54 protein-coding genes (1 of these 54 only partly in view) are annotated in these 56,592 nt (G+C 63.5%); 16 read left to right on the top strand and 38 right to left on the bottom strand.

Annotated elements, in window-relative coordinates; translation table 11 throughout:
* The 3 genes from argJ to Q4G22_RS03195 all read left to right on the top strand — a co-directional run.
* Positions 1-1,134: the 3' portion of a bifunctional glutamate N-acetyltransferase/amino-acid acetyltransferase ArgJ gene (argJ, locus tag Q4G22_RS03205; RefSeq protein WP_303384454.1), read on the top strand. It extends 246 nt beyond the left edge of the window; only the last 1,134 of its 1,380 coding nucleotides appear in the window; the start codon falls outside the window, past its left edge; the stop codon is at positions 1,132-1,134.
* A complete protein-coding gene (gene mutT, locus Q4G22_RS03200; RefSeq protein WP_303384453.1) occupies positions 1,131-1,529 on the top strand; it encodes an 8-oxo-dGTP diphosphatase MutT in 399 nt (132 codons plus the stop codon). The genes argJ and mutT overlap by 4 nt, the downstream gene beginning before the upstream one ends.
* Before the next feature lie 124 nt (positions 1,530-1,653).
* Positions 1,654-1,779 carry a hypothetical protein gene (locus Q4G22_RS03195; protein ID WP_303384452.1) on the top strand — a complete coding sequence of 42 codons (126 nt, stop codon included), beginning with the start codon at positions 1,654-1,656 and terminating at the stop codon, positions 1,777-1,779.
* Between the two features lie 121 nt (positions 1,780-1,900).
* Here the strand turns inward: Q4G22_RS03195 and infB are convergent, their stop codons facing one another.
* The 6 genes from infB to pip form a co-directional block, all read right to left on the bottom strand.
* Positions 1,901-4,507 (bottom strand): translation initiation factor IF-2, encoded by a 2,607-nt coding sequence (gene infB / locus Q4G22_RS03190; RefSeq protein ID WP_303384451.1) that lies wholly within the window; start codon positions 4,505-4,507, stop codon positions 1,901-1,903.
* 6 nt (positions 4,508-4,513) lie between these two features.
* On the bottom strand, positions 4,514-5,131 hold the full coding sequence (locus Q4G22_RS03185; protein WP_303384450.1) for an RNA-binding protein: 618 nt from the start codon (positions 5,129-5,131) through the stop codon (positions 4,514-4,516).
* A gap of 15 nt (positions 5,132-5,146) precedes the next feature.
* On the bottom strand, positions 5,147-6,757 hold the full coding sequence (gene nusA / locus Q4G22_RS03180; protein ID WP_303384449.1) for a transcription termination factor NusA: 1,611 nt from the start codon (positions 6,755-6,757) through the stop codon (positions 5,147-5,149).
* 6 nt (positions 6,758-6,763) lie between these two features.
* A complete protein-coding gene (rimP, locus tag Q4G22_RS03175; RefSeq protein ID WP_303384448.1) occupies positions 6,764-7,369 on the bottom strand; it encodes a ribosome maturation factor RimP in 606 nt (201 codons plus the stop codon).
* Positions 7,370-7,500: 131 nt separating this feature from the next.
* Positions 7,501-7,953, bottom strand: coding sequence for a TspO/MBR family protein (locus Q4G22_RS03170; protein WP_303384447.1), 453 nt, complete (start codon positions 7,951-7,953; stop codon positions 7,501-7,503).
* Positions 7,954-7,977: 24 nt separating this feature from the next.
* Positions 7,978-8,943 (bottom strand): prolyl aminopeptidase, encoded by a 966-nt coding sequence (pip, locus tag Q4G22_RS03165; protein WP_303384446.1) that lies wholly within the window; start codon positions 8,941-8,943, stop codon positions 7,978-7,980.
* Positions 8,944-8,990: 47 nt separating this feature from the next.
* Between pip and ubiG the strand changes: the two genes are divergently transcribed.
* Both ubiG and Q4G22_RS03155 read left to right on the top strand, forming a co-directional pair.
* Positions 8,991-9,737 (top strand): bifunctional 2-polyprenyl-6-hydroxyphenol methylase/3-demethylubiquinol 3-O-methyltransferase UbiG, encoded by a 747-nt coding sequence (gene ubiG / locus Q4G22_RS03160; RefSeq protein ID WP_303384445.1) that lies wholly within the window; start codon positions 8,991-8,993, stop codon positions 9,735-9,737.
* A gap of 15 nt (positions 9,738-9,752) precedes the next feature.
* Positions 9,753-10,463 (top strand): TenA family protein, encoded by a 711-nt coding sequence (locus Q4G22_RS03155; protein WP_303384444.1) that lies wholly within the window; start codon positions 9,753-9,755, stop codon positions 10,461-10,463.
* Here Q4G22_RS03155 and Q4G22_RS03150 read toward each other — a convergent pair.
* The 4 genes from Q4G22_RS03150 to Q4G22_RS03135 all read right to left on the bottom strand — a co-directional run bounded on the left by Q4G22_RS03150 (position 10,454) and on the right by Q4G22_RS03135 (position 13,074).
* Positions 10,454-10,927, bottom strand: coding sequence for a MarR family winged helix-turn-helix transcriptional regulator (locus tag Q4G22_RS03150; protein ID WP_303384443.1), 474 nt, complete (start codon positions 10,925-10,927; stop codon positions 10,454-10,456). The genes Q4G22_RS03155 and Q4G22_RS03150 overlap by 10 nt on opposite strands.
* Before the next feature lie 21 nt (positions 10,928-10,948).
* Positions 10,949-11,812 carry a carbon-nitrogen hydrolase family protein gene (locus tag Q4G22_RS03145; protein ID WP_303384442.1) on the bottom strand — a complete coding sequence of 288 codons (864 nt, stop codon included), beginning with the start codon at positions 11,810-11,812 and terminating at the stop codon, positions 10,949-10,951.
* Between the two features lie 88 nt (positions 11,813-11,900).
* Positions 11,901-12,164 (bottom strand): glutaredoxin 3, encoded by a 264-nt coding sequence (gene grxC / locus Q4G22_RS03140; RefSeq protein ID WP_303384564.1) that lies wholly within the window; start codon positions 12,162-12,164, stop codon positions 11,901-11,903.
* Positions 12,165-12,318: 154 nt separating this feature from the next.
* Positions 12,319-13,074: a ComF family protein gene (locus tag Q4G22_RS03135; protein ID WP_303384441.1), complete on the bottom strand. Its 756-nt coding sequence runs from the start codon at positions 13,072-13,074 to the stop codon at positions 12,319-12,321.
* Between Q4G22_RS03135 and Q4G22_RS03130 the strand changes: the two genes are divergently transcribed.
* The 6 genes from Q4G22_RS03130 (at position 13,073) to Q4G22_RS03105 (ending at position 17,559) form a co-directional block, all read left to right on the top strand.
* Positions 13,073-13,912 (top strand): methyltransferase domain-containing protein, encoded by an 840-nt coding sequence (locus Q4G22_RS03130; protein ID WP_303384440.1) that lies wholly within the window; start codon positions 13,073-13,075, stop codon positions 13,910-13,912. The two genes, Q4G22_RS03135 and Q4G22_RS03130, sit on opposite strands and share 2 nt — an antisense overlap.
* Positions 13,909-14,931, top strand: coding sequence for a ferrochelatase (gene hemH / locus Q4G22_RS03125; RefSeq protein WP_303384439.1), 1,023 nt, complete (start codon positions 13,909-13,911; stop codon positions 14,929-14,931). Before Q4G22_RS03130 ends, hemH begins: the two co-directional genes overlap by 4 nt.
* A 66-nt stretch (positions 14,932-14,997) precedes the next feature.
* Positions 14,998-15,249, top strand: coding sequence for a hypothetical protein (locus Q4G22_RS03120; RefSeq protein ID WP_303384438.1), 252 nt, complete (start codon positions 14,998-15,000; stop codon positions 15,247-15,249).
* 12 nt (positions 15,250-15,261) lie between these two features.
* Positions 15,262-15,972, top strand: coding sequence for an Asd/ArgC dimerization domain-containing protein (locus tag Q4G22_RS03115; protein ID WP_303384437.1), 711 nt, complete (start codon positions 15,262-15,264; stop codon positions 15,970-15,972).
* Positions 15,973-16,075: 103 nt separating this feature from the next.
* Positions 16,076-16,651: a TetR/AcrR family transcriptional regulator gene (locus Q4G22_RS03110; protein WP_303384436.1), complete on the top strand. Its 576-nt coding sequence runs from the start codon at positions 16,076-16,078 to the stop codon at positions 16,649-16,651.
* Positions 16,648-17,559 carry a DMT family transporter gene (locus Q4G22_RS03105; protein WP_303384435.1) on the top strand — a complete coding sequence of 304 codons (912 nt, stop codon included), beginning with the start codon at positions 16,648-16,650 and terminating at the stop codon, positions 17,557-17,559. Before Q4G22_RS03110 ends, Q4G22_RS03105 begins: the two co-directional genes overlap by 4 nt.
* Positions 17,560-18,216: 657 nt before the next feature.
* Here Q4G22_RS03105 and Q4G22_RS03100 read toward each other — a convergent pair.
* Positions 18,217-18,867: a L,D-transpeptidase gene (locus Q4G22_RS03100; RefSeq protein WP_303384434.1), complete on the bottom strand. Its 651-nt coding sequence runs from the start codon at positions 18,865-18,867 to the stop codon at positions 18,217-18,219.
* 233 nt (positions 18,868-19,100) lie between these two features.
* On the opposite strand from Q4G22_RS03100, the gene Q4G22_RS03095 reads away from it, so the two are divergent.
* A complete protein-coding gene (locus Q4G22_RS03095; protein WP_303384433.1) occupies positions 19,101-19,655 on the top strand; it encodes a CAP domain-containing protein in 555 nt (184 codons plus the stop codon).
* A gap of 142 nt (positions 19,656-19,797) precedes the next feature.
* Here Q4G22_RS03095 and Q4G22_RS03090 read toward each other — a convergent pair whose 3' ends face one another.
* From Q4G22_RS03090 to Q4G22_RS03065, 6 genes are all read right to left on the bottom strand, one after another.
* Positions 19,798-20,337 carry a murein L,D-transpeptidase family protein gene (locus tag Q4G22_RS03090; protein WP_303384432.1) on the bottom strand — a complete coding sequence of 180 codons (540 nt, stop codon included), beginning with the start codon at positions 20,335-20,337 and terminating at the stop codon, positions 19,798-19,800.
* A 64-nt stretch (positions 20,338-20,401) separates the two neighbouring features.
* Positions 20,402-21,628 carry a class I SAM-dependent RNA methyltransferase gene (locus tag Q4G22_RS03085; protein WP_303384431.1) on the bottom strand — a complete coding sequence of 409 codons (1,227 nt, stop codon included), beginning with the start codon at positions 21,626-21,628 and terminating at the stop codon, positions 20,402-20,404.
* A complete protein-coding gene (locus tag Q4G22_RS03080) occupies positions 21,625-23,469 on the bottom strand; it encodes an ABC transporter ATP-binding protein (RefSeq protein ID WP_303384430.1) in 1,845 nt (614 codons plus the stop codon). The genes Q4G22_RS03085 and Q4G22_RS03080 overlap by 4 nt, the downstream gene beginning before the upstream one ends.
* Positions 23,466-24,605: a CCA tRNA nucleotidyltransferase gene (locus Q4G22_RS03075; protein ID WP_303384429.1), complete on the bottom strand. Its 1,140-nt coding sequence runs from the start codon at positions 24,603-24,605 to the stop codon at positions 23,466-23,468. Before Q4G22_RS03075 ends, Q4G22_RS03080 begins: the two co-directional genes overlap by 4 nt.
* On the bottom strand, positions 24,602-25,195 hold the full coding sequence (locus Q4G22_RS03070; protein WP_303384428.1) for a CoA pyrophosphatase: 594 nt from the start codon (positions 25,193-25,195) through the stop codon (positions 24,602-24,604). The genes Q4G22_RS03075 and Q4G22_RS03070 overlap by 4 nt, the downstream gene beginning before the upstream one ends.
* A complete protein-coding gene (locus Q4G22_RS03065) occupies positions 25,192-26,193 on the bottom strand; it encodes an Hsp33 family molecular chaperone HslO (protein ID WP_303384427.1) in 1,002 nt (333 codons plus the stop codon). Before Q4G22_RS03065 ends, Q4G22_RS03070 begins: the two co-directional genes overlap by 4 nt.
* 569 nt (positions 26,194-26,762) lie before the next feature.
* Between Q4G22_RS03065 and Q4G22_RS03060 the strand changes: the two genes are divergently transcribed.
* A complete protein-coding gene (locus Q4G22_RS03060; protein WP_303384426.1) occupies positions 26,763-28,145 on the top strand; it encodes an ammonium transporter in 1,383 nt (460 codons plus the stop codon).
* Between the two features lie 45 nt (positions 28,146-28,190).
* On the opposite strand, the gene Q4G22_RS03055 is transcribed toward Q4G22_RS03060, so the two are convergent.
* From Q4G22_RS03055 to Q4G22_RS03025, 7 genes are all read right to left on the bottom strand, one after another.
* Positions 28,191-28,835, bottom strand: coding sequence for an XRE family transcriptional regulator (locus Q4G22_RS03055; RefSeq protein WP_303384425.1), 645 nt, complete (start codon positions 28,833-28,835; stop codon positions 28,191-28,193).
* 137 nt (positions 28,836-28,972) lie between these two features.
* Positions 28,973-29,860, bottom strand: coding sequence for a formyltetrahydrofolate deformylase (purU, locus tag Q4G22_RS03050; RefSeq protein ID WP_303384424.1), 888 nt, complete (start codon positions 29,858-29,860; stop codon positions 28,973-28,975).
* A gap of 26 nt (positions 29,861-29,886) precedes the next feature.
* Positions 29,887-30,774, bottom strand: a complete 888-nt coding sequence (gene folD, locus Q4G22_RS03045) for a bifunctional methylenetetrahydrofolate dehydrogenase/methenyltetrahydrofolate cyclohydrolase FolD (RefSeq protein ID WP_303384423.1) — start codon at positions 30,772-30,774, stop codon at positions 29,887-29,889.
* On the bottom strand, positions 30,771-31,322 hold the full coding sequence (locus Q4G22_RS03040; RefSeq protein WP_303384422.1) for a sarcosine oxidase subunit gamma: 552 nt from the start codon (positions 31,320-31,322) through the stop codon (positions 30,771-30,773). Before Q4G22_RS03040 ends, folD begins: the two co-directional genes overlap by 4 nt.
* Positions 31,315-34,227 (bottom strand): sarcosine oxidase subunit alpha family protein, encoded by a 2,913-nt coding sequence (locus Q4G22_RS03035; protein ID WP_303384421.1) that lies wholly within the window; start codon positions 34,225-34,227, stop codon positions 31,315-31,317. Before Q4G22_RS03035 ends, Q4G22_RS03040 begins: the two co-directional genes overlap by 8 nt.
* The gene (locus tag Q4G22_RS03030; RefSeq protein ID WP_303384420.1) at positions 34,224-34,496 is read right to left on the bottom strand and encodes a sarcosine oxidase subunit delta; all 273 of its coding nucleotides are present in this window, start codon (positions 34,494-34,496) and stop codon (positions 34,224-34,226) included. The genes Q4G22_RS03035 and Q4G22_RS03030 overlap by 4 nt, the downstream gene beginning before the upstream one ends.
* 8 nt (positions 34,497-34,504) lie before the next feature.
* Positions 34,505-35,755, bottom strand: coding sequence for a sarcosine oxidase subunit beta family protein (locus Q4G22_RS03025; RefSeq protein WP_303384563.1), 1,251 nt, complete (start codon positions 35,753-35,755; stop codon positions 34,505-34,507).
* A 142-nt stretch (positions 35,756-35,897) separates the two neighbouring features.
* On the opposite strand from Q4G22_RS03025, the gene Q4G22_RS03020 reads away from it, so the two are divergent.
* On the top strand, positions 35,898-36,899 hold the full coding sequence (locus Q4G22_RS03020) for a GlxA family transcriptional regulator (protein WP_303384419.1): 1,002 nt from the start codon (positions 35,898-35,900) through the stop codon (positions 36,897-36,899).
* Here the strand turns inward: Q4G22_RS03020 and Q4G22_RS03015 are convergent.
* The 11 genes from Q4G22_RS03015 to acnA all read right to left on the bottom strand — a co-directional run bounded on the left by Q4G22_RS03015 (position 36,889) and on the right by acnA (position 52,284).
* On the bottom strand, positions 36,889-37,956 hold the full coding sequence (locus Q4G22_RS03015) for a DUF3445 domain-containing protein (RefSeq protein ID WP_303384418.1): 1,068 nt from the start codon (positions 37,954-37,956) through the stop codon (positions 36,889-36,891). The genes Q4G22_RS03020 and Q4G22_RS03015 overlap by 11 nt on opposite strands.
* 9 nt (positions 37,957-37,965) lie before the next feature.
* Entirely contained in the window at positions 37,966-38,889 is a 924-nt protein-coding gene (locus Q4G22_RS03010; RefSeq protein WP_303384417.1) for a PDR/VanB family oxidoreductase, read from the bottom strand.
* The gene (locus tag Q4G22_RS03005; RefSeq protein ID WP_303384416.1) at positions 38,886-39,473 is read right to left on the bottom strand and encodes a dimethylamine monooxygenase subunit DmmA family protein; all 588 of its coding nucleotides are present in this window, start codon (positions 39,471-39,473) and stop codon (positions 38,886-38,888) included. Before Q4G22_RS03005 ends, Q4G22_RS03010 begins: the two co-directional genes overlap by 4 nt.
* A gap of 60 nt (positions 39,474-39,533) precedes the next feature.
* Positions 39,534-40,673 carry an aminomethyltransferase family protein gene (locus tag Q4G22_RS03000; protein WP_303384415.1) on the bottom strand — a complete coding sequence of 380 codons (1,140 nt, stop codon included), beginning with the start codon at positions 40,671-40,673 and terminating at the stop codon, positions 39,534-39,536.
* Between the two features lie 24 nt (positions 40,674-40,697).
* Positions 40,698-43,043, bottom strand: a complete 2,346-nt coding sequence (locus Q4G22_RS02995) for a DUF1989 domain-containing protein (protein WP_303384414.1) — start codon at positions 43,041-43,043, stop codon at positions 40,698-40,700.
* 48 nt (positions 43,044-43,091) lie between these two features.
* Positions 43,092-44,435 carry an NAD(P)-binding domain-containing protein gene (locus tag Q4G22_RS02990; RefSeq protein WP_303384413.1) on the bottom strand — a complete coding sequence of 448 codons (1,344 nt, stop codon included), beginning with the start codon at positions 44,433-44,435 and terminating at the stop codon, positions 43,092-43,094.
* A gap of 301 nt (positions 44,436-44,736) precedes the next feature.
* Positions 44,737-46,041 (bottom strand): type III glutamate--ammonia ligase, encoded by a 1,305-nt coding sequence (gene glnT, locus Q4G22_RS02985; RefSeq protein ID WP_303384412.1) that lies wholly within the window; start codon positions 46,039-46,041, stop codon positions 44,737-44,739.
* Between the two features lie 68 nt (positions 46,042-46,109).
* Positions 46,110-47,435, bottom strand: coding sequence for an FMN-binding glutamate synthase family protein (locus tag Q4G22_RS02980; RefSeq protein ID WP_303384411.1), 1,326 nt, complete (start codon positions 47,433-47,435; stop codon positions 46,110-46,112).
* Between the two features lie 10 nt (positions 47,436-47,445).
* Positions 47,446-48,129: a GXGXG domain-containing protein gene (locus tag Q4G22_RS02975; RefSeq protein ID WP_303384410.1), complete on the bottom strand. Its 684-nt coding sequence runs from the start codon at positions 48,127-48,129 to the stop codon at positions 47,446-47,448.
* A 1-nt stretch (position 48,130) separates the two neighbouring features.
* Entirely contained in the window at positions 48,131-49,018 is an 888-nt protein-coding gene (locus tag Q4G22_RS02970; RefSeq protein ID WP_303384409.1) for a glutamine amidotransferase family protein, read from the bottom strand.
* Positions 49,019-49,512: 494 nt separating this feature from the next.
* Positions 49,513-52,284 (bottom strand): aconitate hydratase AcnA, encoded by a 2,772-nt coding sequence (gene acnA / locus Q4G22_RS02965; RefSeq protein ID WP_303384408.1) that lies wholly within the window; start codon positions 52,282-52,284, stop codon positions 49,513-49,515.
* 217 nt (positions 52,285-52,501) lie between these two features.
* Here acnA and Q4G22_RS02960 point away from each other — a divergent pair, with 217 nt between their 5' ends.
* Together Q4G22_RS02960 and Q4G22_RS02955 are read left to right on the top strand one after the other, a co-directional pair.
* Positions 52,502-53,512: a thioredoxin family protein gene (locus Q4G22_RS02960; protein WP_303384407.1), complete on the top strand. Its 1,011-nt coding sequence runs from the start codon at positions 52,502-52,504 to the stop codon at positions 53,510-53,512.
* A gap of 49 nt (positions 53,513-53,561) precedes the next feature.
* Positions 53,562-54,140 (top strand): TIGR02281 family clan AA aspartic protease, encoded by a 579-nt coding sequence (locus Q4G22_RS02955; protein WP_303384406.1) that lies wholly within the window; start codon positions 53,562-53,564, stop codon positions 54,138-54,140.
* Here Q4G22_RS02955 and Q4G22_RS02950 read toward each other — a convergent pair.
* From Q4G22_RS02950 to Q4G22_RS02940, 3 genes are read right to left on the bottom strand one after another with little or no spacing between them, the layout of a single operon-like run.
* Positions 54,137-54,745, bottom strand: a complete 609-nt coding sequence (locus Q4G22_RS02950) for an inner membrane-spanning protein YciB (protein ID WP_303384405.1) — start codon at positions 54,743-54,745, stop codon at positions 54,137-54,139. The genes Q4G22_RS02955 and Q4G22_RS02950 overlap by 4 nt on opposite strands.
* Positions 54,746-54,763: 18 nt before the next feature.
* Complete coding sequence (locus tag Q4G22_RS02945) at positions 54,764-55,663, bottom strand: DMT family transporter (RefSeq protein WP_303384404.1); 900 nt, start codon at positions 55,661-55,663, stop codon at positions 54,764-54,766.
* Positions 55,664-55,674: 11 nt separating this feature from the next.
* Positions 55,675-56,298, bottom strand: a complete 624-nt coding sequence (locus tag Q4G22_RS02940) for a MarC family protein (RefSeq protein WP_303384403.1) — start codon at positions 56,296-56,298, stop codon at positions 55,675-55,677.
* Positions 56,299-56,592: the final 294 nt, after the last annotated feature.

The following is a 56,592-nucleotide window of genomic DNA, read 5'->3' as shown; positions in this document are numbered from 1 at the left end:
GATGTGACGCTGATCCGTATCGCGCCGGGGGCCTCGGTCGCGGGGGTGTTCACGCGGTCATCCACGCGGGCCGCCTGCGTGCTGGACAATCAGGCCAAGCTGCGCGGCAAGCAGGACAGCACGGCGGGCGCGGCGATCATCGTCAATTCCGGCAATGCCAACGCTTTTACCGGCGCGCGCGGGCAGGAATCGGTCGAGGCGGTGACGGGTGCCGTGGCCAAAGCCTTGGGCATTCCGGCGCAGCGGGTGTTTTCGTCATCCACCGGCGTCATCGGCGAACCGCTGCCGCACGACCGCATTGTGGCGGTGATCGGCGATCTGGCCAAGGGGCTGCACAGCGATGGTGCGGCAGAGGCCGCCCACGCGATCATGACGACTGACACCTTCCCCAAGGGCGCCGCGGCGGTGATCGAGGGCGAGGGCGGGCCGATCCGCATCGCGGGCATTGCCAAAGGCTCGGGCATGATCGCGCCGGATATGGCAACGATGCTGGTCTATATCTTTACCGATGCCGCGATTGCCCCCGATCTGTTGCAGAAAATTCTGTCGAAACAGGTGGATGACACCTTCAACGCGATCACGGTGGACAGTGACACCTCGACCTCGGATGCGCTGATTTTGGCGGCGACGGGGCAATCCAAGGCCGCGCCGATCACCGATATGCGCAGCAAGGCGGCGCGCGAATTCGCCGCCGCGCTGAACGGGGTGATGCTGGATCTGGCGAAACAGGTCGTCCGCGATGGCGAAGGTGCTACGAAATTCGTGCAGGTGGATGTGACCGGCGCGGCTTCGGACGATGACGCCAAACGCGTCGCCATGGCCATCGCCAACTCGCCGTTGGTGAAAACCGCCATCGCCGGGCAGGACGCCAACTGGGGCCGGATCGTGATGGCCGTCGGCAAATCGGGGGCCAAGGCCGACCGCGACAAGCTGACGATCCGCTTTGGCGATATGGTGCTGGCCGAAAACGGCTGGCGCGCGCCGACCTATGACGAGGCGGCGGCCTCGGCCTACATGACCGGGCAGGAACTGGTGATCGCCGTCGATCTGGGGCTGGGTAAGGGCGCGCGGACCGTGTGGACCTGCGATCTGACCCACGGCTACGTTGACATCAACGCCGATTATCGGTCGTGAAAACCGTTCTCGTCGCCGCCGTTCTGCTGATTGACCCCGACGGGCGCGTGCTGCTGGCACGCCGCCCCGAGGGTAAATCCATGGCCGGTCTGTGGGAGTTTCCGGGCGGCAAGGTCGAACCCGGTGAAACCCCCGAAGCCGCTCTGATTCGCGAGTTGCACGAAGAATTGGGGATCGAGACCTGGCATTCCTGCCTTGCCCCCCTGACCTTCGCCAGCCATTCCTATGAGGATTTTCACCTGTTGATGCCGCTGTTCGCCTGCCGCCGTTGGCAAGGAATCGCTCATCCGCGCGAAGGGCAGGAATTGGTTTGGGTTCGTGCTGAAAAATTAAGCGATTATCCTATGCCACCGGCGGATATTCCGCTTATTCCCACAATTAGACTGTGGCTTTAGGGCAACATGTTTTCCGATTGCCCTGCCTTCCGTCATAATCTTGTCAAGAAGGTTAAAATTTTAACCAAAAGTTAGTTTTCATCGTGTTACGGTTGAATTCTCTTGAGGAGGAGAGGACTGGACCATGATCCGCACGATTGTCATCGGAAGCTGCGTGTTCGTTCAAGGCATGTATGAACGGCAGGTCTCCAACGGAAACATTGTCGTGCGTGTTGGTGCCAGAACATTCGAAGGGCGCCCCGTCAACTGATCCACCATCAACGGGGACGTTCTAAGATTTGTCGATCGCACACACACACGACAGTTCGCACTGAAACTGAAACGGGGCGCCAGAAGGCGCCCCGTTTTCTGTTCCGCAGAAGCGCAGGCCGTTACAGCTTGCGCTCGACTTCCTCGCGCTCAAAGATTTCGATGACGTCGCCTTTGCGAATATCGTCATAGTTTTCAAAGGCCATGCCGCATTCCTGACCGGACTGGACCTCTTTGACCTCATCCTTAAAGCGTTTCAGCGTCTTCAGCGTGCCTTCGTGGATCACCACGTTGTCGCGCAGCAGGCGCACGCCGGCCGAGCGGCGGGCCACGCCTTCGGTGACAAGACAGCCCGCCACGGTGCCGACGCCCGACACGCGGAAGGTTTCCTTGATCTCGGCATAGCCGATAAAGTTTTCACGCACTTCGGCGGACAGCAGGCCCGAGGCGGCGGCTTTGATGTCATCCACCAGATCATAGATGATCGAGTAATAGCGGATCTCGACCCCTTTCTGGTTGGCGGCATTGCGCGCCGGGGCGTTCGCCCGCACGTTGAACCCGATCACCGGCGCGCGGCTGGCCTCGGCCAGACCGATGTCGGATTCGGTGATCGCGCCGACGCCGTAATGCAGCACGCGGACGCGCACTTCGTCGTTGCCGACCTTTTCCAGCGCCTGAACGATGGCTTCGGCAGAACCCTGCACATCGGCTTTGACCACCACGGGCAGTTCGGCGACGTTTTCATCCGCCTTGGCCTTGGCCAGCATCTGATCCAGCGTGATCGCGGCACCGGCGGCGGCGCGTTTGTCCTTGGCGGCCTGCATTCGGTAATCGGCGATTTCGCGGGCATGCGCCTCGGTATCGACGACGTTCAGCACGTCACCTGCCTCGGGCGTGCCGTTCAGGCCCAGCACCTCGACCGGAACCGAAGGCGCGGCTTCGTCCACGCGTTCGCCCTTGTCGTTAATCAGCGCGCGGACCTTGCCCCACTGTTCGCCGACAACAAAGATGTCGCCGCGTTTCAAGGTGCCGTTCTGCACCAGAACCGTCGCCACCGGACCGCGGCCCACGTCAAGCTGCGCCTCGATCACCGCACCTTGGGCCGCGCGTTTCGGGTTAGCCTTCAGTTCCAGAATTTCCGCTTGCAAAGCAATGGCTTCCAGAAGGTTGTCCAGGCCCTGGCCGGTCTTGGCCGACACTTCGACATCCTGCACCTCGCCCGACATCGCCTCGACCACGACTTCGTGCTGCAACAGGTCGGTGCGGACCTTTTGCGGGTCGGCCTGCGGTTTGTCGACCTTGTTGATGGCGACGATCATCGGCACACCGGCGGCCTTGGCGTGGTTGATCGCCTCGACCGTCTGCGGCATCACCGCGTCATCGGCGGCCACCACCAGCACGACAATATCCGTCACCTGCGCACCACGTGCCCGCATCGAGGTAAAGGCCGCGTGGCCCGGTGTGTCGAGGAAGGTCAGCACCGCCCCCGATTCCGTTTTCACCTGATAGGCACCGATGTGCTGGGTAATCCCGCCAGCCTCGCCCGAGACGACGTTCGCCTTGCGGATCGCATCCAGCAGTGAGGTCTTGCCGTGGTCAACATGGCCCATGATCGTGATGATCGGCGGGCGCGATTGCAGGTCTTCGGCCTTGTCCTCGACCGTGTCGATGACCTGTTCAACGTCGGCATCCGACACGCGCACGGCGTTATGGCCGAATTCGTCGATCACCAGTTCGGCGGTGTCGGCGTCGATGGTCTGGTTTGCCGTGACCATCATGCCCATTTTCATCAGCGCCTTGACCACATCGGCGGCGCGTTCCGCCATCCGGTTGGCCAGTTCGCTGACGACAATGGTTTCCGGCAGTTGCACGTCGCGCGCCTGCTTTTCGGCGCGCATCGCGCCGCCCATGGCCTTTTGCCGGGCTTTTTCCTGCTTGCGCTTCATCGCGGCAAGGCTGCGCTGACGCCCGCCCTCACCACCATCCAGCGCCTGATTCAGCGACAGTTTCCCCGTGCGGCGGTTTTCGTCGCGGTTCGCACCCTTGCCGCGCGCATCGCGGTCGTTGTTGCGGTCGCGATCCGGGCCGGGGCTGGAGCGGCGCGGGCCGGTGGCGCTGACGCCTTTGGTTTCGGCGCGCGAAGCAGCGGCCTCGGCGGCGGCGCGGTCCTGCGGGGTCGGCGCGGCGGCGCGCGGCGCGCGTGCGGCGGGCGCGGCCGGGCGTGCGGCACCTTCGTCGCGGCGGGCCGCAGCACGGGCGGCTTTTTCCGCCTCGGCGGCCTCGGCGGCTTCGCGGGTGCGACGGGCGTCTTCTTCTTCCTTGGCGCGCAGGGCTTCCTCGCGCTCGCGCTCTTCGCGTTCCTTGGCCTCCAGCTCGGCCCGGCGGCGTTCACGCTCTTCCTCGCGTGCCTTTTCCTCGGCGGCGCGTTGCGCGGTTTCTTCTTCCTCGCGCGCCTTGGCGGCGGCAAGGGCGCGCAGGCGGCGCTCCATTTCGGCCTCGGACAGACCGGCGGGGCGGCGCGAGGATGCGGCCACAGCGGCGGCGGCGGATTCGGGTGTTACGCGCGGTTTGTCACCCGTGGCGCCCGCACCCGCCTTGGGCACCACAACGCGCTTGCGCTTGGTCTCGACGACGACGCTTTTCGTGCGGCCGTGGGAAAAGCTTTGCTTGACCTGGCCGGGACGCCCGCCGCCCAGACCCAGAGGTTTCTTGCCGTCTTTATCGCTCATTCGTCATCATTCCTTCTCGGCGGACGAACCGCCGTCATGCCCGCGCAGACCCGTCAGTCTGCCCGCATCCCGTATCACTTTGTCGGTCAACCCACCCGGCGCAAGCGCGCCGTGTATGACATGATCGCGCCCAAAGGACAAACCCAATTCTGAGGCCGTCAGGCAGCCGAACCAGCGTCCGCCCGTGGGCGTCCACAGCTTGCCCTTGCCCCTGTCCGACCCGTCGCTGGCTTGCAGCAAAACCTTTGCCCGGCCCTCGGCCAGCCAGCCCTTTACCTTTTCAAACCCGGCCACCGCATTGCCCGCCTTGCGTGCCAGCGAGACCAGATCCACCACCCGCCGTGCCAGCCCGGCTTCGACCTGATCGGCCAGATCGTCGGGCGCCCCCAGCGGCGTGCGCGCGGCGCGGGAAAACAGCCCCTTTGCCGCCGCCTTTTCAATCGCCGCACGGTCGGCGGCAACCCACATGCCACGGCCCGGCAGTTTTTCGGCCAGATCCGCCACCACCGTGCCGTCGGGTGCCGCGACAAAGCGGACCAGCCCATGCTTGGGCTGGCTTTCGCCCGTTGCGATACAGCGCCGTTCCGGCTGATCGCGGTCCTTGTCGCGCCCCCCACGGGTCATCGGCGGGTCCGGGACTTACGCCCCGGCCTCCTCTTCTTCGGTGCCTTCGGCGGTAGCAGTTTCCAGTTCCGCCGGATCGACCCAGCCCAGCATGACGCGCGCGGTCATCACCAGATCCTGCGCGGTTTCCAGTGTCACACCAAAGGATTCCAGCAGTCCGTCATCCTTGACGCGCGCGCCGTCCACCGTGGTCCAGCCGCCCGCCAGTTCCCAATCGGCGCAGGTGGCGAAATCTTCCAGCGTTTTTACGCCATCCTTGGCCAGCGCCTCGACCATCTGGGGATTCAGCCCCTCGAATTCAATCAGGCTGTCCTCGGCGCCCAAGGCGCGCGCGTTTTCCAAAGCGGCGCGGTTCGCCGCCTCCAGCACGTCGCGGGCGCGGGCCTGCAATTCGCCTGCCGTGTCCTCATCGACGCCTTCGATCGACAGCAGTTCGTCGATCTCGACATAGGCGACCTCTTCCAGATTGGTAAAGCCTTCGGCCACCAGAAGCTGAGCGAAGAATTCGTCCAGATCCAGCTTGTCCATGAACAACTGGGTGCGGGCGTTGAATTCGGCCTGACGGCGTTTCGATTCTTCTTCCTCGGTCAGAATGTCGATGTCCAACCCGGTCAACTGGCTGGCCAGACGCACGTTCTGGCCGCGGCGACCAATGGCCAGCGACAGCTGTTCGTCGGGGACCACGACTTCGATGCGGGTCGCGTCCTCGTCGAACACGACCTTGCTGACCTCGGCCGGTTGCAGCGCGTTCACAAGGAAGGTGGCCTGATCTTCCGACCACGGGATGATGTCGATCTTTTCGCCCTGCAATTCGCCGACAACGGCCTGAACGCGGCTGCCGCGCATCCCCACGCAAGCGCCCACCGGATCGATGGAGTTGTCATAGGAAATCACGGCGATCTTGGCGCGAGAGCCGGGGTCGCGGGCGACGGCTTTGATCTCGATCACGCCGTCATAGATTTCCGGCACTTCCATCTTGAACAGTTCCGCCATGAACTGCGGATCGGTGCGGCTGAGGAAAATCTGCGGGCCACGGGTTTCGCGGCGCACGTCCTTGACATAGGCGCGGATGCGGTCGTTCGGGCGATAGCTTTCGCGGCCGATTTTCTCGTTCCGGCGCAGGATCGCCTCGCCCCGGCCCACGTCAACGATGATGTTGCCGTATTCTTCGCGCTTGACGACGCCGTTGATGATGGTGCCGGCGCGGTCCTTGAATTCTTCATACTGGCGGTCACGTTCCGCCTCGCGGACGCGTTGCAGGATGACCTGCTTGGCTGATTGCGCGGCGATGCGGCCCAGTTCGACCGGTGGCACCTCGTCCGAGATGATGTCGCCGACCTGCGGATCGGCCAGATAGGGGCGGGCCTGTTCGACGGTCAGTTCGGCCTGATAATTTTCCACCGCGTCATCTTCGACCACGGTGCGCACGCGGGTAAAGGTGGCGTTTCCGGTCTTGCGGTCGATCTTGACCCGGATGTCCATTTCCGCGCCGTAACGCGACTTGGCGGCACGGGCCAGACTGTCCTCCATCGCTTCGATGACCAGTTCCGGTTCGATCATCTTTTCGCGGGCAACCGCTTCGGCGGTCTGCAACAGTTCAAGCTGGTTGGCAGAGGTGATCGCCATGCCTGTTCACTCCTTGGTGTCGGTGCTGTCGGCACCTTCGTTGTCGTCGGTTTCGATCTCGTCAAAGGCGGATTCGTCGAGATTGCCGATCTCGACCCCGGCTTCTTTCTTCTGGCGCAACATTTCGCGGATCAGGTCGTCGGTCAGCACCAGTTTCGCATCCGACAGCCAGTCGAAATGCAGCCCGATGGTGCCTTCTTCGATGTTCAGCAACACCTCGTCCCCCTCGATCCCGGCCAGAACGCCCTTAAAGCGTTTGCGCCCGTCGATGGGCTGGTTGGTGTCCAGCCTGACTTCATACCCCTCGAAAGTCTCGAAATCCTTCATCCGGGTCAGCGGCCGGTCGATGCCGGGGCTGGACACCTCAAGATGATAGGCATCCTCAAGCGGGTCTTCCACGTCCAGCGTGGCGCTGACCGCGACGGAAATATCGGCGCAGTCATCGACATTGATGCCGCCTTCGGGGCGGTCGGCCATGATCTGCAAGGTCGCGGTCTTGCCGCCTTGCAGGCGGATGCGCACCAGTTCGAACCCCATATCCTCGATCACCGGGCTGATGATTTCGGCCAGCCTGCGGTCGATGGCGGTCTTGGCGATCAGATCGTTGGACATGTGATCCTTTCGGAAATGAAAAACGGGCCTTCAAGCGGCCCGCATCCTGCATCCGGTGGGGCAGGGTGTGGACCCCCGCGCCGCTGTTAATCGCCATATAGCGACAACCGCCCCGCAATGCAAGGGGGCGCTCAGACACCTGCGCCGGGGTTGTTCTGCCAGATGCTGAAATTCAGCGCTGCCGCGACCGACAGCCACAGCAGATAGGGCACCAGCATCGCCCCCGCCACCCGGTCCAGCCGCAGCGCCAGCACGGTCAGCGCCGCCACCACCAGCCACAGCAGCGTGATCACCGCCATGCCCATGCCTATCCGGTGCGCGCCGAAAAAGACCGGAGTCCACAGCGTGTTCAGCGCGATCTGCGCCGCCCACAGCGCCATCACCACCCCCGCGCCCGGCAGATGCGCCAGCCGCGCGCCGGCACCGGCCATCAGCACATAAAGCGTGATCCAGACCACTGGAAAGGCCCAGCCGGGCGGGGTGAACCACGGCTTTTGCAGGCCGTCATACCATGCGCCGGGCGGGAACAGCGCGCCGGTTGCAGCGGCGGCACCGCAGGCGATCAACAGGATCAGAAATGTCATCTGCGTGTCCGTATCCGAAAAAACTCAGCCGCGCAGCCCATCCATCGCGCGCACAAGGGCGGCGGCAATGCGCGGTTCGGACAGGGCGTGGCCGCTGGCGGGGATCATCCGCAGATCGCAGCGCGGCCAGCCCTGCGCCAGTTCCCACGCCGTCTGTGGTGGGCAGACCATATCATAGCGGCCTTGCACGATGATGCAGGGCAGATGCGCGATTCGCGGACGGTCGCGCAGCAACTGGCCTTCGTCCAGAAAACAGTCGTTGACGAAATAGTGGTTCTCCAGCCGGGCAAAGGCGCGGGCGTAATCGCCGGGCACCTGTGCGTTGCTGCTGGATTCCAGCCCGGCAAGGGCGTTTTCCCACATCAGCCATGGCACGGCATAGCGGGTTTCCGTTGCCGGATCGCCACTGAACAGGCGGCGGTGATAGGCGGCGATCAGGTCGCCCTGTTCGTCCGGCGGAATCGGGGCGCAGAACCGCGCCCACAGATCGGGGAAAAATCGCCCCGCGCCGCCGCCATAGAACCAGTCCAGTTCGCGCCGCTGTCCCAGAAACACGCCGCGCAGCACCAGCGCCGTCACCGCATCGGGTTGCGCCTGTGCCACGGCCAGCGCCAGCGTGGCGCCCCAGCTGCCGCCGAACAGGATCGCGCGCTGGATGCCCAGTTCGGCCCGGATTGCCACAACGTCGCCGATCAGATGCGCGGTGGTGTTCGCATGGACCGAGGCATGGGGCTGCGAGCGTCCGCAGCCGCGCTGATCGAACAGCACGACGCGGTAATGCGCCGGGTCGAAAAACCGTCGCATGAACGGGCTGCACCCGCCGCCCGGCCCGCCATGCAGCACGATCACCGGCTGTCCATCGGGGCGGCCGCATTGTTCGACATAGATGAAATGGCCATCACCCCGGTCGATCATCCGGCGATCGAACGGTTCGGCTGCGGGATAAAGCCGCGCCGGTGCTGCGGCGATTTGTTCTGCCAATCTGTCCATAGGCCAAGTATAAGGCCAAGGCATGATCCCGCCAAGCAGGAGCCGACATGACCGCCACCCGCCCGACCAGCATCGACAGCAGCGAGGTTTCCAAGTTCGAGGCGATGGCCGCCGAATGGTGGGATGAAAAGGGCAAGTTCCGCCCGCTGCATCTGATGAACCCGGTGCGGCTGGATTACGTCGTGCGGCAAATTGCCACCGAATTCGCCCGTGATCGCAGCGGCGCACAGCCCTTTGCCGGGCTGCGCGTGCTGGACATCGGCTGCGGCGGCGGGCTGATGGCCGAACCGCTGGCCCGTCTGGGCGCCGATGTCACCGGCGCCGACGCGGCCGAGGGCAACATCGCCGTGGCGCAGGCCCATGCCCGGCAACAGGGGCTGGCAATCGACTATCGCGCCACGACAGCAGAATCGCTGGCGGCTGAAGGGGCGCAATTCGATGTGGTGATGGCGCTGGAGATCGTGGAACATGTCGATGGCCCGGCCGATTTCGTCGCCACCTGCCTGTCGTTGCTGAAACCGGGCGGGCTGCTGGTCATGTCCACGCTGAACCGCACCCCGCAAAGCTTTGCCGCCGCTATCATCGGTGCGGAATGGGTGATGCGCTGGCTGCCGCGCGGCACGCATGAATGGCACCGCTTTATCACCCCCGACGAACTGGCGGCGATGATCGACCGGGCGGGCGCTCAGGTGGTGGACCGGCATGGCGTCGTGTTCAACCCGCTGCGCTGGTCCTTTCACCTGTCGCCGCGCGATCTGTCGGTGAACTATCTGATCGCGGCGCGCGCACCCTGACACAAGGAAAACGGCATGGCTGATTACGGCACGATTTTCTCCCTGTGGCGCGCGGATGCCGGGGCATTGTGGCCCGATTATACCCGGCACCGCTTTGTCCGCGAACTGGGCGACGGAACGCTGCCGCGCGCGGCATTCCTGCATTATCTGGCGCAGGACTATCTGTTTCTGATCCACTTTTCGCGGGCATGGGCCTTGGCCGTGACCAAGGCTGACAGCATCGACGAAATGCGCCATTGCGCGGCCACGGTTCATGCGCTGCTGCATCTGGAACTGCCGCTGCATATCGGCATCTGCGCCGAAGCCGGAATGTCCGAGGCCGATCTGGCGGCGGTGGATGAGCGGATCGAGAATCTGGCCTATACCCGCTATGTGCTGGATGCGGGGCATTCGGGCGATTTTCTGGATCTGCTGGTCGCGCTTGCGCCCTGCGTTCTGGGCTATGGCGACATCGGGGCGCGGCTGCTGGCCGGGGCGCATGATGATCGCTACGCCGACTGGATCAAAACCTATGGCGGGGCCGATTATCAGGATCTATGCCGGTCAGTGGGCGCGCTGATCGACGCCGCCGCCGAACGCCGCCTGGGGGCTGAGCCGCAATCCAGTCCGCGCTGGCCATCGCTGTGCGGACGGTTCCGCACCGCCACCCGGCTTGAGGCCGGATTCTGGGACATGGGCCTGCGCCCCGACGCGGGACAAACGGGTGGGGCAGGGGATCAGCCCTGAACCTCCAGCCGCTTGCGCAACTCGCGCAGGACGGGCAGGGCGGCGCGGACCCGTTCGGCGCCGATGTCGCGGACCAGATCGGTTATCAGCGGCGTAAAGGCCGCCACCGCCGCGTCGCGCGCGGCCCGGCCTGCGGGGCTGATCGACACGAATTTGCGCCGGGCGTCATCCCAATCGGGGCGGATATGCACATGCCCGGCCCATTCCAGCCGCGCCAGCGTGTTCGTCATCGCGCCGCGGGTGACACGGAACGATTCCGCCAGTTCGGCGGGGGTGCGTTCTTCGTTGATATGGGCCAGCAGGTTCAGCACGGAAAAATGCGACAGTTGCATCCCGCGCGGCAGCACCCGTGAAATCAGCGTGCGCGACAGTTGATCCGCGCTCAGCAGTTCCGAAAACAGGCTGGCGGCCAGCCGGTCGGGCTGGAGGTCGGCGCTGGCCAGAGAGGACGAGGCACGGTTCATGGCTGGTTTCCCGGCTTTTACTCAGACGGCGCGAAAATGGCGGTCATGACGGATCGAGGGCACGCGGGCGCGGGCCTGTGCGATGGCCTGCGGGTCAAGATCGGCGATGGTGACGCCGGGCGCGGTGCCGCCATCGGCCAGCATCTTGCCCCAGGGGTCCACCACCAGACTGTGGCCATAGCTGTGCCGTGGCCGCCGGTCAGGCGTATGCGGGGCCGGGTGGCTGCCGCATTGCGCGGGGGCCAGCACGAAACAGCCGGTTTCAATGGCGCGGGCGCGCAGCAGGGTTTCCCAATGCGCCGCCCCGGTGGTGGGGTTAAAAGCGGCGGGCACGGTCAGGATTTCGGCCCCGGCCTGCGCCAGCTGCCGGAACAGATGCGGAAAGCGCAGGTCATAGCAGATGGTCATGCCGATGTTCAGCGGGCCATCGGCCAGAACGGCGCGCTCGCCGGGGCGGAAGGTCGCGCTTTCGCGGAATTGTTCGGTTTCGGAAATATCTACGTCGAACATGTGGATCTTGTCATAGCGCGCGGCGATGGTGCCATCCGGCGCAATCAGAAAGCTGCGATTGACCAGGCGGTCATCGCCGGGCGGCGGCGGATCGGGGCGCAGCGCCAGCGATCCGATCAGCAGCCAGATGCGATGCCGCGCCGCTGCCTGACGCAGCGCGGCCAGCGTGATGTCATCCGATTCGGTCTGCGCCAGTTCCGATTGCCGGGCGCGGTCGGGGGTGATGAAATTCGTCACCTCGGGGGTCAGGATCAGCCCGGCCCCCTGCGCCGCCGCCTGTTCGATCATGGCCAGCGTCTGGCCCAGATGCGCCTGCGGATCGTCGCTGGCGGTCATCTGGATCAGGCCGATGCGAACAGGGGCCAAGAGAGTCATGTGGTCTCATCTGTCTGGAACGAAAGCGATTTGCCCAGACTGAACTGTGCAGCGCGCTGGGGCAAGCCACACATCTGCTGACGCTGCGTCAGGTCGGCGGGTTCAGCAGCGGGTCCAGTTTTCCGTCACGGTCCAGCGCGTGCAGATCATCGCTGCCGCCGATGTGTTTGCCGTCGATGAAGATTTGCGGCACGGTGCGTCGCCCGCCTGCGCGCTGCGTCATTTCCGCCCGCAATTCCGGCTGCGCACCCACGTCGATATTTTCAAAGCTGACGCCCTTTTTCGTCAGCAACGCCTTGGCGGCGTTGCAATAGGGGCAGGTGGCGGTGGCGTAGATTTCGATCCGGGGCATGGGGGCGTTCATTGAAGAGGCTTCCTTGAATTTTTCCGGCTCTATCTAGGGCGTGATTGCCGGTTTTCCCATACCCCGGTGCCGGTTCCGCACCGCGCGCGCATCCCAAGCCGCGTATTTGGGCAAACAGCACGCCGGGCCGCCGGTCTGCGGATCAATCCTGTTTCACCGCCCGCGCCAGCGTGACCACCGACACCGGGCCGGAACCAGCGTCGATCAGGGCATTCGCCGCCTCGGTCAGAGTGGCGCCCGAGGTCATCACGTCATCGACCAGCAGCACGGCACGGCCCTGCACGGTGCGGGCACGGCGATGCGGCACGGTCAGGCTGCCGGCGATATTGGCGAAACGGTCGGACACACCTTTGTGATCCTGCCCCTCGGTATGGCGGGGGCGGGTCAGCAGGTCGGGGATGTGATCCAGCCCGCGCAGCCGCGCCAGCCCGGCCGACAGCAATTCGGCCTGATTGTATTTGCGTTTCAACAGCCGCCGCCAGTGGATCGGCACCGGGGCGACGATCATGCCCGGCCGGATCAGCGGTGCCGCCGCGCGCGACAGCCAGCCCGCCAGCGCCGGGGCCAGATCGGCCCGGTCGCCGTGTTTCAGGGCCAGCACGATGCCTCGCCCGGTTCCGGTATAGACCATCGCCGCCCGGCCCGCGCGCCACGGGCGCGGCGTGCGCAGGCATTCGTCGCAGATGGCCAGATCGGCGATGCCGGTGCCGTCATCGGGCAGGGGGGCGCCGCAGCGGGTGCAGCAGGTGCCGGTGATGAACCGCGTTTCGCGCCAGCAGTCGGGGCACAGGCCGCCGTCTTCGCTGACGCCATCGCCGCAGCCAAGGCATTGCGGCGGATACAGCAGCCGCAATGCGCCTTTCATCACGCTGCGAAGCCCATTATGTTGCAGCCCCATGCGGACCCCTTCCCCGAATGACCGACCGACACTGGCCGACCGTGATGCGCTGATGACGCGACGCGTCCGTGCCCTGCGCCGCGGCCCCGACGATTTCCTGCACCGAATCGCCGTCGACGAGGTGCAAGATAGGCTGGCCGAGGTTAACAGGCGGTTTACGTCCGAGGCTGTCGTGACCGGCCTGCCCGATTTATGGCGCGGCTATCGCCCGCAGGCCCGCGTGGTTGCGGATGATCCGGTGCTGGATCTGCAACCCGGCGCGCATGATCTGGTGATTCACGCCATGGCGCTGCATTGGGCCGATGATCCGGTCGGGCAGATCATCCAATGCGCCCGCGCCCTACGCCCTGACGGGTTGTTCATGGCTGTGCTGCCGGGCGGCGAAACCCTGGCCGAACTGCGCGCCGCGCTGGCCGAGGCCGAGGCGGCGGAAACCGGCGGGCTGTCGCCGCGCGTGCTGCCGATGGCGGAAATCCGTGATCTGGGCGGGCTGTTGGGCCGGGCAGGGCTGGCGCTGCCGGTGGCCGATCAGCTGCACCTGCCCGCCAGCTATCGCAGCATCGCCGATCTTGCGCGCGATCTGCGCGGCATGGGCGAATCCAACGCCATGGTCGCCCGCCTGCGCCGCCCGACGCGGCGCGGCGTCTTTGCGCGCGCCGATGCGACCCTGCATGAGCGTTTCCCCGACCCTGACGATCCCGCGCGGTTCCGCACCGCCTATGATCTGATCTTCCTGACCGGCTGGTCCCCCGACGACAGCCAGCAGAAACCGCTTCGCCCCGGTTCGGCCCAGATGCGGCTGGCCGATGCCCTGAACCTTGACAGGACCAAGCCATGAGCCATTTGCCAGCCAGCCACCCCGCCATTCCCCCCGCCAAGGTGGGCATCCTGATCGCCAATCTTGGCACGCCCGATGGCTATGATTACTGGTCGATGCGCCGCTATCTGAACGAATTTCTGTCGGACAAGCGGGTCATCGACTATCCGGCGTGGAAATGGCAACCGCTGCTGCAAGGCATCATCCTGACGAAACGGCCCTTTACCTCGGGCGCGAACTACAAGTCGATCTGGAACCACGAGGCGAATGAAAGCCCGCTGATGACCATTACGAAACAACAGGTTGCGGCGCTGCGCGAGGCCGCGCAGGCGGAATGGGGCGACCGGGTGATGGTCGATTTCTGTATGCGTTACGGCAACCCGTCCACGCAGGATGTGCTGGAGCGGATGACCCGCGCGGGCTGCACGCGGATCGTGTTCCTGCCGCTTTATCCGCAATATGCCGGGGCGACCTCGGCCACGGCGAACGACCAGCTGTTCCGCGCACTGATGGCGCAGAAATGGCAACCCGCCGTGCGCACGGTGGAGCCCTATTTCGACCGCCCCGACTATATCGACGCGCTGGCGCAATCGGTGGAACGCGCGCTGGGCGGCAAGGTGCCGGGCAAGCTGGTCGCCAGCTATCACGGGATGCCGCGCCGTTACCTGATGGAAGGCGACCCCTACCACTGCCAGTGTCAAAAGACCTCGCGCCTGTTGAAAGAACGGCTGGGCTGGCCTGACGGGGTGATCGACACCACCTTTCAATCGGTGTTCGGCACCGAGGAATGGCTGCGGCCCTATACGGTCGAACATGTCGCCGAACTGGCCAGGCAGGGGCATACCGACATCGCCGTCATCTCGCCCGCTTTTGCCGCCGACTGTATTGAAACACTTGAGGAAATTCAGGGCGAGATCCGCGAGGCATTCGAACATGCGGGCGGTCAGCAGTTCACCTATATCCCCTGCCTGAACGACGATCCGGCGCATATTCAGGTGCTGCTGAACGTGGTGTGCGACAATATCGGTGGCTGGGTCTGACGGCGGGTTCTTGATCGGCGGGGTGATCGGTGTCACACGCTGGCCTGATTGCAGCAGGAGAACGGCATGAGCCTTCGCGTCGGGATCGTCGGCATCAGCGGTTTTGGCGGCGGCGAGGCGATGCGCCTGATCGCGAACCACCCGTCCTTTGAACTGGTCTATGCCGCGGGCGAGGGCAGCGCGGGCAGCAGGCTGGCGGAGCGTTTTCCCGGTGTGCCTGCCAGACTGGCCGATCTGGTGATCGAGAAATGGAACCCCCAGGCGCTGCCGAAACTGGATGTGCTGTTTGCCTCTTTGCCCACCGGCACGTCAGCGTAGGCGCTGGCGCAGGTGCCGCAGGACGTGAAGATCGTCGATATTGGCGGTGATCACCGCTATGCGCAGGGTTGGGCCTATGGCCTTGCCGATGTCTGGCCGGATCAGATCAGGGGGCAAAGCCGCGTCGCCAATCCCGGCTGCTTTCCCGCCGCGACGCTGACCGCGTTGGCGCCGCTGCTGGCGGGCGGGCTGATCCAGCCGGGTCATATCGTGATCGACGCCAAGACCGGGATTTCCGGCGCGGGCCGAGGTGGCGACAGTAAATTCGGTTACGCCGAAAGCAATGAAAACCTGCAACCCTATGGCCTGCTGAACCATGTCCATATGCCCGAGATGGCCACGACCATCGAACGGCTTGGCGGCGGCAGGTCTGATGGGCTGGTCTTTACGCCGCACCTGGTGCCGATGACGCGCGGCATCCTTGTGACGATCTATTGCCGGGGCAGCGCGACCACCGCGCACTGTCTGGATGCGGCGCGCCGCTTTTATGCCGGGCGGAGTTTTGTCCGCGTGACCGACAGGCCGCCGCAGACGAAATGGGCCAGCGGCTCGAACCTTGCTTTTGTCAGCTATGCCGCTGATCCCGCGCGCAATTTGGTGATTGCATTGGGCGTGGTTGATAATCTTGGCAAGGGTGCGGCGGGGCAGGCGGTGCAGAATGCGAACCTGATTTGTGACCTGCCCGAAACCACCGGGCTGGATGGCCTGCCGGTCTGGCCGTGAAACATTGATCTGAATTTCGGCAACCGGGCGACGCTGGGCCTTGCCCGCAGCGCGTGTGTTTTCGGGACTTGAAATAGATAGACCGATCTATCTATAAGGCGACATGACACAGAACACCCCCACCCCCGATTCGCCCCGCGACCGGCTGCTGAGCGCCGCCGCTGCGCTGTTTTATAACGATGGCATCAACGCCACCGGCACCGATGCGATCATCCGGCGCGCGGATGTGGCGCGGCAAAGCCTGTATAACAATTTCGGGTCCAAGGCCGGGCTGGTGGCGGAATATCTGACCGCGCGCCATGCGGAATGGCTGGCGCTTCATGCGGCGCGGGCGGCGGCGGCACAGACCCCGGCGGATCGGGTGCTGGCGGTGTTCGACGCCTATCAGGACCACGCCGAAGACGCCTATGAGCGCGGCTTTCGCGGCTGTGGCCTGCTGAACGCCGCCGCTGAACTGCCCGCCGACCACGCGGGCCGCGCGGCCGTGCGCCGCCACAAGGAACAGGTCGAGGGGCTGTTGCGGGATGCGCTGGCCGGCCTGACCGCCACCCCCGAACCCATTGCCCGCCACCTGTCCTTTCTGCTGGAGGGCGCGATCACCCGCGCGGGGTTGGAACGCAGCAGCGCCTGCGTGATCGAGGCACGACAGATGGCCGCCGCTATGTTGAGGGCGTTATGAACGACTATATGATCGGAGTGCTGGCGGTGCTGTTCGCCTCGCTTGTCTGGGGGACGACCGGCACGGCGGCGACCTTTGCCCCCGAGGTGGGCGCGGCGGCCATCGGCGCGGCGGCGATGGGGATCGGCGGGCTGATGCAGGCAGGGCTGGCCGGGCGCGGGATCGCGCGCGCGTTGCCGGAGCTGCGGGCGAACTGGCTGCTGCTGCTGATCGGCGGGGTGTCGGTGGCGATCTATCCGCTGGCGTTTTATGGCTCGATGCGGCTGGCGGGGGTGACGATCGGCACGGTCATTACCATCGGTTCCGCCCCGCTGCTGGCGGCGCTGCTGGAACGGGTGCTGGACGGCACCCGCCTGACCGCGCGCTGGATGGCGGGGGCCGCGCTGGGGCTAATCGGGATGGCGCTGCTGTGTATCGCTGAGAGCACCGGCCACGCCAGCGGCGGGCAGGGGCAGGTGCTGCCCGGTGTCGCGCTCGGGCTGATCGGCGGGCTGACCTATGCGGTCTATTCCTGGGCCGCGCGCGGGCTGATGCTGCGTGGCATTCGCGGGCGCGTGGCCATGGGGGCGGTGTTCGGGCTTGGCGGGCTGATGCTGATGCCGGTGCTGATCGCGACCGGCGCGCCGTTTCTGGCGTCATGGGGCAATGCCGCTGTGGGGGCCTATATGGCGGTGGTGCCGATGTTCCTTGGCTATGTCGCCTTCGGCATCGGCCTTGCCCGCATCCCCGCCAGCACCGCCACCACCATTTCCCTGTCCGAGCCGGTGATCGCCGCCATGCTGGCCATCGCCATCGTGGGCGAACGGCTGGTGCCGATGGGCTGGGCCGGGGTCGGGCTGATCGTGGCCTGTCTGGCGGTGATCACGCTGCCCGCGCGGCTGTGGTCGCGCCGGGTGGCGGTGGCGTAACGCCATGGCGCTGACCGATGGTTTGCGGTCGGGCTTTCAGCAAACGCGCCTTTGCCCCCACCGGGCCAAGCTGCGGCCCGCCGGGCAGGCCCGGTTCATCAAGCCTGAACCACTGTGCAAGGCACTTGGGCGGTTATCTTTGGTGGATGCGATGTGCTGATCGTCCACGAAAGCACCGGCGGGAACACGACATCAAAGATCGCCAAAACCTCATACCCGATGCTGCGCTTATTATGGGTGACGATGCTCTCCATGATAACCGGCGGCCAAGGGGCTGACGGTGGTGCCCAGCCCTTTACGCAGTCTGTGGATGAAGGCGGCTTCTGCCGTCGTGCCGAATTCGACGGAACCACCACGCGGGCGCAGACCTTTGATGCGTCCGGCATCATCCAGAACCTTGGCCGCCCAAAGGGGGACCGCGCCCGTGCAGGCCGAGGGCCTTCAGGTGGATACGGAATGCAGGGTGCCAGATGGTCATCCACAGGCGTGCCCCGGTCGCCGCCGCAACGTGCGCAGCCTGTGTACAGGTTGTGTACAGGCTGTGCACGCCCTGTGCACGGGTTGTGCAACAAAAAACCCAGCAAATGCTGGGTTTTTTCCTTTTGCCCCGTTGCACGGCAAACCGCGCAACGCTCGCCCCCGTTGCGCGGCCTGCGATCAAATCAACAATACCTGCGTGCCGACCTTGGTGTTGTCATACAGCCATTTGATATGTTCGTTATAAAGACCGACGCAACCGTTCGAGGATTTGCGCCCGATCTTGCGCGTGTCATGGGTGCCGTGGATGCGGTAATATTGCCAGCTCAACCACAGCGCGTGTGTGCCCAAGGGGTTGTCGGGACCGGGGCCGACGAAATCGGGCCAGTCGGGATTGCGTTTCTTCATGTCCGGGGTCGGTGCCCAACTGGGGCCTTCGACCTTGCGGATAATCTCGGTCCGGCCGCGGCGGGTCAGGTCTTCGCTGACCGGGATCGAGGTCGGATACATGCGATAGGTCTGCCCGTCCTCGGACCAGTAGGACAGCGCGCGCGAGGTCAGATCGATCAGCACCGCGCCATTGGTCAGGTCGGTGAAATAGGGCCGCCAGTCCAGCACCCGAAAGGACGAGGTGTTGCGGCGGTTGTCCTGTGCGGCGTCATATTGCACCGCGCCGAAATCAGGGGTGGCACCCGGTGTGGCGCCGGTGATAGGCTGGCCGGTATAGGGGTCGATGGCTTGGGCAAAGGCCTGCGGCGCGATCAGACCCGCAGCACCGGCAACGGCGGCTGATGTCAGGAATGCGCGGCGGTTCAGCGCGGGGGTTTTCATCGGTGTTGTCCTTTGTTCTGCGCCTGCCCGGTCTTGTGCCGGGTCCGGCTGCTCGATTCTGCCGGAGGTATATTGCCGGAAGATAGGCGCCGAGTCTTTGCCGCATCAAATCAAACGGATGTCATTGATCCGGGGTGTGACATTCCTGCGGCATCACGTATTCTTGGGTTTGATTGCGCCCGGCGTCCCGGATAATGGGCGGAAAAACAAAATCGAGTGGACGAGGGAATGTCATGCGCAATGTTCAGGCCATTGCCGTTCTGGCCATGCTGGCACTGTCGGGGTGTAACACCCAGTTACAGGTGCCGCCTTGGGCCGGAGGAGGTGCCGCCGCACCGGAATCCGGGGTTATCGCGCCCGATACCGGGGCTGCGCCGGTCGCCTATACCATCACCCAGGCCGAGGGGCAGCAGATTCCGGGCCGTGTTCTGGCGCAGGTCAACAGCCTGCGTGCGGGCAGCGGATTGGCGCCGCTGATGCTGTCGCCGCAATTGTCTTCGGCGGCTGCGGTGCACTCGCGTGATATGGCCGGGCAGAATCGGGCCTGGCACTGGGGATCGGACGGATCGTCCCCGTCAGAGCGGGCGCAGCGGCAGGGCTTTTACGGGCATGTGCTGGGCGAGAATATTTCGGAATCCTATGAAAACGATATGCAGACGCTGAACGCGTGGATGCAGGTGCGCGACACGCGCGACATCATCATGGACCCGACGGCGACCCAGCTTGGCTTTGCCTGGTATCAGGAAGACACGCGCAAGATCTGGTGGACGCTGTTGACCGGACGCTGATCGTCGCGGGATAGGACGCCCCCTTGCGCTATTCCGGCACCCGTCCCCGGCGTCCTGGGGCAAACAGCAAGCGGATATGACAAGGCCCCGGAGATGATTCCGGGGCCTGTTTCATTACGACGCTTGCGGCGCGCAGTGGCGATCAGGGGTTGATGATGATCGGCACGCCGGTGGTCAGCATGGCGTAGATTTCTTCGATTTCGCTGTCCTCGACGGCGATGCAGCCGGCGGTCCAGTCTTTCTTGCTGGCGCTTTTGGCGGCTGCGCCTTCGGCCCCGCGACCGTGGATAAAGATGTCGCTGCCCGCGCGAAAGCCCATGGACTGCGCAAAGGCGGTGTCCTGCGGGTTGGGATAGCTGACCCCGACCGACAGGTGATAGCTGCTGCGCGGGTTAAAGCGGTCGATGAAATACACGCCTTCGGGGGTTTTGCCGTCGCCTTCAAAGCGTTTGGCCCCCACCGGCTGGTTGCCCAGTTCGATGTCGTAGGATTTCAGCACCGTCTGGCCGCTGATCAGGTGCATTCGTCGCGCGCCTTTGTTGACGACGATCTGCGTGACCGGCGGTCCGTCATAGCTGCGGAACTTGGATGGGGTAGAGGACAAACTGTCGCCGCCACCGCCACAGGCCGCCAAAGCGGTCAGCAGGGCAAGCGCAAGGAAATTGCGAATAGCTCGGATCATCACTGCCTCGGGAATCGCGCTGATGCGCTGTTATATCTGAGCAATCCCTAACACATGGTTAGCGTCAATTCCAGTTTCGGCGAAAATGCGCTGCGATTTCGACATGCGGCGACCAGCGGAACTGGTCGATGACGTTTAAGCGGGTGATCGCGAATCCGGCATCGGCCAAAATCCGCGCGTCACGGGCGAAATTCACCGGATCGCAGGCGACAAAGGCGACTGTTTTCATGGTCGAGGCGGCGATCTGGCGGATCTGGGCTTCGGCCCCGGCGCGGGGTGGGTCGATCACGATTGCGTCAAAGCGCGCCAGTTCATCGGGCAGCAAGGGGCGTTTCGCCAGATCACGGGTTTCGGTCGTGATTCGGCGCAGCCCCTGCGCGCAGCGCCATCCGGCGTCCAGCGCGGCCAGCGGGGCGGACAAGCCCTCGACCGCGTGAATCTGGGCTTGTTCGGCCAATGGCAGGGCAAAGGTGCCGATGCCTGCATACAGATCGGCGATACGTATGGCTCCGGTGATCGCCGCGCGCACCTCGGCCAGCAGGGCGGCTTCGCCCTCTGCCGTCGCCTGCAAAAAGGCGGCGGGCGGCGGCACCACCAGCGCGCGGCCCATCGGCAGGGCGGGCGCGCGGCGGGTCAGCGGCACATCGCCCCATGTCAGCCGCGCCAGATCACCCTGCGCCGCCAGCCCGGCCAATTCTTGCGTCAGCGCCGCATCGGCAGGCTTGCCGCCCGTCACAGTCACATCCAGCCCGGCTGGTGTGTGAATGACGGTCATCGACACCTCGCCCGAGCGCGAGGCCCCTGCCGCCACGATCTGCCGCAGCAACGGCAGTGCGGCCATGATGGCGGGGTGCAGCACATGGCAGTCGGTGACATCGACGATCACATCCGAGGCCCGCGCATGGAACCCGACCAGCGCGCCCTTTTTCGTCCGCCGCGCCGACAGCACCGCCCGCCGCCGCGAGCGGGGCGGCGAGGTATGGACGGCATCCACCGCCCGGCTAATCCCCTGCGCGGCCAGCGCGGTTTCCACGACCTGCTGTTTCCAGTCGGCCACAAACCCGTCGCTGGCGTGCATCAGACTGCACCCGCCGCAGGCGCGGTAATGCGGGCAGAGCGCGCGCACCCGGTCGGGCGAGGGGGTGATGATGCGTGGGGCGGGGATGCGGCCATCCTCGGCCTGCCCCTCGATCACCTCGCCGGGCAGGGTCAGCGGGGCAAGGGCGCGGTCATCGCCCGACACCGCCACGCCATCGCCGCGGCGCCCCAGCCTTTCGATGGTCCAACTCATTCCGCCGCCTCGTCCACCGCCAGAAACCCGCCCGACTGCCGGTTCCAGTAACGCGCGTAAAGCCCGGCCTTTGCCAGCAGTTCGTCATGCGTGCCGCTTTCCACGATCCGGCCCTGATCCAGCACGATGATGCGGTCCAGTTCGGCAATGGTGGACAGGCGATGCGCGATGGCCAGCACGGTCTTGCCCTGCATCGCGCGGGACAGCGCCTCTTGAATCTGCGATTCTACCTCGCTGTCCAGGGCGCTGGTCGCCTCGTCCAGCACAAGGATCGGCGCGTCCTTCAGAAAGGCGCGGGCAAGGGCGATCCGCTGGCGCTGCCCGCCCGACAGTTTCACCCCCCGTTCACCCAGATGCGCGTCATAGCCGGTGCGGCCCGCGTGATCGCGCAGCGTCAGGATAAATTCATGCGCCTCGGCGGCGCGGGCGGCGGACTCGATCTGATCCTGCGTCGCGGCGGGGCGACCATAGAGGATATTGTCGCGGGCGGATCTGTTGAACATCGCCGTTTCCTGCGTGACCATGCCGATCTGACGGCGCAGGCTCTCCTGCGTGACGCCGCGAATGTCCTGCCCGTCGACCAGGATCGCGCCCTTTTCCACGTCGTAAAGCCGCAGCAGCAAGGCGACCAGCGTCGATTTCCCCGCGCCGGACGCCCCGACGATGCCCAGCTTTTCCCCCGGCGCGATGTGCAGGCTCACCCCGTCCAGCCCGCCGACGCCCTTGCCATAGGCGAAATCGACGTCATTGAAATCGACCTGCCCCCGGACGCGATCCAGCACCACCGCGCCCGGCGCATCGGTCAGCGCATGGGGCGGGGTCAGGGTGCGCATCCCGTCCTCGACCTCGCCAATATTGCCCCACATCGCCATCAGCGACATGCTGACCCAGCCGGTCATCTGTGCCAGCCGCATCGCAATCGCGCCGGATGCGGCGACATCGCCGGGCGTCGCCAGCCCCTCCTGCCACAGCATGATCGCCCCGCCGACAAGGATCACCGGCAGGATGCCCGCGACAAACATCAGCGACAGGCGGAACCAGCTGGACACCACGCCGAAATCCAGCGCGCGTTCGCGGAAACCGGCCATGGCGCCTAATGCTGCGCGATCCTCATGCGCGTTATGGGCGAACAGCTTGACGGTCTTGATGTTGGTGATCGTATCGACGACCTGCCCCGTCACCATCGCCCGCGCGCTGGCCCGTTCGCCGGATTTGGCCCGGATACGCGGCAGGAAAAAGCGGATCAGCCCCAGATAGGCGCCCAGCCACAGGATCAGCGCCACGCCCGCCCAGCCATCGACGCCCAGCATAAAGGCGGCCGAGCCGATGACGCTGGCCAGCGCAAAGGCAACCACGTTGACCATATCGGTCGCCACATCGGTGACGGCGCGGGCGGTCTGCATCTGTTTTTGCGCCAGCCGCCCGGCGAAGTCGTTGTCAAAGAAGGTGACGGAATGGCCCATCGTCCAGCGATGCAGCCGCGACATGACCAGAGGCAGGATGTTGGGGCCGATGATCATGGATGATGTCGCAGTGGACAGGCCAAAGATCGCCGGGCGGATCAGCAAAAAGAACACGGCGAACAGGGCGATCAATGCGCCGCTGTCGGCCCAGAACGTCGCGGGGGATGTCAGGGCGACGGCATCGACGACCCGGCCCAGCAGCCACGCCGACAGCACATCCGCGATCCCGCCAAGCGCCGAGGCAAAGGCGGCAAGGCCAAGCCCGCGCCACGCCCCCGAAAGGCACCAGCGGAAAAAGGCGATCAGGCTGTGCGGCGGGGGGCCTTCGGCGGGGCGGAAGGCATCGACCATGCGGCCAAAGCGGGCATGAAGGGTCATCGGTCGGTCCTTGCGGCGGCGATCAGGGCGAGGCGGTCAAGGGTGAACCCGCTGGCGATCCATCTGGTTTCGGCGGTGGCAAGGGCGCGGCCAAGGGCGGGGCCGGTCAGATCGGGCAGCAGATCGGCGGCAGTGATGGGCAGCGGGGCGGCGCTGGCGATGATGGCACGCCAGTCATCGGGCAGGGGCGTGCCGCGTGCCGCCGCAATCAGCGCCGCGTCTGTCGCCCAAGCGGGGCCAAGGTGATAGGCGGTCTTTCCCAACGGCCAATGCCGGGCTTTGGTCAGGTTTTCCTGCGCCTTTGCCTCGGCCCGCGACAAGCGCAGATGGGCGGTGCCCGTTGTCAGCAGGGCAAGGCGGCGCGGCCAGTCGGGCGCGGTGCCGGTGGCCTTTTCCAGCGCGATCAAGGCAGGCAGCGCCTGCGGGGTGGCACCGGGCAGCACATGCGGCAGCACGCCGGTTTGCGCCATCAGCGCCATCGCGGGGCCGGGATCGGGGGCGGCCAGCAGCTTGCGCAATTCGGCGGTGATGCGTTCGGCAGAAATTTTTTCTAGACCAGCCGATAATTCGGTGCAGGCAGCAATGGCATCGCTGTGCACATCCCGCCCATACCACGCCAAAAAGCGGAACAGCCGCAGGATACGCAGGTAATCTTCGGTAATGCGGGCGCGGGCCTTGCCGACAAAGCGCAGGTGCCGCGCCGCCAGATCGGGCAGCCCGTCCACCGGGTCGATCACCCGGCCATCACGCGCGGCGTAAAGCGCGTTCATGGTGAAATCGCGGCGGGCAGCGTCATCTTCCAGTCGGTCGGAAAAGGCGACCACGGCCCGGCGACCATCGGTTTCCACGTCACGGCGAAAGGTCGTGACCTCGAACCCGGTGCCGCCCGACACGATGGTGACAGTGCCGTGGTCGATGCCGGTCGGCACCACGCGCAGCCCTGCCGCCGTGGCCAGTTCGATCACGCGCGTGGGCCGTGCATCCGTGGCGATGTCCACATCCGCCACCACCGCGCCGATCAGCGCGTTACGCACACAGCCGCCGACCAGCAGCGCGCGGTGTCCGCCATCCTCGATCACGTCCAGCACGGCGATCAGCGCGGGGTCATGCAGAAAGGCGGCATCAATCCGGGTCACGCCACGATCCGCCGGGCCAGCGCATACAGGATGCGCGCCGTCGCGCCCCACAGGTAATAGGGGCCAAAGGGTGCGGCGTGATAGGCCCGCCATTGCCCGCGCCAATGCCGCCCCTCGACGCGATAGCGCGCCGGGTCGGTGACATGGGCGAAGGGCAGCCAGAACGCTTCGGCCACCTCGCCGGGTTCGGGCCGAGGGGTGAAATCGCCGTCGATCAACGCCAGCACCGGCGTCACGGCAAAGCCGGTCACGGTGCGGTGCGGCGGCAGGGTGCCAAGGATGCGCAGTTGCGCGGCCTTCAGGCCGATTTCCTCGTCCGCCTCGCGCAGCGCCGCCGCCACCGCGTCGCTGTCACCGGGGTCAACCTTGCCGCCGGGCAGCGCGATCTGGCCGGGGTGGTGGCGCATGGTCGCGGCGCGTTGTGTCAGGATCAGCCGGCCGTTACGGGCATCAAACGCCGCCAGCACCCCCGCCGGACGCAAGCTGCCCTGCGGGGGCGGTGCGTCCGGGTTCAGGTCAAAATCCGAGGTCGGCCCTGCCGTCACCGACAGGGCCTTGTCCAGCAGATCGGGCGACCATGGCCGGATCACGGTTGCGCCGTGATCGGGTTGCCTTGGGCGTCGATGGTCGCCTCGAACCCGAGACTGCGCGGGTCAAAGCTGTAATGCGCGCCGCAGAACTGGCAATCGGCGGTGACGGTGCCTTCGGGCGTGGTCATATGGGCGATGTCCTTCTGGCTGTAGATCGACAGCGTGCCGCGCACCCGGTCTTCGTTGCAGGAACAGCCGAATTCGATCCGCTGCGGGTCAAAGACGCGCGGGCTTTCTTCGTGGAACAGACGCAGCAGCAGGTTGGTGGGCGCGACCGACGGGCCGATCAGCTCCATCGTTTCCACTGTGTCCAGCAGCATGTTGGCGCGGTTCCAATCCTCGGATTCGGCTCCTTGCAGGATGTCGGCGGCCTGGATCACCTCGCCGGTGCCGTCGTCCGCGGGCATCGGCTGGCCGGGCAGGGTTTGCAGCATGATGCCACCTGCGCGGAAGGTGCGGGCTGCACCGGGCTGGCGCGATTCGCCAAAGGCAAGCTGGAACCGGGTCGGCAATTGTTCGGATTGCGCGAAATAGGTCGATGCGCAGGCCGACAGCGATCCGCCCGCCAGCGGGGTGATGCCCTGATAGGGCGTGGTGCCTGTTCCCTGGTCGATGAGGATGGCGAAATACCCCTCGCCGATCTGGTCAAGGAAGGGGCGGGTGTCCAGCCGGGTTTCGTCAAAACTGGCCCATGCGCGGATGCGCGTCGGCTCGCCCTCGGCTTGCGGGGCATAGTAATCGGCGGCGATGGTGCGGATCGCGCCTTTGCCGCGCACCTGAAGCGACAGTTTCCAGCGCAGCTTGATCGTGGGGCCGATCAGCGCGGCCAGCAGCGCCACCTCGGCCACGGCGGCGGCGACGGGGGCGGGGTAGGCATGGCGGCTGAGGATATGATCCAGCACCCCGTCCAGCCGCAGCACGCGGCCACGGATGTCAGGGCGGTCAAGCTGAAAGGGCAGGACGGTATCGTCCCAGGCGATCTGGTTGATCGTATTCATTTTTGGTCCTTATGACATGCGTCTGGCCCGAGGGGGCGGGCACTGTTGGCGCTAATATAGGGCGGGGTCGCGGCGATCCCAAGGGTGGTGCTGATAGCGCGGCTGGTGTGGGGCCAACTCTGTCCTGTCCCCCAAGGTTCTGCGGCACAGGGCATGTTGATAACCAGTCTGTTTCAAGGGGGGTGATTTGTGTGAACCACCGTGGAGCGCGATGGCGAGATACCCCGAAAAGGCTTTGCATCCGCAGGAACTGCGGTGGAGGGGGGCGTCAGCAAAATGCGGTTGCGATGTCGGAAAGCCGTGCGGCACAAGGGGACAGTTGCCCGCATTGCTGCCCGAAGACGGGGCAGGGGGCCAAGGGCCTGTGACAGCCACAGCGATCTGCCGGATTCGCGCTTTGATGAGTGCGGGATCTGCGCAAATCCTGTCAGGAAAATGTGCAGCATGGTCAGCAATCCGGCAAACGCCATAATATTCCTGATGGTTTATTTATTTCACCAAAGGGAATCTTTATCGGTTCTGCGAATCCCCCATCATGGCACCATAACCAAGCTGCAACGGGGAGTTCCATGAAACTCAAGATAATCTGCCTGTGGGCCGCGCTGTCGCCCCATATGGCGCTTGCACAAGAAGCCCGGACAGATTTCAGCGCCGCCGATACCGCATTTGTCGTCATTTGTGCGCTGGTTGTCATGCTGATGACACTGCCGGGGCTGGCGCTGTTTTACGCGGGAATGGCACGATCCAAGAACGTTTTGTCCGTGATGACCCAGATCATCGCCAGTGTCGCGCTGACGTGTGTGCTGTGGGTGACCTTGGGCTATTCATTAGCTTTTACCGATGGCGGACCGCTGAATGCGTTCATCGGCGGGCTGGACCGGGCGTTCCTGTCGGGGATCACGCAGGACAGTCTTGTGGGCACGATCCCGGAATATGTCTTTGTGCTGTTCATGCTGATGTTTGCCGCGATTACGCCGGTTCTGATCGTCGGCGGGTTCGTGGAGCGGATGAAGTTCTCTGCCGTTCTGGTATTTCTGGCGATCTGGCTGATGATAAACTATGTGCCGATGGCCCATATGGCTTGGGGCGGGGGCTGGGTGATTGGATACGAGCCGCAGGATTTCGCAGGCGGTAACGTGGTTCACCTGAACGGCGGGCTTGCGGCACTGGTCTGTGCGCTGATGATCGGTCCGCGCCGGGGCTATGGCACCACGATGATGGCACCGCACAATATGACCATGACCTATACCGGCGGGGCGATGCTGTGGGTCGGCTGGCTGGCTTTTTGTGGCGGATGTGTGCTGGCGATCAACGGCTTTTCCGGGCTGGTGATGCTGAATACGATGGTTGGCGGCGCGGGTGGCGCGCTTGGCTGGATGATGGTCGAGTGGCTGCATCGCAAGCGCCCGTCAACCTTTGGGCTGTTGTCGGGTGCGGTCGCCGGGCTGGTCTCTGTCACTCCGGCTTGCGGCTTTGTTGGTCCGGCGGGGGCGATCGCCATCGGTTTTCTGAGCGCGCCAGTCTGCGTCTGGGCGGTCGAGGTGGTCAAACGCCGCATCGGCTATGACGACAGTTTCGACGTGTTCGGCGTTCATGGCGTGGCCGGGATCATGGGGGGCATCCTGACGGTGGTCTTCGCGGCCCCCAGCCTGGGAGGGCTGGGCTGGCCCGAGGGGCGCAGCATGATGGCGCAAATGGGGATACAATTGGCGATCATGCTGTTTTCCATGCTCTATTGTGTCGTAACGACCTATATCGCCTTGAAAATCACTGCGACTGCGACCCGCGGCCTGCGCGTGGATGCCGAGGCGGAATATGATGGGCTGGATACTGTCGAACATGGTGAGGCGGGCTATCGTCTGGATGACGGGCTGTTCGGCGCTGCGGTGTCTCAGCCATCCGAAACGGTATCAGCCACCGTCATGAAAACGGTGCTGAGCCACACACATTAAGACAACTGCGTGCAAAAGCGGGCGCCTGTGGCGGGGTGCCCGTTTTTATTTGCTTTGCGGATAAGTGATGATCGACAGGTAACGGGCGGGCAGATCAATCAGGTCGACCGGCCCATGCGGCGCGTCGGCATCGAACAGCAGGGTGTCGCCCGGCTCCAGCCGATAGACCTGTTCGCCGTGACGATAGCCAACCGTGCCTTCCAGCATATACAGCAATTCGATACCCTCGTGCTGAAAGGTCGGAAAGCGGTCGCTTTCAGCAGTCAGGACAATCATGTAGGGTTCAACCACCACGCCGGATTCATTCGATCCGATATGCCCCAGCAGGTGATACTGATGCCCCGCGCGGGTTCCGGCGCGGTCAATTTCGACACCCTCGCCCGATTTGACATGCATCGCCCCGCGCGGCTCGCCATAACCTTGGAACAGCTGGACCAGCGGCACCCGCAAAGCATTGGCCAGCACCTGCAACGTATTCAGCGACGGCGAGATCAAACCATTTTCGATTTTGGACAGCATCCCGACCGAAAGTCCGGTCTGCACAGCCAGATCGCTGCCTGTCATGCGCTGACGTTTGCGCAGATCCCGCACCACGCGGCCGATGGCAACCTCAAGATTGCGCTCGGGGGCTTCGCGCAGCGCGTGGGGGTTTTGGGTCAGCTTATCCTGGTCCGGGCGCTTTGTTGTCACATTTCCGCTCCGCTGCGTGTGGTTGGGGACGCTGTTCACCACTGGCGGATGAAAGGCAACCATTTTCACGGCACGAAAACCGGAGGCGCGATCTGATCGCACATCCGATGCTTGCGTCACAGAAAGAAAGCCGGCGATCAGCCCATCCGCTCGCTGGCATAGGAACCGGGCGAGGCGGGGAAGACCACCGTCTTGTTTCCGTTCAGGAAAACCCTGCGATGGATATGGGCATGGATCGCACGCGCCAGAACCTGGCTTTCGACATCGCGGCCAAGGCTGACGTAATCATCCGCCGACTGGGCATGCGTCACGCGGATCGTGTCCTGCTCGATGATCGGGCCTTCGTCCAGATCAGCGGTCACATAATGCGAGGTCGCGCCGATCAGTTTCACGCCCCGTTCATACGCCTGTTTGTAAGGGTTCGCGCCCTTGAACGATGGCAGGAACGAGTGGTGGATATTGATGATCCGCCCGGACATCTTTTTGCACAGCTTGTCCGACAGCACCTGCATATAGCGCGCCAGCACGATCAATTCAGCGTCGGATTCCTCGACGATGCGCAGCAGTTGCGCTTCGGCCTCGGGCTTGTTTTCCGCTGTCACCCGGATGCAGTGGAACGGAAGATCATTGTTCACGACGACCTTTTGATAATCCATGTGGTTGGAAATCACCGCAACGATGTCAATCGGCAGTGCCCCGATACGCCAGCGATACAGCAGGTCGTTCAGGCAGTGGCCAAAGCGGCTGACCATAATGACGACCTTCATCTTTTCGGCTTCGTCGTGAAAACTGGCCACCATGTCCAGTTCAGCCTGAACCGGCGCAAAGGCGTCGCGCAGCGTATCCAGCGCGGCGCCGGTTTCGGCGATAAAGCTGACCCGCATGAAAAAGCGTCCGGTTTCCATGTCGTCGAATTGTGAACTGTCGGTGATGTTGCAGCCATTTTCAGCCAGAAACCCGGCGATGGCGGCCACGATACCGCGACGTGTGGGACAGGCGACGGTCAGGCAGTATTTGTTCGGCATAAGATATTCCCTGCTGGTTTTATGGTTCAGGCGGTCAGGCCCTGCGGTTCGGGCAGGCCGCCCGCGCGGCAGCAGGCCGTCAGCGTATTGGCCAGCAGGCAGGCGATGGTCATCGGCCCCACCCCACCCGGAACCGGCGTGATCGCACCCGCCACCTTTGCTGCGCTGTCAAAATCGACATCCCCGACCAGACGAGCCGTATCGCCGGTCTGAATACGGTTGATGCCCACGTCGATCACGGTTGCGCCCGGCTTGATCCAGTCGCCGGGGATCATGCGCGGGCGGCCAACGGCGGCGACCAGAATGTCCGCGCCCCGGCAGACCGCTGCCAGATCGGAGGTGCGGGAATGGGCGATGGTCACGGTGCAGTTATTGGCCAGCAGCAGCTGTGCCATCGGTTTGCCGACGATATTGCTGCGCCCAACGACCACGGCATTCAGCCCTGACACATCGCCCAGACGGTCACGCAGCATCATCAGACAGCCCAATGGCGTGCAAGGCACCATCGCCTTTTGCCCGGTGCCCAGCAGGCCAACGTTCAGGATATGAAACCCGTCCACATCCTTGGCCGGGTCAATGGCGTTCAGAACCGCCTCGGCATTCATTTGCGCGGGCAACGGCAACTGCACCAAAATCCCATGCACGGCCGGATCGGCGTTCAGCATCGCGATCAGCGCCATCAGATCGACCTGCGGCGTATCAGCGGGCAGCCGGTGTTCAAAGGATGCCATCCCGGCCTCGCGCGTTTGCACGCCTTTGTTGCGCACATAGACGTGGCTGGCCGGATCGTCGCCGACCAGCACCACCGCCAGGCCGGGCGTGATGCCGCGCGCCTTCAGCGCCGCGACATGTTCAGCCACGCGTGCCCGCACATCCGCCGCGAATGCCTTGCCGTCGATAATCTGCGCGCTCATATCGTCACATCCAGTCGCCGGGCGGCTTGCGTGACCGCGTGCCACAGCGATCCCATGGCCGAGCGCATTCCGATAATGGCCAGATGATCTTCTGCGCGGCGAATGACGAAAACGCTTTGGTGATGCAGGCCGGTGCGGGTGGCGCTGTCGGGGCCAAAGTGCAGCGGGTCCAGATTGACCAGCCGCTCCATCAGGGCAGGAATGGCCGGGCCGGTGATTTCGATGGCGGCAAAACCATCCGTTTGTTCGGTAACAGAACAGCCGGGCGTCTGCGCCGCCACATCGCGCGCGAAATCGGTTTCGGCACGATCTGGTCCTTCGATCATCCATTGATCCGGGCCGGTCCAGAAAGCGGCGACCTTTGCGCCGGTGACATAACGCCCCACAGCGGGCAACGTCAGACCGAATGGGGACGGTCGCGCCATCCCCCGGCGCAACGCCAGTGAGGCCAGCCCCAGCCCGCTGTTTTCACAGATGGTCAGCGGACCGCATATCGCCTGTCGCGGCGTGGTATCGCCCAGGGCGCTAAAGGGGGGCAGATCAGTCACGCAGGCGTCCTCCGTCGGGGTCAATGAAATGAGGTGACACGACGCGCAGCCGCACGGATTGATTTTGCAGCGGATTGGCGGCGATCACGATTTCGCCCATCCGCCCGGCACCGTCTTGCAAAAAGCCCAGTCCGATTGACGACCCGACATGCGGCGAATAGCAGGCCGAGGTGATCCAGCCCTGATCGCTGGCCGTATCTTGCGCCGCGCCTTCGGTGAACAGATGCGCGCCCGCGACGACGGGTTCCGCAGGATCCACGGGTTGCAGCCCCACCAGCCGCCTTGTGTCGGCCATCAGCCCTTCGCGCCGTGACATGACCGCACCGATGCTGTCTTTCTTTGTGCTGACCATACGGCCAAGCCCCAACATCTGGGCCGTGGTCTGGCCGTTCAGTTCATTGCCCGCCGCGTGACCCTTTTCGATGCGCAACACGCCAAGCGCCTCGGTGCCATAGGGTGTCGCGCCCAGATCCGCGCCCACTGTCACCAGCCGCTCCATCAGCGCCGCGCCATAGCGGGCAGGAACGGCGATTTCATAGGCCAGTTCGCCCGAGAACGAGATACGAAACAGCCGCGCCCGCAGCCCGCCGCAGACCGTCAATTCCGCGCAGGCCATAAAGGGGAACGCTTCATTCGACAGATCGAACCCGTCAACGACACGTTCCAGCAATGCCCGCGCATTCGGCCCGGCGACGGAAAGTTGCGCCCAGGCATCGGTCGTCGAGATCAACTGCACATCCAGATCAGGCCACAGACACTGACGGCAGAATTCCATATGCCGATAGACTGGCCCCGCCTGCGCCGTGGTTGTGGTGACGACGAAATGATCCTCGGCCAAGCGGGCGCAGGTGCCATCGTCATAGGCAAACCCGTCCTCGCGCAGCATCAGGCCGTAACGGACCATGCCGGGCTTCAGGCTGGCCATGGCATTGCAGTAGATGCGGTTCAGGAATTCGGCCGCATCCGCGCCCTGCACATCAATCTTACCCAGCGTGGTCACATCACAGATGCCGACACCGGAACGGGTGGCCAGAACCTCGCGGTCAACGGTTTCGCGCCAATGGGTTTCACCCGTGTGGGGGAAATATTGTGCCCGCATCCATGGTCCCACCTCGACGAACACAGCGCCTTGCGCGGTGGCCCAAGGGTGTGTGGGCGTCAGGCGACGGGGGCGGAAATCCGGCCCGGTATCGCCGCCGCCCAGAACCGCCAGCGACACCGGCGTATAGGGCGGGCGAAAGATTGTGGTGCCGGTCTGCGCGATCGTCTTGCCGGTCAGTTCCGCCATCACCGCCAGCGCAGTGACATTGGATGTCTTGCCCTGATCGGTCGCCATACCCAGCGTGGTCCAGCGTTTCAGATGTTCGACCGGGCGCATGTTTTCCTGATGCGCCAGTGCGATGTCCTTGACCGTCACGTCGTTCTGGAAATCCACCCATGCACGGCGCTTGCCGGGCACATGCCAGAGCGGGCGCAGATTGGCGGGCGCGTCCTTGGCCTGCGGCAGATCGGGAATATGCGCGGTGATCCCCAGATCGGCCAGCGCATCCCGCGCGGCAGCGGCCCCCGATTCCAGCGCGGTCGCCGTGCAGCCCCGACCTGCGGCGGCACCCGCGACGGTCAACCCCACAGGCCCGCCGGTGCCAGGCAAAAAGGTCTGTAACCCCTCATCCCATACCGGCCGCCCGCGGTGGTGCGAGGCGATTTGCACATTTGGGTTCCACCCCCCCGCCACCCCAAGCGCGCCACAGTCGATCCACTCGCCGCCGTTGACCTGAACCCTGGTCAGGCCATGGCGGCCTTTACTGCCCGTCACCATGCTGCCCGCAATCACCCGGTATTCGGCAGAGGGCGCATCGGTGCGGCTGTCGATGACGGCGGCAATATCCACGCCCTTCGCCGCCAGATCACGGGCGGTGCAGTGGCCATCGTCGTTATTGGTGAAAACCGCGACCCGAGCCGCCGGGCTGACGGCCCATCGGTTCGCATAGGCCCGCATCGCCCCTGACAGCATGATGCCGGGGCGGTCGTTATCGGCAAAGGGAATGTGCCGTTCCGTCGCGCCCGCCGCCAGAATTGCGCGGCGCGCTGTAATGCGCCACAGCGTTTGCCGCACACCCTTTGGCGCGCTCAGATGGTCGCCTACCCGCTCCACCGCCGCATAGACGCCATGGTCAAAGGCCCCCCAGATGGTCGTGCGCCGCATCACCCGGACGTTGGGCAGGGCGGTCAATTCGGCCTCGATCCCGGCGATCCATTCGGCTGCGGGGCGATCCAAAGGTGCGCTTTCGGCCAGCAGACGCCCGCCAAGGCGGAAATCTTCGTCCGCCAGAATGACTTGCCCGCCTGCCCGCGCCGCCGTCAGCGCCGCCGCCAGACCTGCCGCGCCGCCCCCGATCACCAGCAGGTCGCAATGCAGGAAACCCGCGTCGTAATCGTCGGGGTCGGGCAGGCCCGACAGCGCCCCCAGCCCCGCCGCGCGGCGGATCATGGGTTCATACAGCTTTTCCCAGAACGCCTTGGGCCACATGAAGGTTTTATAGTAAAATCCGGCGGCAAAGAACGGCGACAGCAGGTCGTTCACCGCCAGCAAATCGCGGTGAAGCGAGCCGATGTAATTCTGGCTGCTGGCCTGCAAACCGTCGAACAGTTCGACCATGGTGGCGCGGGTGTTGGGTTCTGCGCGGGCGCCGCTGTGCAGGGTGACAAGGGCGTTCGGTTCCTCGGACCCGGCACTGAAAATGCCACGTGGGCGATGATATTTGAAGCTGCGCCCCACCAGTCGCACATCATTGGCCAGCAGCGCCGAGGCCAGCGTATCGCCCGCATGGCCCTGATAGGTCTGGCCATCAAAGCTGAACATCAGTCCGTGATTGCGGTCGATCAACCCACCCGCAAGCCTCATGCCGCACCGCCTTTCCGGGCCAGTTCCGCGCCGGTGATTTCATGGGTCACGGTGTCGCGGGTGACGATCAGCCAGCTCCGGTCGCCCTGTTCGTGAAACCACAATTCGCGATGCAGGCCCGCAGGGTTATCGCGCAGGTGGACGTAATCGTGAAACGCTTCAGCAGCATCGGGCGCGGCAGGGTCGGGACGGTTCAACAGTGAAGCATCGCCCAGATAAGTGAACTCGGACGCGTCGCGCAGGCCAAGAAGGGGATGGGGGATCAGCATATCGGCCCTCAGTGCAGATTGGGCGTCGCGCCCATGCCTTTTTCGTCGATGGGATAACCGCGCCGGAACCGATCCAGCCGATAGGCGGTGGCGGTGTCATGCGGGCGGTCGGTGACCAGCAGATGCGCAAAGGCATAGCCGCTGGCAGGCGTGGCCTTGAACCCGCCATAGCACCAGCCCGCATTCAGATAGAGACCCTGAACCGGGGTGTGGTCGATGATCGGACTGCCGTCCATCGACATATCCATGATGCCGCCCCACACGCGCAACAGCCGCGCCCGACCGATCATCGGCATCAGAGCCATGCCGCCCTGCGCCACATCCTCGATCACGGCCATGTTGCCGCGCTGCGCGTAGGAGTTATAGCCGTCGATGTCGCCGCCAAAGACCAGCCCGCCCTTGTCGGACTGGCTGACATAGAAATGCCCCGCGCCAAAGGTAATCACCCCGTCGATGACGGGCTTCAGCCCCTCGGTCACAAAGGCTTGCAACACGTGGCTTTCGATGGGCAGGCGCATCCCGGCCATCGCCATCACCTTGCCCGACATGCCTGCCACGGCAACACCCACCTTGCCCGCGCCGATATGGCCGCGCGTGGTTTCGACCCCTGTCACCCGGCCTTGTTCGATACGGAAACCTGTCACCTCGCAATTCTGGATCAGGTCCACACCCGCCCGGTCGGCCCCGCGGGCATAGCCCCAGGCCACGCCATCATGCCGGGCCGTTCCGGCGCGGCGCTGCAACAGACCGCCTTTTATCGGAAAGCGGGCATTGTCGAAATTCAGCCATGGATACATCGCCCGCACCTGCGCCGTATCCAGCAGTTCCGCGTCCGCCCCCGCCAGCCGCATCGCGTTACCGCGCCTGCGATACGCGTCGCGCTGACCATCGCTGTGGATCAGATTCAGGATGCCGCGCTGACTGACCATCGCATTAAAGTTGAATTCCTGTTCCAGCCCTTCCCACAGTTTCATGGAAAATTCGTAGAACGGCTCATTCCCCGGCAGAAGATAGTTGGACCGGATGATCGTCGTATTCCGCCCGATATTTCCCTGCCCCAGCCAGCCGCGTTCCAGAACCGCGATGCGGGACTGTTTGAACGTCTTCGCCAGATAATAGGCCGTCGCCAGCCCATGCCCACCACCTCCGATGATGATGTAATCATAGGCCGCCTGCGGGTCGGGATTACGCCACAGCAGTCCCCAGCCCTTGTGGCCGGTCAGTGCCTCGCGGATGACTCTCAGCCCTGAAAAACGCACGGTCTGCACCTGTGATTCTGATGTTCTGACAATCAGAATATCCGCGCACCAATCGTATGATTGATGATTTCAGACGAAGCCTTGTCATTTTCAGACAGCAGTGAATATTTTCAAGAATATTTCATGCCTGAAGGGAATTTTTGTGGGCAACCCTGTGCGCATCGGCTTTATCCTGACACCTGGCTATTCGCTGATGTCGATGACTGCGGCGGTCGAGCCGTTGCGCGCGGCCAATCACCTTGCCGGGGCCGATCTGTATCGCCCCGCGTTCTTTTCTGTAGGCGGCGGGTTTGCAGCTTCGACCTCGGGTGGCGGATTTCCGGCATTGCCGCTGATCGAAACACATGGCGGCGCGGCCACTGGCGCGCTGGATCTGGTCTTTGTCGTCGCGGGCGGCAACCCGATGCAATATCACGATCCGGCGCTGATCCGGGGGCTGCGGTCACTGGACCGGCGCGGCATCAGTCTGGGCGGCATTTCCGGCGGGGCGGCGATTCTGGCGCGCTATGGCCTGATGCGCGGGCGGCGCTTTACCCTGCACTGGGCACATATCGACGCGCTCAGCGAGGAGATGCCCGAATTGCTGATCGACCGCGCGCTGTATGTCATTGACCGCGACCGTTACAGTTGCGCGGGCGGTGTTGCCGTGTTGGATATGATGTGCGCGGTCATTGCCCGCGATCATGGCGCGGGCTTTGCGCGCTCTGTCGCAGAGTGGTTTATCCACCCCCGTCCCCGCACCGCGAACGAGCCGCAGCGCGAAGCGCAACAGCCCGGCAATGCACATCCGGCGCTGACTGCTGCAATAGATCTGATGTTCAGTCATCTGGCCGATCCGTTAAGCGCCGATCAGATTGCCGCGCAGGTCGGGCTAAGCGCCCGTCAGTTGCAGCGGCTGTTCATCGACCATCTGGACTGTCCGCTGATGCAGTTCTATCGCGAGATGCGGCTGAAAAAAGCGGACGAACTGGTGCAGCAAACCGCGCTGCCCATGCTGGATATTGCGCTGATTACCGGGTTTGGCAGCGCGGCCCATTTCAGCCGTGCCTATTCCGCCATGTTCGGGCTGGCGCCGGTGCGGCGGCGGCGGATGATGGCGACACGGGGACGGATGGCCTTTGATCCGTTCAGGGTCACGGAATAGCCCCGCCGCGTAAATCTTGGTCGGGGTATATCCCCGGCGAGGTCGGCGCACCGTCATCGAACCGTGCCAGATAGTCCACGATCAGCGGACGATTGTCGATGAACCCTTTGTAGGTGGCAAGATCCTCGGGCAGATCGCGGATCACGCGGTGTAGGCGGCGGCCCCATTTCGGCACTGTGACCAGATCCTGCAAGGAAATCAGATAACAACGGATCGGGAACGCCAGCGCATTGGATCGGGGCAAGCGCCAGAAGGATTGCAGCTCGACCCGCAGGAATTGCTTTTCGCCAATGTTTTCCGGCGTCAGGCTGCGTTTTTCCGGCCCCCATTCGGGATAGGTTTCCGGGCTGGTGTCCAGGCGCGGGTTGACCGTCATCGTCCAGTTCAGCCGCCGGGCCGGAGTATCCTGCTGCACATTCATCAAGAACTTGAGCGCCCGTTGGAACACCCCCATTTCCGCCGCGCGCGGCACCGGGGCGTGCCATTCAAAGAAGTTCATGCCGATGTCAAAATCCAGGCTCCAGTCAGCCTGCGACGTGACCATCCCGGCATCCATCCATAGATTGCTGTCGCGCTGGTCCAGCACAGCGAAATCGCCCTGAGTCTGCCGGGTTATGTATTCCATCGGCCCGCAGGGCAGTGTCGTATCATCCAGAAAGGTGAAACTGTCGTCGATTCCCAACGGACGGTTCACCCACCGCCAGCGGTTGCCATCGCGGTGCAGTGTGAACAGATCGGGGTAATCCTCGGATTTGCAGGTCATGATAAGTTCCAGCAAATCCCATCCTGCCCACGCCATATGCGGCAAGGACTGACAGCGCATCGGATCGTGTGACAGGGTGATGGCGCGATCCTCCATTTCCGCGACATAATGTTCGTCCACGTCAAAGCGGCGCTCGAACACACTGCCCTGCGGGCCGCCTTTGTGCGGCTCGATATTGACGGAATACATGTAATCGTCGCGATCAAACGGAAAAGGAAAGCGACGGATCGCGGCGGGTGAGTTGTAAAAGCTGTAATCGCCGCGAAAGGTTTCCTTGTTAAAGGTCATGGTCATGGCACTATCCTATCTGTCGATGGTCAGCAGCCTGCCCCGGAAACGGGAAACGCAGGGCATGATCTTGCGGGCGTGATCGCCCGGTTCCAGCCAGTGATCGCGGTGGTCGATGTCGCCGTCACAGGCAATTACATCGGTTTCGCATTGCCCGCAGGCACCGCCCCGGCACAGCCATGGCGCATCAATGTCTGCTGCCTCCATCGCCTCCAGCAGCGACTGATGCGGGCCGACCGTCAGGCGGCGTGCCGATGCGGCGCAGAAAACCTCGAACGGTTCGCCGGGGGCGGGGGCAAGAAATTCCTCGGAATGCAGCGCATCCTCGGACCAGCCCATTGCGCGGGCCGCGTTCAGCGCCGTGTCGATCATACTGCCAGACCCGCAGACATACAGATGCGTGCCCATCGGCTGTTCCGACAGGATGCCATCCAGCACCATGCGCGACCCTTCGTCACTGATGTGCAGATGGGTGCCATCAGGCGCGGCGACGGCCTCGGCCCGGTGGCGGACGGCATAGTGCAGCTCGTAATCCGCGCCCATCCGCGCCAGCTCTGGCACCTGCGCCAGAAACGGTGTAATACCGACGCCGCCCGCGATCAGCAGATGCTTGCGCGCGGTCAGGTTCAGGGCAAACAGGTTCACCGGCGCCCCGATCCGCAGCCGGGTGCCGGGTTGAACCTGTTCGTGCATGAAACGCGATCCGCCCCGGCCTTTGTTTTCGCGCTGGACGGCAATTTCATAGCCCGCCCCGTCCAGAGGATCAGAGATCAGCGAATAGGCATTGCGGCGCAGCACATCGCCATCGGGCATCTCGACCATGACATGCGACCCACCGGAAAATACCGGCAAAGGCGCACCATCGGGATGTTCAAAGCGAAAGCGGGTGATGCGTGGGGTCAGGGCCTGCCGCCCGGTCAGGATCAGGTCAAGCTTCACAGGCGGATCTCCACGGGATCGGGGATGATACCGGGGGTTTCGGCATCCACGCAGACCCCCTGAAACGCCCCCAGGCGGCGCGAGAAATGATCGCGCACGAACAGCGCCCGCCCGCATCCGGGGCAGGTATAGGGATCTGTCGTCACGTTCTCGGCAATCGTCTTGCAATGCACGCATTGCATCCGGCGGGCGGCGGTGCCGCGATGTTCGGATTGGATCGCACCCAAAGGAACGCCATGCAACAGCAAGCGCGCCTGTGCCTGCGCGATGACCCCTTCGGACCCGGCCAGAAACACCTGAAGCCCCATCCGCGCATTTGCCATGGCCGCGTCTATGGCAGCGTTCAGATCAGAGGTTTCGTCATAGCGCCGCGCCAGATCAATCAGCGCGCCGGGGCGGGCGGTTGCCGCGACATGAATAATCGTGGTCTTGGTCATCAGATCAGGCGCAGCACGGCCCAGATCAGCCAAAGCGGCGGCACCGTTATCATCGCAGATCATCAGCGCCGCAGAACAGGGGCGCGGTTCCAGCCGCGCATAAACCGGGCGGCTGACGAATAGAGAGGAGGGGGGCAGGCTGCTCATTCCAATCGTCCTGATAGGGATAGCGACCGCCAGAGCCAGACCCCGGCGGCCGGGCGTGGCTTAACCCTTGGCGGTGCGGCGTTTCTTGTCAGGATCATAGAAGGGCATGGCCACCGTGGTCGCGCGGATCTCGCCATGTTCGGCGCAGTTCACGATCAGCGGGGTTCCGTCATTCGCGCAATCGAGCGGCAGCCGGGCAATCGCCACTGTCCAGTTGTTCAGTGGTGAATGCATGGCCTGCGTCACCACGCCGACCTGCTTGCCATCGCGATATACCGGCGCACCATTGCCCGGCACCTTGTCGCCCGCCAGCTTCAGCCCCCAGATTTTGAACCGTTCCTTGCCCTTCAGCCGATAATGTTCATCCGCGCCCCGGAACCCGGTTTTGCCTGGCGAGACGGTGAAATCCAGCCCCAGTTCCCACAGCGTATCGCCGCCGGGCTGATCGTCGAACGGATATATTTCCGAATTGTCATAGGGGAAGAACAGCAGGTAACTTTCGGTACGCAGCAGATCCAGCGTGGTAAAACGGCAGGGGATGATGCCGATATTCGCCCCCTCGTCCAGAATCCGGTCCCAGACCATCGGCGCATCCTGCCCGCGCACGAACAGTTCATAACCCCGCTCGCCCGTGTATCCGGTGCGCGAGATCATCGCGGGCTTGCCGAACAGCGAGGTTTGCAGATGCGCGAAATAGGGCAGGTCGCGGATGCCGGGAACATGGCGTTCCAGATAATCAACCGCCAGCGGCCCTTGCAGCGACAGATCATGCAGATTGTCATCGAACCGGACCGATACATCGCGCCCGCTCGCATACATCGCCAGTTGCTCATGCCCGGCACCAGCACCGTGAACGACCATGAAGGCATTCGGTCCGGTGCGATAGATCACGCAATCATCCACGAACTTGCCCGCATCATTCAGCATGGCGGCATAGACCGACCGCCCCGGCATCAGCTTTTCGATGTTGCGCGTGGTAGCCCGGTCGATGACATGGCTGGCGGCGGGGCCGGTCAGGTGAACCTTTTTCAGCCCCGACACATCCATCAGCCCGGCCTTGGTGCGGATGGCCATATATTCGGCATCCGGGTCGCCGCTGGTATAGGACCACGCCGTGCCCATGCCCGACCAATCCTCCAGATCAGAGCCAAGCGCCCGGTGACGGTCGCCAAGGGTTGAAAAACGCCATGATGCAGTCATGTGAACCTCGCTGTTGTTGCCCGGTCAGGACCGGGGACGTTCCTTTTTCGGGTCGTAATGGGGGAATGCGGTGATGCGGGCAGGCAGGCGTTTTTGCTGACCGTCCAGCTTGCCGACCTCGATTTCGGTGCCTTCGGCAGCATGGGTCACATCGACGCGGGCCAGCGCGATCTGCGCATCCAGCAGCGGCGACCACATCGCCGATGTCACCTCGCCCACCTGTGCGCGCCCAATATGCAGGCAGTCGCCATGGCCGACGGTTTCGCGGCTGTCGATCACCAGCCCGACCATCGTGTGTCGCGGGTTTTCCTTGCGGCGGATCAGTGCGTCACGGCCGATAAAGTCATCGGGTTTGGATTTCAGCGGCACGGTAAAGCTGATCCCGGCCTCGAACGGGTCGGTCTGGTCGGTGAATTCGTAATCGGCAAAGATCAACCCCGCCTCGATCCGCAGGAGGTCCAGCGCCGCCAGCCCCATGGGACGCGCGCCCTGTTCCTGAACGGCGGCAAACACCCCCGCGCCGTCCTTGGGATGGCAAAAGATCTCATAGCCCAACTCGCCGGTATAGCCGGTGCGCGACACGACGACCGGCGCCCCTTCTGGTCCGCCGATCCGGCCCACGGTGAAACGAAACCAGCCCAGTTCGGGGATCGCCGTCTGATGTGGTGCTGTCCAGATGATGCGGTTCATCAGATCACGGCTGGCCGGACCCTGCACCGCCAGATTGTGCAACTGGTCGGTGGAACCGCGGATCATCACCTTCAGCCCCAGTGCCGCGGCCTGTTCGCGCATCCATTCGCCGCCGTAATCCGCCCCTCCGATCCAGCGAAAGCGGTCGTGGCCCAGCCGGAACAGCGTGCCATCGTCGATCATACCACCATGGGGATAGCACATCGCGCTGTAAACCACCTGTCCATCGCCCAGTTTCTTGACATCGCGCGTCAAAACCCATTGCAGCAGCGCCTCGGCGTCGGGGCCTGTCACCTCGAACTTGCGCAGGGCGGACAGGTCCATAAAGGCGACACCCTCGCGGCAGGCGCGATATTCCTCGACCGGGCTGGAACCGGGAAAGCTGTTGGGCAGCCAGAATCCCTTGTATTCCACAAAGTCGCGGGTCAGCGCGGCAAATTGGTCGTGAAAGGTGGTTTGTCTGGTCATCACGGGGTCCGAATCCGGCATGGGGCGCCAGGCAACGGCGCGGGAAAAGCGTTCGGTGGCGGCATAGCTGCGAATGTGAATATCGCTCAGATACCAGCCATTCGCGGGGCTGGTGTCGTCAGGGCAGGCCGAGGATACGCAGACAATATCGGTCAGCGCCCGCAGCAGCACATAATCGCCGGGGCGCGACCATGGTTCATCTGCCATCAGCACGCCATGCGCGTCGATCCAGGTGTTGAAAAAGAAATTCGCCGCCATCCAGCCATGACGCGGGTCAACACCGTAACCCGACAGCGCCGCGTTGAAATTATCCGAGCAGTTGATATGGCCGGGATAACCGATGTCATCGTAATATTTTGCCGAACAGGCCATGGCGAATGCGTCATGCCGCCCGCACGTATCCTGAACCACTTCGATCAAAGGGGTCATATCCTGATCGAAATATTTGGAATGCAGGCCGGGCATGGCATAGCTGTGCCCCAGAATGGTGCGGGTCGTTGTCACATCCAGTGGATTCTGAATGCCGCGATCCAGCTTGCGGGCGTCAAAACACTGAAAATCGGTGCATTGCCGGCCATCGACGTCGATGATCTGGATATATTCACCAGCGCGGACCAGATACCCTTCTGCCGTGGCCGACTTTACCCGCAAATCCAGCACAGGATCGGCCAGCGGGTCGGGTAGTTCGTATCCCATGCGTTGGCCGGGGGTGGTGCGCTGGATGGTCAGCACCAGCGGGCTGGCGGTATCCCCGGTGGCCGGGTCCATGGGATCGGCGGGCGCGCAGACGATCAGCCAGCCCGCCCCGCCAGCCTCAAAGCCCGCGCTGTCGCCTGCCGGGCTGTCGGTGCCAAACAGCACCAGCGCGCAGCGACCGGACAGGTCGATCCCGCGCGCAGCGATTCCCCGCGCCAGACGCCGCAAACTGTCATCTCCGCCTGTCAGAGCGCGACGCAGGCCATGCGGTTCTTCGATCCCCGGACCAAGCAGAGGCGCGATACGCCCGGACAGGTCCGCCGTGACCAATTCGGCGCGCTGGCCGCCTTCGGTATTGGTCAGGGTCAGCCGGTCGCCCGCAGCCAGCGCCACCAGCAAGGCCCCGCCACCCTGCACCGTATGGCGTTCCGGTGCGGTCAAGGCCCTGGCTTGATGCGCACGGCTGGCCGACGGCGGGCCGGGGCGGAACAGGCGCGGATAGGTGATCTGGGTCATGCGTATCCTCCCCCAACGGCAAGGGCAGCGGGTTGCCGCCCCTGACACTCAGTTTTGCAGATAGGTCGCCATGCTGTCGTCCAGCGCATCCTTCCACGGCGTATGATGGGCCGGAGCCATCGTCCCGGTGATGACCGACCGATAACAGTTGTTGCGAAACGCCATGATGTCCTGGGCCTTGTGCTTTTTCCATTCAAAGAAAGCTTTACAGGCACCATCCACATCAAAGCTGGGATAATCGGTGTCGGCAATCAGCTCTTTGACGTAATCACCCTGATAGCTGATCGCATATTTCACATCGTCGCTGGCCTCCTCGCGCGCCTCGCGTTCGGCCACATCGGCCATCATCACCTGTTTGTCGGCGGGAACCTCGATCCGGCCCAGAATGATGTCGCGCACATACCATGCCTGCGCATCGAACATATTGAAGGTGAACCACTGATCCTGCATCCCCAGATAGAACATGCGCGGGTTGTGGACATAGACGACTCCCTTATACAGATCCGCCGTCGCCAGCCGGTTCGCCGTTTTCAGCCGCAGGTTATCGGGCAGGAACGGGAAATAATGGCGATAGCCGGTGCAAAGAATGATCGCGTCGATATGCTTTGAGCTCCCATCCCGAAAGAACGCGGTCTTCCCCTCGACCTTGACCAGCCCTTGCTTTTCTTCCCAGTTTTCGGGCCAGTTGAACCCCATCGGCGCGCTGCGATAACAGGATGTGACGGTCTTGGCGCCGTATTTCCAACATTGCGACCCGATGTCCTCGGCGGAATAGGACGAGCCGACAACCAGCACATCCTGACCAGAAAATTCGCGCGCGTCGCGAAAATCATGAGCGTGAACGATACGTCCATAAAACTGATCGAAGCCGGGATATTCCGGCACGTTCGGGCTGGAGAAATGCCCGGAGGCCACGATCACATGGTCAAACCGTTCTTTATAGACGCGATCCTTTTTCATATCGTGCACGGTGATGGTGAAATCCTGTGCCTCGCGGTCGTATTCGATCCAGCGCACCACGCTGTTAAACCGGATCCAGTCGCGCACACCGGCCTTTTTTACCCGGCCTTCGATATAGTCCATCATCACGGCGCGCGGCGGATAGGATGCAATCTGTTTGCCGAAATGTTCCTCGAACGGATAATCGGCAAACTCCAACCCCTCTTTCGGGCCGTTGGTCCACAAATAGCGATACATCGAGCCATGCACCGGCTCGCCATGCTCATCGACGCCGGTGCGCCAAGTGTAATTCCACAACCCACCCCAATTCGATTGCTTTTCGAAACAGACGATTTCAGGAATGGCGGCACCCTTGCGGGCGGCGGACTGGAAAGCACGAAGTTGGGCAAGGCCGGAAGGCCCGGCGCCGATCACGGCGACGCGGTGCGTCATCTTGAAGCTCCCTGTTTCTATGAGATGGCCTTTGGCCCGTTCTTATATCTCAATGGAGCGACAATCGCCGTGTCAGTCAATATTTTTTCTTGTAGAGAACAATTTTTGCCATTTTTGCGCCGATTCTGTCGCGGCTTGGGCGTCACGAGATCAAAGAACACGCAGCGGTGCAGGCAATGGTAGCATCATGGATGTCGCTCGGCCGCTGATCCATCAGCCGCGATTCGCCGCATTGGGATATGTCGGCATAAAAAATGCCGCCACAGCACACTGCGGCGGCGGGCGATGGTCATGACAAACGTCAGATGTCCAGCGTGTTGTCGCGTTCCCATTGCGAAAGATGGGCGCAATAGGCATTCCATTCCTGCCGTTTCATTTTGATATAAGCGGTTGAAAAATCATCCCCCATCGCGGCCTTCAGCTCGGAATCCTCGTCATAGGCGCGGATCGCATCCAACAGGTTCAGCGGCAGTTTCGGCGCATCGGTGACGGTATGGCCTTGCGCATACATGTCGATGTCGGAACGCGGGCCGGGATCGGCCTTGCTGCTCATCCCGGAAAGGCCCGCTGCAATGATGATCGCCTGCAACAGATAGGGGTTTGCCGCGCCATCGGGCAGGCGCAATTCGAACCTGCCGGGGCCGGGGACGCGCACCATATGGGTGCGGTTATTGCCGGTCCATGTTACGGAATTCGGCGCCCATGTCGCACCCGAAACCGTGCGCGGGGCGTTGATACGCTTATAGCTGTTCACCGTCGGATTGGTGATCGCTGCCAGCGCCGAGGCATGTTTCATGATCCCGCCCAGAAAGTGCCGCCCGTCATCCGACAGCGACAATTCCTTGCTGTCATCGGAAAAGGCGTTCGTGCCATCCTTGGTCCAGACCGAGATATGCGCGTGGCACCCGTTTCCGGTCAGCCCCATAATCGGCTTGGGCATGAAAGTGGCCCGTAATCCGTGCTTTTCCGCGACCGAGCGGACCATGAACTTGAAGAACGAATGCTTGTCGGCAGTGGCCAGCGCCGTGTCGAATTTCCAGTTCATTTCGAACTGGCCGTTCGCGTCTTCGTGGTCGTTCTGATAGGGTTCCCAGCCCAGTTCCAGCATGTAATCGCAGATTTCCGCAATCACATCATAACGGCGCATGATCGCCTGCTGGTCATAGCAGGGTTTGACGGCGGTATCGGCGGCATCCGATATTTCCATCCCCTCGGGGGTCAGCAGGAAAAACTCGGGTTCGACGCCGGTCTTGACCTCCAGCCCCAGATCGGCGGCCTCGGCAGTCAGGCGGGTCAGAACATTGCGCGGTGCCTGTTGCAGAGGGCCATTCCCGCTCATCACACAGTTCGACGCCAGCCATGCCACATCCTTTTTCCACGGCAGTTGAATGACCGAGGCTGCGTCCGGCCGCGCCAGCATGTCGGGATGCGCCGGGGTCAGGTCCAGCCAGGTCGCAAAACCGGCAAAGCCTGCTCCGTCCTGCTGCATGTCGGCAATCGCCTGTGCGGGAACCAGCTTGGCGCGCTGGCTGCCAAACAGGTCAGTAAAGGTGACCATGAAATACTTGACGCCATGTTCGCGGGCGTAATCCGAAAGGTCGATCATCGTCGTTATTCCCTGCAAGGATGTGAGACCGGGGCGGGGTTCATGGCCTCGCCCTCGGGTGTGATCGCTCAAAATCCGCTCTGGCCTGGAATCCAGTTCGTGCCGGCCAGCGGAACCCCTGCCATGGCGGCGGCCTCGATGGTCAGCGCGCACAGGTCTTCGGGTTCAAGGTTGTGGACATGGCTTTTGCCGCAGGCACGGGCGATGGTCTGACATTCCAGCGTCAGCACCGACAGATAGTTGCGCAGACGGCGCCCGGCTTCGACCGGATCAAGGCGTTTCATCAATTCCGGGTCTTGCGTGGTGATGCCCGCCGGATCACGACCTTCGTGCCAGTCGTCATAGGCCTCGGCGGTGGTGCCAAGGGCGGCATATTCCGCGCCCCATTTCGGATCGTTCTCACCCAAGGCAATCAGCGCCGCCGTGCCAATGGCCACCGCATCGGCACCAAGCGCCAGCGCCTTGGCCACATCGGCCCCGTTGCGGATGCCGCCCGAGACAACCAGTTGCACCTTGCGGTGCATCCCAAGGTCTTGCAGCGCCTTCACCGCCGGGCGGATACAGGCCAGCGTCGGCTGCCCGACATGTTCGATGAACACATCCTGCGTCGCCGCCGTGCCGCCCTGCATTCCATCCAGAACCACGACATCCGCCCCGGCCTTGACCGCCAGCGCCGTGTCATAATAGGGCCGCGCGCCGCCGATCTTGATATAAATCGGCTTTTCCCAGCCGGTAATCTCGCGGATTTCGAGGATCTTGATTTCCAGATCATCTGGGCCGGTCCAGTCCGGGTGCCGACAGGCCGAGCGTTGATCGATGCCGACAGGCAGGTTGCGCATCTGTGCCACCCGCTTGGTGATCTTTTGGCCCAGCAACATCCCGCCGCCGCCGGGTTTTGCGCCCTGGCCGACGACGATTTCAATTGCATCGGCACGGCGCAGGTCGTCGGGGTTCATACCATAGCGCGAGGGCAGGTATTGATAGACCAGCTTTTCGGAATGGCCGCGTTCTTCGTTCGTCATGCCGCCGTCGCCGGTGGTGGTCGAGGTGCCCGCCAGCGTCGCACCGCGCCCCAAGGCCTCTTTCGCGGGGCCGGACAGTGCGCCAAAGGACATGCCGGCGATGGTGACGGGGATTTTCAGCTCGATCGGTTTTTTCGCAAACCGCGTGCCTAGCGTGACCGAAGTATCACATTTTTCACGATAGCCTTCCAGCGGATAGCGGCTGATCGAGGCCCCCAGAAACAGCAGGTCATCGAAATGCGGCACCCGCCGCTTTGCGCCACCGCCGCGGATGTCATAGATCCCGGTCGCGGCAGCGCGGCGGATTTCGGAATTGGTCTGCTCGCTAAAGGTCCAGCTCTTGCGCGGCGTCGTGTGTGGTGTCTGTTCCATTGCCTGATCCTCAGTAATCGCCGGCGTGATCGACGTGGAAGTTGTAAAGTTTGCGGGCCGAGCCATAGCGTTTGAAATCCTCGGGGCGGGCATCGGCCCCGGCGCGTTCCAGCAGATCACGCAGAATTTCGAGATGTTCGGGGCGCATCTCTTTTTCGATGCAATCCGCGCCAAGCGATTTGACATTGCCGCGCACGAACAGCCGGGCTTCATACAGGCTGTCACCCAGTGCATCACCCGCATCACCCAGCACCACCAGATTGCCCGACTGCGCCATAAAGGCCGACATGTGGCCGATATTGCCGTGCACCACGATGTCGATGCCCTTCATCGAGATACCGCAGCGGCTGGAGGCATTGCCCTTGATGACCAGCAACCCGCCTTGCCCGGTCGCGCCCGCATATTGGCTGGCATCGCCGTCGATCACGACGGTGCCCGACATCATGTTCTCGGCCACGCCCGGCCCGGCCGAGCCGGTCACAAGGACCGTCGCCTGTTTGTTCATCCCGGCGCAGTAATAGCCGGTCGAGCCTTTGACCGTGACAGTGATCGGCGCATCCAGTCCCACCGCCAGCGCATGGGCACCGCGCGGGTTTTCGATGGTCCATTCGGTCTGGTTGGTTTCGTTCGCCTGCGCCTGCAATGTGCTGTTCAGCGCGCGCAGATCGGTGGTGGCCATGTCGATGGTCTGCATCTCAACGTTCCCAGAAATAAACGGTGGCAGGTTCGGGTTCCCACACGTGGGCGGTCTCGATCCCCGGCAGGTTGACCAGCGCCCGGTATTCACTGCCAAAGGCAACGTAGTCGTCGGTTTCGGCCATGACGGCGGGTTTGCAGGCAATTGGGTCACGGACCACGCCAAAGCCGTTTTTTGTCCCCACGACAAAGGTGAAAAAGCCGTCCAGATCGCTGAGCGTGCCTTCCAGCGCCTCGCCCAGACTGGCCCCTTCGGCCAGCCGCGACGAGATATAGCAGGCCGCGACCTCGGTATCGTTCTGGGTCTGCGGCGCAAAACCCTTTTGCGCCAGCTTGCGGCGCATCTGGTTGTGGTTGGACAGCGATCCGTTATGCACCAGACACTGATCGTCGCCGGTCGAAAACGGATGCGCGCCCAGGGTCGTCACCGCGCTTTCGGTGGCCATGCGGGTGTGGCCTATGCCATGGCTGCCGGTCATCCGGCGCAGATGGAACCGCTCTGCCACATCCTTGGGTAGACCCACTTCCTTAAAGATTTCCATGCTGTGCCCGGTGCCCATCACCCGGATGCCTTTTTCGTTCAGAAAGGCACGGGCTGCGGGTTCGGTCCCTTCGGGCAAGCTCAGCACCGCATGGGTATCGACGATGCGCATCGTGACATGGCCTTCCAGTGCCGCCGAAAGTGTCTTGTCCAACCCCGCGAATGTTTCGGCCGGCGTGTCGGACTGAATGGTCATTTTCAGTCCGTTACCATCATTGCCATAGATCGCGATCCCTGCGCTGTCGGGGCCACGGTCCGTCATGGTAATCAGCATATCGGTCAGCATGTCCCCCAGTTTGGGGCGCAGATCCTCGTTTTTGAGGAAAAGTCCAACGATACCGCACATTATGGTCTCCCTCCGCGGATAGAAGCATATTCATTGCTTAACAAGAATATCTATTTCTTCAAACGAAATTTATTGATGATCGGGCCGCAGCAGGTCGCCATCGCCACATGCTCTTTGCGCAAGCAGCTCCCGTCAGGCAAAGCGCAGCTTCTGTGCAAAATCGTATCATCCTTACAATGCGGCCCGCCGGAGCTGACAGGTGGTGGCCCGGCATCAGCCGTAGATTCAAGCGCGCTGATGAAGGGCAAACCAGAGGCGGGGTGATATGGGGCTGATAACGCGCGGCGCGTTTGCGGTTGCCTTGTTGCGGCCCGTGGCGATGTTCACGCTTGTTGAACCGCTGATCCAATCGCCCGATGTCCAGGCTGGCGGCTGGCGGCTGGCGGCTGGCGAACGCTCAGACGATGCCGCAAGAGTTTTCGACATGTTTGCCGCGATGACCAAACGAAAAAGCCCCGGCGGGCCGGGGCTTTCCTTATCGTGTCAGCGCGCGATCAGGACGCGGCCAGATTGCGCAGCACGTAATGCAGCACGCCGCCGTTTTCGAGATATTCAATCTCGACCTCGGTATCGACGCGGGCTTTCAGCTGGATTTCCTTCACCGTGCCATCGGCATAGGTGATCGTCGCCGGAACCAGCGACAGGGGTTTGAAATCACCGGCCAGACCGCTGATCGAGATCACCTCGTCGCCGGTCAGGTTCAGCGATTTGCGGTTGTCGCCGCCGGTGAACTCGAATGGGATGACACCCATGCCGACCAGGTTGGAACGGTGGATACGCTCGAACGATTCGGCGATCACGGCCTTGATGCCCAGTAGATTGGTGCCTTTGGCGGCCCAGTCACGCGACGAACCGGCACCGTATTCCTGACCGCCGATGACGACCAGCGGCACGCCCGCATCCTGATAGGCCATCGCCGCGTCATAGATCGCCGCCTGCTTGCCGTCGGGGCCTTTGGAATAGCCGCCCTCGACGCCGTCCAGCATCTCGTTCTTGATGCGGATATTGGCAAAGGTGCCGCGCATCATGATCTCGTGGTTGCCGCGACGCGAACCATAGCTGTTGAAATCACGCGGCGCGACCTGCCGTTCGGTCAGATAGCGTCCGGCGGGCGTTTCGGCCTTGAACGAACCAGCGGGCGAGATGTGGTCGGTGGTAATCATGTCGCCCAGCAGGGCCAGAACCCGTGCCCTGTCGATATTGTGGATCGCGCCTTTATCCTTGCCCATGCCCTGGAAATAGGGCGGGTTCTGGATATAGGTCGAGGCCGCAGGCCAGTCATAGGTCTCGCTGTCGGTGGTTTCCACCGCCTGCCAACGCTCGTCGCCCTTGAACACATCGGCGTATTTCGCCTGGAACATTTCGCGGGTGACGATGGTATCGACCAGATCGGCGACCTCTTTGCTGGTCGGCCAGATGTCTTTCAGGAACACGGCCTTGCCTTCGGGCGTATAGGCCAGCGGTTCGCTGGTCAGGTCGATGTTCATGTCACCGGCAATCGCATAGGCCACGACAAGCGGGGGCGAGGCCAGATAGTTGGCGCGCACGTCGGGCGAAATCCGGCCCTCAAAGTTGCGGTTCCCCGACAGGACCGAGACGGCAACCAGATCGTTGTCGTTGATCGACTTGCTGATCGCGGGTTCCAGCGGGCCAGAGTTGCCGATGCAGGTCGTGCAGCCGAAACCGACAAGGTTAAAGCCAAGCGCGTCCAGATCTTCCTGAAGGCCAGCGGCTTTCAGGTATTCCTCGACCACCTGCGATCCCGGCGCCAGCGAGGTTTTTACCCACGGCTTGCGGTTCAGGCCCAGGGCGCGCGCCTTGCGGGCGACCAGACCGGCGGCCATCAGCACATAGGGGTTCGAGGTGTTGGTGCAGGACGTGATCGAGGCGATCACAACGGAACCGTCGTGCAGCTTATAGCCCTCACCCTCGACCGCGCCCGAGGCATAGCCGTCCAGATGGCCGGGCAGGTGGTCGGGGGCTGGTGCGCCGCCTTCGTCGTTCCACTCCTTGATGTCGCGGCGGGCGGGTTCCGGCTGCTTGCGGGTGCCGCAAATATATTTGCTGAACTCATAGGCCGAATCGGTCAGCGGGACGTGATCCTGTGGGCGTTTCGGGCCGGAAATCGCGGGCACCACATCGCCCTGATCCAGTTCCAGCGTGCTGGTGTAAACCGGCGCGTAATCGGCACCGCGCCAGAAACCGTTTTCCTTGGCATAAGCCTCGACCAGCGCGATACGGTCTTCGTCGCGGCCGGTCTGGCGCAGATAGCGCAGGGTTTCGTTGTCGATCGGGAAAAAGCCGCAGGTCGCGCCATATTCCGGGGCCATGTTGGCGATGGTCGCGCGGTCGGCCAGCGGCATGTGATCCAGCCCCTCGCCATAGAACTCGACGAATTTGTTCACCACGCCATGGGCGCGCAGCATTTGCACGACCTTCAGCACCAGATCGGTGGCAGTTACGCCTTCGCGCAGCGCGCCGGTGATTTTAAAGCCGACAACCTCAGGGATCAGCATGGAAATCGGCTGACCCAGCATCGCGGCCTCGGCCTCGATCCCGCCGACGCCCCAGCCCAGAACAGCAAGGCCGTTGACCATCGTCGTATGCGAGTCGGTGCCGACCAGCGTATCGGGGTAGGCGACCGTTTCGCCCGACTGATCGGTGTCGGTCCAGACGGTCTGCGACAGGTATTCAAGGTTCACCTGATGGCAGATGCCGGTGCCGGGCGGCACCACGCGGAAGTTGTTGAACGCCTTTTGACCCCATTTCAGGAAGGTGTAGCGTTCCAGGTTCCGCTCATATTCCAGTTCCACGTTGCGCTGAAACGCGCGCGGCGTGCCGAATTCGTCGATCATGACCGAGTGGTCGATGACCAGATCAACCGGGTTCAGCGGGTTGATTTTCTGCGGGTCGCCGCCAAGGTTCTTGATCCCGTCGCGCATCGCGGCAAGGTCCACGACCGCCGGAACGCCGGTGAAATCCTGCATCAAGACGCGGGCCGGGCGATAGGCGATCTCGCGCGGGTTCTTGCCGCCTTTTTCCGCCCATTCGGCGAATGCCTTGATGTCGTCCACGGAAACCGTGCGCCCGCCGTCTTCAAAGCGGAGCATGTTTTCCAGCACAACCTTGAGGCTGGCGGGCAGTTTCGAAAAATCGCCCAGGCCCGCTTGGGTCGCGGCGGGGATCGAGTAATAGGAAATATCCTTGCCGCCTGCGCTCAGCTTGCGGCGGGTTTTCGCGGTGTCGGTTCCGGTGACGATGGGCATCGGGGCCTCCCTGTCTGCATCATGATGGGTTCGGCTGCACCCGCCCTGATTGCCCCATGGGAACGGGGTAAGCAAGGCTCGGCCATTTGGTATGCAATCGCATACACTGTTCCGCGCTGTTGCTCAAGGGGCACGGTGACATGTGTTTAACAAACGGTTGATTTGGTGCAGGCGGCGAAAAAACCCTATCACTGACGGGATGACGCAGGTGGGAATCATGACAGGGCACAGGCAAGCACGCGGGCAGACATGGCGCGGCACGATGGCGGCTGCGCTGCTGGCGGGCGTGTTGGCGTTGATACCCGGCGTCATGCGGGCGGAAACCGTATCGGCCGCCGATTCTGCACGGATCGAGCCATCCGACGCCCTTGGCCGCGCCATCGAAGAAGTGCTGAGTGGCGCGATCAACCTGCCAGAACCTGTGCATCCGCAGCCTGCGGTGCCGGTGATCGGTGCCTCTGACCCGCCGCCGGTGATCGGGGCAGGCGACCCGTCGGGGCAGAACGCGCTGTTTGCCGGGGGCGGGGCGGTGCCTGCGGCGGGGATGCTGCCCCTGTCGCGCCTGCCGGTGGTGGTCGAGCTGTTCACCTCGCAGGGGTGTTCCAACTGCCCGCCCGCCGATGCGATGATGGCCGAACTGGTGCGTCAGCCCGATGTGCTGCCGCTGACCTTCAACGTCGATTACTGGAATTATCTGGGCTGGGCCGACAGCTTTGCCCGTCCGCAGTTCACGCAGCGCCAGAAAAACTATGCAGCGGCGGCGGGCGAACGCTCGGTCTATACGCCGCAGGTGATTGTGGACGGGCAGGATACGCTGCTGACGCTGCGTCCGGCGGATCTGATGGCGCTGGTCGATATGCACCGCGCCAGCCCCGCCATGCTGACCGTGGTGCCGCAGCGCGACGGCGCGCGGCTGCTGCTGGAATTCCAGCCGTTGTCCGATCTGTCCGGTCCCTTTGCCGTGCAACTGGTCGGCTATGTCCCCGAACGCCAGGTGACGATCACGGCGGGCGAAAATCACGGGCGCACCATCACCTATCGCAACGTCGTGGTCAGCCTGCACAAGCTGGCCGACTGGGACGGTCGCCAGCCGCTGCGGCTGAGCGTGTCGCCGGGGCGCGAGGCGCAGCCCGATCTGCCGCGCGACACCCGCAATGCCGTGCTGGTTCAGCAGGTGTTGCCGCAGGGTCTGCCTGGCCCGATCGTGGCCGCGATGCGGCTGGAATGATCCGGCGCTGCCTCTTGCACTGGGCAGCCACACAGGCCATCTGCCGGACATGAGCGATTTGCTGACAGAGGATTGGGGGCGGCTGGTCTATCTGGGCCTGCTGCTGGTGTTCATCGGCGGTGCCATCGTGTTCGAGGGCGCGGGCCGCCGCCGTCAGGCGTTGCGGCAGGCGGCAACATGGGCGATGCTGTTCGCACTGGTCGCCGCCGGGGCAAGCTGGTGGCAGGATCGGCAATATGCCGCGCAGGTATCGGGTGACGGCGCGCGGATCGAACTGCCGATGGGCCGTGATGGCCATTTCCACATTCAGGCCGACGTGAACGGTGCCCCGATCCACTTTATGATCGACACCGGGGCCAGCCAGCTTGTGCTGTCGCCGCGCGATGCCCGCCGCGCCGGGTTCGACACCGGCGCGCTGGCCTATACGCAGCGCGCCATGACAGCGAATGGTCCGGTGGACAGCGCCCCGGTGCGGATCGAGCGGCTGACCATCGGCCCGATCACCGACAGGGGCGTGGCCGCGCAGGTCAACGGCGCCGATATGGGGGTGTCGCTGATGGGCATGTCCTATCTGTCCGGCTTTGCCCGCGTCAGTATCGAGGGCCGGCGGATGATTCTGGAACGCTAGGCACCCCCGCCCGGCTGATCGTCCTTAAGGGCATAGCGGCTGAACAGGCTCGCATTGGCCATGATGAATACGAACAGAATCGCCGTCAGGCCAAAGGTCTTGAACCAGACCCATGTCGTTTCCGACATGGTGCGCCAGACGATTTCGTTCAGCACCGCCATGCCGACAAAGGCCCCCACCATGCGCTGTGTCAGGATGCGCCAGCCCTCGGGCTGCATTTTCAGCCCCGCCGACATCACCGCGCCCAACCAGTTCTTGCCCGCCATCAGGCTGTAACCCAGCAGGCCCGCGAACAGCAGATAGACGATCGTCGGCTTCATCTTGAAAAAGCGCGGATCGTTCAGCCAGACCGACAGCCCGCCGAACACCAGCACCAGCACCAGCGTGACGATCTGCATTGCCGACAGATGCCCGGTCAGCCGCCACAGTGCCAGCGTCGAGGCCACCAGCACGGGAATGAACAGCAGCGTGGCGACGATGAAACCGGAATATTGGTTGCCCCACAAAACTACCGTCCTGTCGCGCAACAGCATGAACACGACCAGAAACAGGATCAGCGGCCCCCATTCCAGCGCGCCTTTCAGCCATGGAAAGCGTTCGTTCATCGGTTCATCCTTCTTTCGTCAGTCCGCGAATTCCACGATCACCGCGCCCGCCGCGATGCCCGCCATCAGTGCCATGCGCACCGGCCCGACCTTTTCGCGCAGGAAAAGCCAGCCGACAAGGGCCGCGAACAGGGTCGAGGTTTCGCGCAGCACGGCGGCACGGCCCACATCGTCGATCCGCGTGGCCAGCATGATCGAGCCGAAGCTGGCAAAGGCGACGAATGCGCCGGTGATCCCGCGCAACGCCAGCGGCCGCCACTCGGCCTGCGGCAACGCCCGCAAGCGGCGATGCATCACCAGCGGCATGAACAGCGAATCCAGCAGGAAAAACCACGCCAGAAAGGTGAACGGGTCGGCTGCCTGCCGGATACCCCAGGCGTCATAGGTGGTGTAAACCGCGATCATCCCGCCGGTCGCCACCGCCCAGCCCAAGGCAGGCATCAAGGTTTCGCGCCCCACATCCAGCCGCCGCATGTTCCAGATCCCAAGGCCAAAGATCGCGGCCACCAGCAAAAACACGCCGCTCCATTGCGCGGGGCTGTAACGCTCGCCAAACAGGGCGGTGGCGGCGATGATGGCAAACAGCGGCGCGGTGCCACGTGCGACGGGATAGACGACGGTATAGGCGCCGCGCTGATAGGATTGCGCCTGCGCCAGCTTATAGGCGATGTGGATCACCATCACCCCTGCCAGAATCGGCCACAGATGCGGCTGCGGCCACGGCACCACGAACAGCGCAAAGGGCAGGGCGATCAGCCCGTAAAAGATGTCGATGACCGCGCGGCTGATCCAGGGATCATGCCGCCCCTTTTGCAGCGCCCCGAACACCGCGTGCAGAAACGCCGCCGAAATCGCCAGAATCGAGGCAACCCGCGCCCCCTCGGGCGTGCCGGTGATGGCGTCGATCCATGCTGTCATGCCATCAATGCCTAACCGAACAACCCCGAACCTTTCAGCCCGTCGATAATGAACTGAATCGCCAGCGCGGTCAGCAACATACCCATCAGTCGCGTAATCACCATAACCCCGGTCCGCCCAAGCGCATGGGCCAGCGGCGTCGCCATTTCGAACAGAATGTGCATGATGGCCAGAACCGCCAGCATCACCAGCAGAATCATCGCCGTGTGCAGCGGCCCCTGACCTTGCCCGACCAGCAGAATCATCGTGGCCAGCGCGCCCGGTCCAGCGATCAGTGGCGTGGCCAGCGGAAACACCGAAGGATCAGGCAGCTCGTCGCCACTGCCCTGCGCCTGTTCCTCGCGGCGCTCGGTGCGGCGCTGGAACAGCATGTCCACGGCGGTCAGAAACAACAGCACGCCGCCCGCGATGCGGAATGCCGGGATGGAAATGCCGATGCCAGTCAAAATCGCCTCGCCGACCAGCCCGAACAGCGTCAGCAACCCCGCCGCCACCGCCAGCGCCCGCCAGGCGATCCGTCGCCGCTGCGCCACGCTCATCCCGCCGGTCAGTGCGATGAACAAAGGTAATAACCCGATCGGGTCGATCACCACGAACAGCGTGACAAAGGCAGTGATATAGGTGGCCATCTCCATGTTGCCTTATCACCCGCTGCGCGGGTTCTGCCAAGCGCTCCAGCCGGTCTTTCGTTTAAAAATATCCCGGGGGAATCGCCGGAACGGCGATGGGGGCTGGCCCCCTTGCGACGGCGCCATTCATGAATCGCCCGCATAACCGTAAGTAATTCTTCGCGTCTAATCCGAACAATGCCCATCACCTATCTTGCCCCACAAGACAGAACCAGAAAGGACCAGCCATGGACCGCACGATTTTGAACCGCCGCAACCTGCTGCAACTGACCGGCGCAAGCGTACTTGCCCTTGGGGCGG

It is taken from the genome of Paracoccus sp. (in: a-proteobacteria) (assembly GCF_030538655.1).
Lineage (GTDB): Bacteria > Pseudomonadota > Alphaproteobacteria > Rhodobacterales > Rhodobacteraceae > Paracoccus.
Note: the sequence above shows the minus strand (reverse complement) of the source record. Positions and strands in the feature narration are given on the sequence as shown.

Excerpts from the sequence above, each read along its gene's own strand:
- glnT (WP_303384412.1), bottom strand. The coding sequence starts at position 46,041 with ATGATCGACCTTTCGGATTACGCCCGCGAACATGGCGTCAAGTATTTC.
- infB (WP_303384451.1), bottom strand. The coding sequence starts at position 4,507 with ATGAGCGATAAAGACGGCAAGAAACCTCTGGGTCTGGGCGGCGGGCGT.
- Q4G22_RS03150 (WP_303384443.1), bottom strand. The coding sequence starts at position 10,927 with ATGAACCGTGCCTCGTCCTCTCTGGCCAGCGCCGACCTCCAGCCCGAC.
- Q4G22_RS02940 (WP_303384403.1), bottom strand. The coding sequence starts at position 56,298 with ATGGAGATGGCCACCTATATCACTGCCTTTGTCACGCTGTTCGTGGTG.
- Q4G22_RS03080 (WP_303384430.1), bottom strand. The coding sequence starts at position 23,469 with ATGACCCTTCATGCCCGCTTTGGCCGCATGGTCGATGCCTTCCGCCCC.
- Q4G22_RS03185 (WP_303384450.1), bottom strand. The coding sequence starts at position 5,131 with ATGACCCGTGGGGGGCGCGACAAGGACCGCGATCAGCCGGAACGGCGC.
- Q4G22_RS03120 (WP_303384438.1), top strand. The coding sequence starts at position 14,998 with ATGAGCCTTCGCGTCGGGATCGTCGGCATCAGCGGTTTTGGCGGCGGC.
- Q4G22_RS02950 (WP_303384405.1), bottom strand. The coding sequence starts at position 54,745 with ATGAACGAACGCTTTCCATGGCTGAAAGGCGCGCTGGAATGGGGGCCG.
- Q4G22_RS02980 (WP_303384411.1), bottom strand. The coding sequence starts at position 47,435 with ATGGAACAGACACCACACACGACGCCGCGCAAGAGCTGGACCTTTAGC.
- purU (WP_303384424.1), bottom strand. The coding sequence starts at position 29,860 with ATGCCGAACAAATACTGCCTGACCGTCGCCTGTCCCACACGTCGCGGT.
- Q4G22_RS03170 (WP_303384447.1), bottom strand. The coding sequence starts at position 7,953 with ATGACATTTCTGATCCTGTTGATCGCCTGCGGTGCCGCCGCTGCAACC.
- Q4G22_RS03155 (WP_303384444.1), top strand. The coding sequence starts at position 9,753 with ATGGCTGATTACGGCACGATTTTCTCCCTGTGGCGCGCGGATGCCGGG.
- Q4G22_RS02955 (WP_303384406.1), top strand. The coding sequence starts at position 53,562 with ATGAGCGATTTGCTGACAGAGGATTGGGGGCGGCTGGTCTATCTGGGC.
- Q4G22_RS03060 (WP_303384426.1), top strand. The coding sequence starts at position 26,763 with ATGAAACTCAAGATAATCTGCCTGTGGGCCGCGCTGTCGCCCCATATG.
- Q4G22_RS02995 (WP_303384414.1), bottom strand. The coding sequence starts at position 43,043 with ATGACCCAGATCACCTATCCGCGCCTGTTCCGCCCCGGCCCGCCGTCG.
- Q4G22_RS03085 (WP_303384431.1), bottom strand. The coding sequence starts at position 21,628 with ATGAGTTGGACCATCGAAAGGCTGGGGCGCCGCGGCGATGGCGTGGCG.
- grxC (WP_303384564.1), bottom strand. The coding sequence starts at position 12,164 with ATGCCCCGGATCGAAATCTACGCCACCGCCACCTGCCCCTATTGCAAC.
- Q4G22_RS02975 (WP_303384410.1), bottom strand. The coding sequence starts at position 48,129 with ATGCAGACCATCGACATGGCCACCACCGATCTGCGCGCGCTGAACAGC.
- Q4G22_RS03100 (WP_303384434.1), bottom strand. The coding sequence starts at position 18,867 with ATGAAAACCCCCGCGCTGAACCGCCGCGCATTCCTGACATCAGCCGCC.
- Q4G22_RS03095 (WP_303384433.1), top strand. The coding sequence starts at position 19,101 with ATGCGCAATGTTCAGGCCATTGCCGTTCTGGCCATGCTGGCACTGTCG.
- Q4G22_RS03065 (WP_303384427.1), bottom strand. The coding sequence starts at position 26,193 with ATGAATACGATCAACCAGATCGCCTGGGACGATACCGTCCTGCCCTTT.
- Q4G22_RS03105 (WP_303384435.1), top strand. The coding sequence starts at position 16,648 with ATGAACGACTATATGATCGGAGTGCTGGCGGTGCTGTTCGCCTCGCTT.
- Q4G22_RS03135 (WP_303384441.1), bottom strand. The coding sequence starts at position 13,074 with ATGGGGCTGCAACATAATGGGCTTCGCAGCGTGATGAAAGGCGCATTG.
- Q4G22_RS03195 (WP_303384452.1), top strand. The coding sequence starts at position 1,654 with ATGATCCGCACGATTGTCATCGGAAGCTGCGTGTTCGTTCAAGGCATG.
- Q4G22_RS03110 (WP_303384436.1), top strand. The coding sequence starts at position 16,076 with ATGACACAGAACACCCCCACCCCCGATTCGCCCCGCGACCGGCTGCTG.
- Q4G22_RS03005 (WP_303384416.1), bottom strand. The coding sequence starts at position 39,473 with ATGAGCAGCCTGCCCCCCTCCTCTCTATTCGTCAGCCGCCCGGTTTAT.
- Q4G22_RS03015 (WP_303384418.1), bottom strand. The coding sequence starts at position 37,956 with ATGACCATGACCTTTAACAAGGAAACCTTTCGCGGCGATTACAGCTTT.
- Q4G22_RS02945 (WP_303384404.1), bottom strand. The coding sequence starts at position 55,663 with ATGACAGCATGGATCGACGCCATCACCGGCACGCCCGAGGGGGCGCGG.
- rimP (WP_303384448.1), bottom strand. The coding sequence starts at position 7,369 with ATGTCCAACGATCTGATCGCCAAGACCGCCATCGACCGCAGGCTGGCC.
- Q4G22_RS03090 (WP_303384432.1), bottom strand. The coding sequence starts at position 20,337 with ATGATCCGAGCTATTCGCAATTTCCTTGCGCTTGCCCTGCTGACCGCT.
- Q4G22_RS03035 (WP_303384421.1), bottom strand. The coding sequence starts at position 34,227 with ATGAGGCTTGCGGGTGGGTTGATCGACCGCAATCACGGACTGATGTTC.
- acnA (WP_303384408.1), bottom strand. The coding sequence starts at position 52,284 with ATGCCCATCGTCACCGGAACCGACACCGCGAAAACCCGCCGCAAGCTG.
- hemH (WP_303384439.1), top strand. The coding sequence starts at position 13,909 with ATGAGCCATTTGCCAGCCAGCCACCCCGCCATTCCCCCCGCCAAGGTG.
- nusA (WP_303384449.1), bottom strand. The coding sequence starts at position 6,757 with ATGGCGATCACCTCTGCCAACCAGCTTGAACTGTTGCAGACCGCCGAA.
- Q4G22_RS03145 (WP_303384442.1), bottom strand. The coding sequence starts at position 11,812 with ATGACTCTCTTGGCCCCTGTTCGCATCGGCCTGATCCAGATGACCGCC.
- ubiG (WP_303384445.1), top strand. The coding sequence starts at position 8,991 with ATGACCGCCACCCGCCCGACCAGCATCGACAGCAGCGAGGTTTCCAAG.
- folD (WP_303384423.1), bottom strand. The coding sequence starts at position 30,774 with ATGAGCGCGCAGATTATCGACGGCAAGGCATTCGCGGCGGATGTGCGG.
- Q4G22_RS03030 (WP_303384420.1), bottom strand. The coding sequence starts at position 34,496 with ATGCTGATCCCCCATCCCCTTCTTGGCCTGCGCGACGCGTCCGAGTTC.
- Q4G22_RS02970 (WP_303384409.1), bottom strand. The coding sequence starts at position 49,018 with ATGTGCGGTATCGTTGGACTTTTCCTCAAAAACGAGGATCTGCGCCCC.
- Q4G22_RS03130 (WP_303384440.1), top strand. The coding sequence starts at position 13,073 with ATGCGGACCCCTTCCCCGAATGACCGACCGACACTGGCCGACCGTGAT.
- Q4G22_RS02990 (WP_303384413.1), bottom strand. The coding sequence starts at position 44,435 with ATGACGCACCGCGTCGCCGTGATCGGCGCCGGGCCTTCCGGCCTTGCC.
- pip (WP_303384446.1), bottom strand. The coding sequence starts at position 8,943 with ATGGACAGATTGGCAGAACAAATCGCCGCAGCACCGGCGCGGCTTTAT.
- Q4G22_RS03000 (WP_303384415.1), bottom strand. The coding sequence starts at position 40,673 with ATGACTGCATCATGGCGTTTTTCAACCCTTGGCGACCGTCACCGGGCG.
- Q4G22_RS02960 (WP_303384407.1), top strand. The coding sequence starts at position 52,502 with ATGACAGGGCACAGGCAAGCACGCGGGCAGACATGGCGCGGCACGATG.